Below are 57,671 nucleotides of genomic sequence, written 5' to 3'. Positions count from 1 at the left end.
CAAATAATCAACTGTATTACTTTGCGGAATACCCATTGAGTGAGTCAGGAGACTGGTTCATTGGCTATCGATATTATATCAATCCTAGCAATGGTAGCCTAATAGCATTTGAAAGATTGGCGAACTTCTTTAACAGTGAATGTACAAAAGGTGTAGCCTATGAACACTCTATCTATTATTTTTCTATTGTTGGAGAGCTAGTAGCTAAATCATATACTTTAGTTGATGATGAAGATGCAGACATTTCATTGAAAAGATGCTACTTCAACTATGATTATGCATATTCCATCGATCTAAAAATTACTCAACTTCTGGAATATTAACTTTCACGGATAACTCGAACCGAAATAAATGTTTACACGGTATAGAAAATAAAAAAGGCACCCACTAACCAGTGGATGCCTTCCGTGCTTATGAACACTAAGTTCTTTATTTCTTCTTCAGGCTAATCGCTACACCACCTGCACCGATCAAGTCAAAATCAATAACCGATTCGCTAGTTACTTCTTGCTTGTCGATCGCGTAAGCCTCTGGATTATTAGGCCAGCTAGCATCATCTGCATTTCTGTAAATAGTTGCTTCGTAAGTTGCCCCTGCTGGTAAGAAATCGAAGTTGATGGTGGTAGTTCGTGCATCCTCATTGGTGATAGCTCCCACAAACCAGTCTTCCGTTCCTCTAGCTTGTCTGGCAATCGCCACGTGCTTGCCAATCTCACCGCTCAACACGTTCGTTGTTTCCCAGTCAGTTTTCACATCACGGATAAACTGCAGCATTGGGTGACCTTCATAGTTTTCTGGCAAGTCATTCGCCATTTGCATTGGTGCATAGATCACTAAGTAGAGCGCCAATTCTCTAGCGATAGTAGTAGGCGTCGTATAACCTGTTGACTTTACTTTGATACCGAAAAGACCAGGCGTGTAGTCGAATGGTCCAGCCAAACTTCTTGTGAAAGGAATCACCGTAACGTGGTTCATTGCAGTTCCACCCATTGCGTTGTATTCCTGCCCTTTTGCTCCTTCACGAGACACCATGTTTGGATAAGTTCTTCGCTTTCCAGTATCATGAATAGGTTCGTGAGCTACAATCATCGTCTTGTGCTTAGCTCCTGCCTCAATTACTCGCTGGAAGTGCTGAACGAAAGCCTGACCGTGGTGGTACAATCCATTTGGAAGGGTATCTCCATTTTCTACATAACCGGTCTTCACGGTTTTCATGCCGTGATCAGCAAGGTATTTGTAAGCATCATCTAACTGGCTATCGTAGTTCTCGATATCCGCACCAGTCTCATGGTGGCCAATGATGTAAACTCCTTTTTCAGCTGCATATCTGCTCAACTCCTCAATGTCGTAATCTGGATATGGTTTTGTGAAATCAAACTTGGTTCCACCATTCATCCATTCTCCATCCCAGCCGTAGTTCCAGCCTTCTACCAGGATTCCTCTGAAGCCATTAGCCGCAGCAAAATCAATGTATTTCTTAACGTTTTCAGTATTTGCAGCGTGTTTTGGTCCTTGATGCCATGTTCCTAAATTGATGAACATCTCCCACCAAACGCCAACATATTTTCCTGGCTCTACCCACGACACATCTCCTAGTTTGTTAGGCTCATTCAGGTTCAAAATCATGTAGTTCATGATCAAGTCACCAGCCTGATTCCCCATTTGTATCGTTCTCCATGGAGTAGAGAAAGGTGCTTTCAGATATGCTTTTACAGGATTGGTTTTGCTGTAAGGAACCAAATCACATTTCAGCTTTTTAGAACCCTTTCCTTTGATCACCATACTTGGGTAATCATACAATGCCGCTTCGTGAATAGATACGAAGGTCTGTCCTTCCATCGTCAATGGCGTGTGCACCATTTTCAGGTCACTTACATCAGACTTAGTAAACTCGTATTCGTATCTGTTGCCTTCGTAAGTAGGAATCCACCATGCAGACTGATCGTTGGCCATGTTGAACTCTGTCAACTCGTCCATAACCTCAAACTCACCAAGTTTTGCTTGTGCTGGGAATTCATAACGGAAAGCCAATCCATTGTCAAACGCTCTGAAGATGATGTTCAACTGGTACCCTGCAGCAGTTTCCAGATTTACCTTCAGTTCATTGTAATTGTTGCGAATGAATCGCTCTTCACCCCAAGGCTGCTCCCAAGTTTCATCAAAGCTGCTTTGTGCAGAGTTAGTTACTTTAAAGTCTTTACTCAGAGAAACATTATCTCCCAATTCAAAACCGAGGAAAGAAGTATCAACTACGTCTTTATTCTCAAATGATGACGTGTAATATGGCTGACCAGCATCTGTCAAACCAAATGTCATTTTCACCACATCAGACGGTGATCCAAGTGACAAGGTCGTATTGTTCTCAGCTTTTGGCTGACACGACATCATGATCACTGGTATAATCGCTAGAAATCTAAAAACCCTTTTCATCTATATATCATTATTAATCTTTACTTAATTCAATAATCAAACTACTCTCAGGAGCCACTTTCAATGTATTTTCAAGTGATACGTGCTCACTTGTTAGAGCATTAACTCCTTTCTTGTGATCTCCAATAACCTCTGCAAATCGATCAAGAGCTAGCTCTACCTCCTCATTGTTATTGCTCAATATCACCAACACTTCTTCACCTTCAAATGCTCGCTTATAGACATAGACATTGTCTCGAGGCATGAAATGAACCAGTGATCCAATCTGCAAAGCTTTACTTGCTTTTCGGTAGTTCATCAACTTGCGCAAATGGTCAAAAGCAATTTGTTGATCGGCAGTTAGCTGCTCAAAGTCAAATGCATTTTGCTCATCACCTTCCCAACCACCGGGATAGTCTTCCCTTAAGTCGCCATGATCACCAAACTTCTCCATAAGTATCTCAGTACCGTAGAAAAGCTGTGGAGTACCACGTGTTGTCATCAGGAAAGTCATGGCTGTATTTAAACGATTCACATCATTGCCAATACTATGATAGAAGCGATCCATGTCATGGTTATCAGGAAAAATGGTATTGCTTAATGGATCGTTGTACAAAAAGTCTTTGCTCAAAGTCTCATACAGCTTCCACACATCTCCATCTTCTTTGAAAGCATTTTGCATGGCATAACAGATTGGGAAATCGGTAATGCTAGTCAGCCCAGACTCAAAGCCATTCGGGTTGTTAGCTTCTGGTGCCCAGTAGGCTTCCAAAGATGGTTCGCCAACCCATGTTTCTCCCAATAGGTAGAAACCCGGATATTCTGCATGAACTCTCTCGGTCCATTCTTTCATCACCTCTTTGCTGTTGTATGGATGCGTGTCCATTCGAATACCGTCCAATCCGGCATACTCTATCCACCAAATACTGTTTTGAATCAGGTAATTGGCCATCATAGGATTGTCTTGATTCAAATCAGGCATGGTCGGTACGAACCAGCCTTTTTCCATTTGATTCAAATCCGACTGAGAAGAATACGGATCACTTTCTACTGCCAGTTGATAATTGGTGTTACCATATGTATTATGGTCATGTACCCAATCCGAATAAGGCATATCTTCCATCCACCAGTGTGACAATCCGCAGTGATTGAATACCAAATCAATCACCAATTTCATTCCTTTAGCATGCAGTTTATTAGCCAACTCTACGTACTGTTCGTTAGAACCATATCGAGGATCAACTTTGTAATAATCAGTAATGGCGTACCCATGATAGGAGTAGCTAGGCATATCATTCTCTACCACAGGATTCAACCAAAGAGCTGTGATTCCCATATCTTCCAGATAATCCAGTTTAGAGATCACTCCTGTCAAATCACCACCGTGTCTTCCACCTCTGTTAGATCGGTCGCCTGCCTCTTTCATTCCTTCCACCGTATCGTTGGACGGATCCCCATTCACAAATCGATCTGGAGTCAATAGATACACCACGTCACTTGCGTCAACTGTTTGAAGTTCTCTGCTAGTTCGCTCCATCAGCTGATAAGCAACCTTCGTTTTTCCATTTTTGGATTTGACGTTGATATTGAATGTTTGTGCAGTTGTCCCTTCTGGTATATTAAGATCCAGAAACAGATAGTTGGGACTATTGGCTTCATTCACTTTTACCAACTCGACTTCTTTAGAATCAATGCTAACCTTAGCTCCTTTCAGATCCTCGCCATAAAGCATGACTTGCAGATTTGGATTCGACATCCCTGCCCACCAATTAGGTGGCTCTATTCTGGAAATCGACTGAGAAAATCCACTAACCAATACCATTAGCAATCCAATCGCCGCAACTACTCTCACTCCTCTAAACACTAATCTCATTTATTGATAATCAACTTTTTCGTCATTACTTGCTGGCCATCTACTCTAAGCAGATACAATCCATTTGGTAAAGCAGACCCATCCAACTGGCCATCTATATTGGTATAATCTTCTAGCACCACTTTTCCAGACTGATCGTAAACTCTGATTAATTGATTCTCTTTCAACCCTTTGATTTGAATCAACCCCTGACTTGGGTTTGGATAAAGTAATACTTCATCAATAGCTGGAGCCTCAAGAACTGTAGATGGTCTAAGTGGGATCTGAACGAAAATATCTCCATTACTCGCAATGAATCCTCCGTCAAAATCACTAGCCGGACCCGTACCTTTACTAGCTCCAGAAGCATCTCTGAAAACCATGGTCAACCAGTAAGCATCGCTACCTGATAAGCTATAATAAGATCTAGGTGTTAGGGTGATTTGCCATAGGTCGGTACCGGATACGTTCGTCATTTCACCAACTCCATCATCCGTAGCCCAGTTGCCAACAATGTTGGACCAGTCATCTCCTGTTGGTGTTTCTATATCAGAAGTCACCACGCCTGAGTGAATGTAAACTTTTGCTGCATCTACCAAACCTCTGCTTCCAAGTGCCGCGTTGAATGTAATGGTAACTTCATCATCTACTGAAAACTCTGTAGGCTCAACAGATACAATATTTCCTTCCTGAAGAATATCAACGTATACGTCACGTCCTCTAAAACCTTTAGCTTTATTGGTGTTATCCGCATCACGGAAATACATACCCAGCCTAAAAGCATCATCACTATCCGCCAACCCAAAGTAATCTCGAGGAGTCAAAGTAATTTCCCATTTGTTTGATTGACCATCAACTTGAGTCATCTGACCAACTCCATCATCCGAAAGGTTACCAACAATATTCGTAAGTATCGTACTACTTGGATCGTCAGAAACAACACCCGCATGAAGATAAACTTTGGAAGCTTCTACCAAACCATCTGTTCCGGCATTGCTTGCCTTGGTAGCATCAAATGTGATCGTAATTTCTGTATTAGCAGTAAACACAGGTGGATCTACAGTCACTGGATTTTGATAGATCTCTATGACATTCTCAAATCCTTCAGAGATCCTTTCGCTTGTAAAAATGTGGAATTCTCCAGGAGCAAGATCGAAATCAAAAGTCGCTACCGAAAAATCAGTTTGCTCTCCTGAAAAATAATCAAACCAATCTCCGGTTTCTGGTAAGGTAATACTCGTCGTTACTTCATCTAAACCAAAGTTTCCAACAATGTAAATATCAAGCGTAGGGTGCGTGATGGAAAGAGACTTTACTGTTTCGCTGAGTGATGATGTATAAGAACCTGCACGAATTACTTCTGGATATTGATTACGTAGATCTAATATCGCTGCATATGCGTCATATACATATTGTCTTAACTCATCATCGTAGTACTCTAAACTACCTGTACCCCAAACCAGAGGTTTTTCACCAGTTCGACCGTTTTGGTTAATCGGAATGTCATAGCCAAGCTCACCGAATTGCCAGATCATTTTTGGCCCAGACTGTAGCAAGTTGAAAGCTGCAGCCATTTTAGCACGCTCTAAATAAACATCTTGATCAGCAATGTTGTAATTGCCAGAGGAGATGCCTTCAGAACCCATGACAAATGCCAAACGCTCTTCGTCATGACTTTCCATATAAGTAACTCTCTTTCGGTTTTGACCACCAGAAAGATTGCCCCCCTCACCATCTAAAGCAGTTGCATAGGCATGGTTCAAATTTCTCCAAAGTAGCATTCCAGAAGAGGCCAATTCATCTTCTTCCTGTGTCTCTCCAAAGTGCTCTAAAATGACATAAGCGTCTTGATCATTTTGCCAAATCACATTGGCCATACGTTCCAAAATGGCGATTCTACTGGCATCATATTGTCCCCATGCTCCAACATCATCGCCAGTAATAACTTGCGTAAAACCTTTGGAAAGGTCAAAGCGATATCCATCTATGTGATACTCCTGCAGCCAATAAGTATTTACTGAATCAACGAAGGCTTTGGTGTAGTCACTTTCATGATTGAAATCAAAACCTACATTGAATGGATGTGTCGCTACCTGATTGAACCAAGGGCTTTCTGAACTCACAGTACCTGCATTTTCATCCCAATACATCTTAACCAAGGCATTTTGTCCAAAAGCATGGTTTAATACCATGTCCATAATCACTGCAAAGCCCTGCTCATGTGCTGCCTGAACAAACTCTTTGAAGTCGTTCTTGGTGCCGTAGTATTTATCCGGAGCAAAGAAATAACTTACGTTATAACCCCAGCTGGAATTGCCCTCGAACTCCATTACTGGCATCAATTCAATAGCATTAACTCCAAGACGCTTCAAATAACTCAATGAGTCTATAACATCCTGAAAACTGTGCGACCCAACGAAATCGCGCACCAATAATTCATAGATAACCAGATCATCTTTCAACGGAGGAGACCAGGTATCTTCTGTTGCAGCCCATTCAAATGCTGTCTGACCAGTTTTGAAAACTGTTGCTATTTCATATTCTGTTTTATCATAAGCTGGCAGATTTGGGAACACTTCACTAGAAATGTATGAATCATTCCATGGGTCAGCCACTTGATCTGCATAAGGATCTCCAATTCGTGTGGTACCTTCTACCCAATACTGGAATACATAATCTTGCTGTGGGGTCAAGTTGTTGATTTCTAACCAGAACATATCTCCTTCTGGCGTTTGCTTCATTAAGTATTGGTCTTGAGTTTCCCAATTGGTAAAATCACCAACTACATATACAAATTCTTTATTTGGTGCTTCTAAAGCAAGAGTCACCTTAGTTTGGTCATCAGAATAATTAATTCCTTTTTTAATACCTGCAGGTAATGGTTCCTCAATCGTATTGGGTCTTACAGAAACATAAACCTCCTTGGAGGATTCTACATTAGTTCCTGCGATAGTTGCTTTGACTGATATGGAAATACTTCCAGTTGTTGAAGGAATATAATTATGGCTAATTGTTGTTCCTGAATTGACAGATGTAACTGTGCTGCCATCTATCGCCATTTCCATAGACGAAACCTCTGCTGAGGCTTCTGCTGAAATAGTCAGAGGACTATTTGCGGTGAGATAAACTTCATCCTGTGTAGGAGAAGTAATGTTTACATAGGCATCTACTGCCAGATTAAGATAAATATCGCCGTTAGAACCGACAGATCCACCATCAAAATCACCAGGTGTTCCTTTTCCTTCACTGGTTCCATCAGCACTTCTGAATACCATGGATAACCTGAAGATATTTGTACCCTCTGGCACATCATAATAATCCCTTGGAGTCAAAGTGATCTCCCAAAGATCTGTTTCTCCATCAACTTTGGACATCTTTCCTACACCATCATCTTGTCCCCAGTTTCCCACAACATATTCCCAATCTTCTCCATTAGGAATAGTTACTACACCAGAATGCATATAAACCGAACCAGCACCTACTAGTCCAGCTGTACCTTCCGAAGCATCAAAAACGATGGTTATCTCATCTTCAGCTGTGGCATCTGTGGGAGAGATCTCCACAATCTGGCTAAATGAAAATGTAGCCAATAAATAAAAACATAGGAAGCTGATATACTTATTCATCTTTTGCATCATTTGTTGGTTGTCTTAGGTAAGAAAGATAAGGAAGGGGGCAGAAAAATCTGACCCCTTTCCTAATGTATGAAGAAGTATATTTTATTGGATAGTGTAAGTATATCCGTTCACTGGGTCAAGTACTAAGGTGATTGTATAAGAACCTGCACTTACAGCAATATTGTCTGCACCAGCTTCTAATGTACCATCAGCACCACTATCTCCGAAGTTCACATCCCAGCCATCATTTTCTCTGAATTTAATCTCACCATCGGTCAGTGTTACATCAAGAGTCCATGAATAATTTCCTCGCTCAGCAGCGACAAGGGTCATATCGGTATCGGCATCCCATCCACCAGGAGTTGCATCACCAATGATTCCCCAGTTGGACGCTGTTATAGAGTATGTACCATCTATGAAGTTGGCATTGATTCGGTAGAAACCATCTTCAGCAACTGTGAAGTTGTTTTCACCTTCTTGAAGCAATGAACCTTCGTTAGACCCATCAGCTCCCCAGTCTCCAGCCCAATCTCTCTCCTGAAGGAATTTGAAACCATCACCGTCCACCGTCAGGTAAGTGTACATCTCAAAGTATCCCTCACCTGTACTTACAAACTGAACGGAAGATGCCGGATCCCATCCCGCCACTGTAGAACCACCAACAAGGAATAACTCAGTTGGGAATAAGTTTCTGACAAATGTGAATGAATACTCCAAAGTCTCATCATTGAATGTAATTGAATAAATAGCATCAGGGAAGTCATTTCCTAAAACAATATTCGGAGCAGACATATCTGCAATACTATCAGGCTCATTATCACCAAAGCTAGTACCTCCAAATGCGCCTTCTGAGAATCTGAATGAATCTCCAGCTTTTAACTCAACTTCACCAAGCACCCAAACATGATCTTCACTAGAAGTGAATTCATAGGCAGTTCCCTGGAAGTCATTGAAGGAACCTAAAAGGAATAATGAGCTTACATTCGTTACGATTGTCACAGCTGGCTCAATGGTATATTGCAATGTTTGGTCGTTGAATCGAACGTTTACCAATCCCGAATAACCACAGTTGGTGTTTGCACCTCCACCTGTTGTTACTTCCATTACACCATTACAATCTGAGTCACCCCAGTCTGCGTCTGTCCAATCTTTGGTGTTTTTGAATTTCCATTCTCCACCATCCATTTCGATATTTTTTATTTCCCACGTGTAGTCAGAAACCAACTCTAAAGAATCCCAGCTCCATCCGTTAAGACTACCAGCTATGTACATTTCATCATTGTTTGCAGCAAATGGCAATTTGCTAATCTCAAATCCAGAAGTAACATCAGTCATCTGTCCTTTGCTATCAGTCACCATGATGTGTAAAGAGTAAGTCCCAACCTCCAATGAAGAAGCACTGAACTCTGAAGCTGCTACGATAATGGAATCTCTAGTACCAGATAGCCCTTTATCTGCTGTATGCAATACATCACCATTTGCATTCAATAATTCTACAGTGATGCTTGCCAATGGAGAACTCGCTCCATCTGCTACATCCACTCGGATGTCAAAATTCCCTTGCACTACTTTACCTCCTTCAGCCGGAGACTGGTAGGCAATACCTGGAGCGAAATCAGTCAATGCATCAACATCAATTTCCTCCTGACATGCTGTGAATACTATAAGTGCCGAGGCTACGAATAGTAAGTTTATTAATTTTTTCATCTTAATTCCTTTTAGCCTTAGTACTGATCATTTTGTTTCAACTTCGGATTAGCAATAAGCTCCGAAGACGGGAGTGGATAAAGGTCATAGTGGGCAGAAGTAGTTGTCCCTGATTGCACACCACCTTTCCATGGCCAAACACCTGCAGCAGAATATTCTCCGAATCTGATTAAGTCAGTTCTTCTGTGACCTTCCCAGTAAAGCTCTCTTCCTCTTTCATCCAAAATGAAGTCAAGTGTCAATTGAGCTGCTGTGATGTCACCTGCGTTAGTGCCATATGCTCTTTGTCTGATTTGGTTTACATATCCCAAAGCAGTAGTCACATCTCCACCTGATCCGCCTCTTACCACAGCTTCAGCATACATCAAATAAATGTCAGCTAGTCTGAAGAATGCGAAATCCGTATCTGGGAAGTTCTCATGTGAGCCACGAGCGCCAGTAGAAGTCACGTTTGTGAATTTTGGAACCGCATATCCATTGGTAAATTCAGCGATATCTGTAATCTCTTTCGTCTGTCCAGAAGTATAGAAAATTGCTCTCTGATCTAATGAACCAGTCTCATCTGGGAAAAGATTAACCAAAGCACTAGTTGCTCTTAGGCCACCCCATCCACCAGCAATACCGTAAGCTGTCGGATCCATAGTTCCTCCTACTGCTGCACTTACCAGGTAAGTAGTACCACCATAGGTTCTTGTATTCTGACCGTCGAACAATGCTGCAAAAATGATCTCATTTGAGATGTTATTGTCCGCTCCGAAGTTTTCAGAATACGTAGGCCAAAGTGAAAAAGTACCATCGTTGATGATTTTAATACATGCTGCAATACAGTCAGAGTTTCTTTCACTACCTGTATAAACCGCAGCGTTCAAATACAACTTAGCCTGAAGTGCCCAAACTGCTGCTTTGCTTGCTCTTCCGTAAGGAACAGTCGCCGCATCAAATAATTCATTCTCGATATCAATCAATTCACTTTCGATATACGCGAATACTTCAGCTGGAGTAGCTTGCTCTGGAGCATCAGATCCAATCGCGTCTTCCTCTGTGTAGAAAGGAATGTTACCGAAAAGATCTAGTCCATGCCAGTAACTCATCGCTCTTACAAATCGAGCTTCAGCTCGGTATTGACGAATAATCTCTTTCTCAGCATCTGTGAATCCTCTTGAATCAAGATTAGCATCTGAAGACTCTCTGATAAATTCGTTTGTTAAAGAGATGTTGTAGAATACTCTGTAGTACATCGCAGTGATGAACTCATTGTCATCATTCCATGACATAGTATTCAAATCAGGTAGGTTACCATCAGCCCATCCGATTACTGCTTCGTCTGTTGGTAATTCCTGTAGTTGCCAGTATTGTCTGATATAGCTAGAAGCTCCTTCATCAATACCAGAGATATCACCACTACCAGCAGGTCCTTGCTGACCTGTCAATGCAAACCCTGCATAGATTTTAGCCAAGAATGACTCGTAAGTAGAAGCATCCTCGAATATCACATCTCCGGACGCAATACTCTTTGGTGGTACGTCCAGGTCTGTACATGCAGCTAATGAAACAATCGCTGCAACGGATAATATGTTAAATATCTTTTTCATGTTATTTCTTTTTGCAGTGATTAAAATCCAAGACTTAATCCAAGTACATAAGTTCTTGCTTTAGGGTATGGATTGTTATCAATTCCATTTCCTACCTCAGGATCTAATCCAGAGTATTCTGTTAATACAAATGCGTTTTGCACAGTACCATATACTCTTATGTTTGTTTTCTGTAAACCTGGGACGTTGTATCCCAAAGTGATATTGTCCATTCTTACAAATGAAGCATCCTCTACATAGTAATCTGAGAAATACTGTGGAGTTACATAGTTGGTTTCAAGAACGGAAGCGTGAACATTTTGCAACCAGTTTCCTGATCCATCCATCGCATTGTAAAATCCGTTGTTCGAAGCAATGTTGTTATAAACCTTATTGCCAATGTTACCTCTCAAAGTAAAGCTCAAATCAAATCCTTTGTAAGAAGTCTGAGAAGTTAATCCCATGATGAACTTAGGCGCTGGTGACCCATAGATCTCTCTATCTTCACTGTTTACCGTTTCATCTCCGTTGGTGTCTTTGTAGATATCAGCCAGGTTGATCTCGCCATCTCCATTATGATCTACACCATCAGGAAGTGGGTTACCATTCTCATCTGTGATCGCTCTGTATACATAGAACGAGTTCACTTGATTACCTACACTCAAGATTTGAATGTTATTTCCAGTTCCTCCTGAAATACCACCAGTTAAGTAACCTTCAAAATTCTCATCTGAGTTACCATCTAAGACTTTGATTTGGTTCTGGTTGTGTGAGATGTTAAATCCTACATTCCAGCTTAAGTCATTGTTGTCAATGATATAGCTATTCAATGCCAATTCTATTCCTCTGTTTTGCATTTCACCAATGTTGGTGATGATACGGTTGGTCAGATTAGTTCCTGCTGGCACTGATACTTCGAACAAAAGATCTGATGTATTCTTTTCGTAGTATTCTACGGAACCGCTTAATCTTCCTTTCAAGATTCCAAAGTCAACACCCACGTTTAGCGAAGCAGTTTGCTCCCACTTTATTCCCTGATCATAACCATTCGGACGAAGGGTAGTGATATATTCATCTCCAAAAGGATACTGCGCAGTTGGGAAACTTGAAGTATAAGTAGCCAAATATCTGTAGTTACCAATTTCCTGACTACCTGTGATACCGTATCCTACTCTCACTTTCAAGTCACTGAACACCGTTTTCAGACTTGACATGAATGACTCATCCAATAGTCTCCACCCTAAGGCTGCGGAAGGGAAAACACCCCAACGATTGTCAGGCCCGAACCTTGAAGAACCATCACGTCTTACGGTTAAAGTCAATAAGTATCTATCCATGAATCGGTAGTTTGCTCTACCGAAGAATGAAATAATTCTAGAGCTTTCGTAACTATTGTAAGTCTCAGAATACTCAGCAATGTTGCCACTGTAGAAACCATATACGTCTGTAGACAAGCCGTAAGCTCTGTATGATGGATACTCAGAAGTAAACTGTTGGAATTCATAACCTCCAGTCACATTTAATGAACTGTTGATAGAGGGAAGTTCCTTTTTGTAATTCAACAAGAAAGTCACCATCGGGTTAATTCTCTTGATGTTCTCAATTCTTACCTCACCACTATCGCTAGACTGGCTTCTCAATGTACTTGGTAAGAATCTTTTTCTTTCACCTAGGTTGATGTCATAACCTCCAGAAAGGGTTGCAGATAGACCATCTACAAATGGCATGTCATAAGTAATATCAATTTTACCAATATTTCTCACATACTCGCCAAAGTCCTGAACCTGATCAGCTGAAGATACTGGGTTGTCTGGAGCAAGATCTTCAGCGTATTCGAAGTAACCACCCCATCTGCTGCCAGCATCATGAATATTTTGAGTTGGATCAAAAGCGATCGCTCCACCAATTGCACCAGCATCATATTGATCTTTGATAAAGGAGCTCTTGATGTTAGCATTGATTTTTAACTGATCATCTAATAATGACTGATTGTAGTTAAATCCTAAGCTTGTTTTTTGTGTTTCAGAATTCTGAACAACACCTTCCAAATCCTGGAAACCAGCTGAGAATCTAAATCCTGCAGTTTCAGTACCTCCTGTGAAGCTCAAACTATGATTTTGACCAATAGCTGTTCGAGTAATCTCATCGTACCAATCTGTGTTACCAGTTCCCATTTGGTCAATATTCTCGGCATGCTTAGCAATGATTACGCTAGAGAATTGCTCTGCATTCAGCATGTCAATTCTATTAGCCAACTCAGCAACAGAGAAGTAGCCATCGTAAGTAACTTTACCTTCTTGCCCAGCTTTACCTCTTTTGGTTGTAATAATAATTACACCATTTGCACCTCTAGCACCGTAGATAGCAGCTGCCGAAGCATCTTTCAATACGGTGATATTTTCTATTTCATTTGGATTTAGGAAGTTCAAAGGGTTTCTTCCTCCAGAAAAACCACCAGGATTGTGAGCTGAGTTATCGATCGGCACACCGTCGATTACGTAAAGAGGCTCACTACTTGCAGTCAGTGAAGTACCGCCACGAATACGTACACTTACTTGTCCACCTGGCTCACCACTGTTTGGAGTAATCTGTACACCGGCTACTTTACCCGCGATTAAGTTATCTGGTGACACAATAGCTCCTTTGTTAAAGTCGTCTGACTTCACTTCAGCAACCACACCAGTAACGTCACCTTTTTCTTGCTCTCCATATCCTACCACAACAATCTCTGCCAATTGCTCAATGGAAAGACGGAGTCCAACATTTACCACTGATTGGCTACCTACGGTCACATCCTTTGTTTCATAACCTACAAATGAAAAAGTAAGGATGTCTCCATCAGCTATGCCTATCTTATAGTTACCATCCATGTCTGTGATGGTACCTCGTGATGTTCCTTTTACCAGAACAGTTACACCTGGTAACGTCTCATCTGTTTCACCATCGGAAACAGTACCAGATACAGTTCGCTCTTGTGCGTTCACTATGAAGCTTGCACATAGCAAACTAAGAATCGCCAAAAGTCTAAACCAGCCGGAGCCAGTCTGCTTTGATCTTAAGTTATAATTGTCTGCCTTCATTAGATTTTTGTAATTATCATTTGATTGATTTCAGAGTGATCACTCACTCTACTTCTGAGGATTTTCAGGATGGATTAGCTATCCTGAAAAGGGTTCGATTTAACAGGGTGCTTCCTCGTTTACCAAATGGTACATGATTGATAATTGATAGGGTTTCTTCATACTATTTTGGTTTCATTGAATTATTGACATTGTATCACTGGTTTGAAAGTCTCTTTTTGAGATTATTTCAAAAAAGTGATAGTCAAATCTGAATATTGTGAAGGATTAATAGGTTAACTGAGGCGTTACAATTGGTTAACAGAATCCTTGTACAGAAACCTTAAATCTTTCCTAAATCAATCAAAAAGCCGATTTCCTGTTAGGATAGCGCCTTGAATTGAGGGTTAACAAATGGTTATCAAAAATAATTTCTAGAGGGTCTGGTAAATGCGATAAATTCGATTTTATATGGAAGAAATAACCCAGATCGAGTTACCAAATTGATAATTTTTGGGAGTTAGATTGACAAAATAAAATCTGTCAGGCCTTCTTTACCTTCCAAATCGATCTTCTTTCTAATACGAGATCGGGAGACTTTTACACTCTCTGGAGAAATCCCCAAAATGGAGGCACATTCATTGGCTGAAAGGTTCAAACGAATCAGCGCACAGTGTCTCAATTCCTGGGTAGTCAAAGCAGGACAATTCACTTTAAGTTTGGCATAAAACCCCGTGTAAATCTGCTCAAAATAGAGCTTGAAATCTTCCCAGTCTTTATCATGTCGGAAGCTATCATCAATGAGCTTGAGCACCTTTCGGATGTCTTGAGCCGTAGCTTTACTGTTTGGCTTGGAAAGATCTTCCAAACGATCCTTTAATGACTTGAGCGTTTCATTCTTTTGTATCAGATTTAGTGACTGAGTGGTGATCTGCTTATCACGATATTCGATCTGATCTTTTAGCTGCTTTTCTTTCAGATGAAGGAAATTCACATCGGCATCAGAAAGTGCTTGTTGGGATTTATGCACCGCCTCCGTTTTGGCTAACAGCTCTTCTTTCTGGTCAATTATACGGTTCTTCTGAGCAATGATTTCATTTTTCTGCTCATTGATCTGTTTGGTTCGATCCTCTATAATCATCCGGAACCTTCGTTTCTGTAGAATCAAACTATAATTATAAACACGTACAACTCCAGCAATGAAAGCAATGGTCAACAGGCCAGCTGATAAATATGCCCACCAGGTATAAAACCAGGGCTTCGGCACATTGAAAGTCAATACGACTGGATCACTCCATAAAGCTCCAATTTCTCGTGACCTAACCTCTAACTGATAGGAACCTTCAGAGAAACCTAAATAGGAAACTTGTCTATTGCTCGTGGATTCTGACCATTGATCGTTCAACCCAATTAAGCGTGATTGATATTCAACTTGTTTTCCAGGATAGGTGAGTGTAGTGTATTCTACTTCCAGAGATCCTTTATACGCTATCGAGATGTCGTCCTCATCGGATACTTCCTTTCCTTCTGCGGTAATGGCAAGTAGCACAGGTGTAGGGGTTTTATCAAACTTCACCAGCTCAGATTTTGCCATTACTAGCCCCTTTGCACTAGAAACCAGCACTCCTTCTTTGTAGGCCATCAATCCTCGCCAGTTCAACAGCTTAGAAGGAAGGCCATTTTTTGTATTAAAGATTAACGCATCCTCTCCATTGTATGCCGCTAACCCAAAGTCTCCAGAGAACCAAATAATTTCATCTTGTACAATTACTGCCTTTAACGCTGCATTCTCATCAATTCCGGGTACAATTACTCGAGTAAAGCCTTTACCATTTTCTTTTAAAAGCCCTTGATTAGTAGCCAGCCACAAGTTGTCGTTACTATCAAAAGCAATGTCTTCTATTGATAAATTCCCCACGAAATCGATATCCGCTTGAACCGAAATTGGCTTGAACTGATCTGAGTTAGGGTCATATTTTAACAAGTTCTGATCACCCCAGCAGCCCACAAACAAGTCACCTTTTGCATTTTGGCCCACAATGTTGGAAGATGCCACAGTATATTCAATGATTTCTGTTGACCCAAATGGGATCTTTAATAGATGCCGATCTCCGGCAAACCACTTATTCCCTGCATTATCAATTGTGATGTATTTCACAGAAGAACCTGTACTATCCGCAAGCATAATCAGTTCTTGCTTTTGAAAGTCATATTTCATGATGGTCCCAAATGAACTCCCAATCCAGATACCTTCATCATTTGCCTGTATACGATCAAAGTAATCCGTCTTAGAGGACACCAATGATTCACTTGGTTTGGTGTCATTCCAATCAAACTTTCTCAATTCCTGGCCTATGGAATAGTAAATATCATCATCTAATGTGGTAACCGACTCTACTCTCGACCTTCCCACACTTTGGAAAGAATGAATGACAGAAAAAGAGATTAACCCAACATTTTCACTACCTACTACCCAAACCTCTGGAACCGCAGCATCATAATAAAAGTCTACTACATCATTAAAATCTACTTCCTCTACTTCAAGGAAACTTCGATCTTCAAATTGAAGCATCATCAACCCTTTGTCCCAGGTCCCGATAAATAGGATATTCCGTGCTGCTTGTAAGGCTGAGATGTTGGCAACGTCATCATAAAAACGAGTACCTAATATCTCTTGATTGCTATCTACTTTGATTTCAAACAGGCCTTCTTTTCCTCCAATTAGCAAGTAATCTCCTCTCAACACTGAAATGCCAGTAACCTCTGTTATTGGCAGCTCAACATCTACTTCCATAACGGAATCTGTAGATGGACTGTATTTGAGAAGTTTGCCCTTAAATGGTGCAATCCACAAGGTACCAAATGCGTCTTCCTTGAAAGTGAATGTTCTGTGATAGCTGATGGATTGATAATCTGTGCCAAGCATAAAGCGCTTCATTCCATCTTCATTGATCCTTACCAGCGCATTGATCTCTCCCAGCCAGATATTACCCTGGCGATCCTGATAGATGCTTTTTGGAAAAGCAAAATTCTCTTCATAGGTATACTCAGCCCATTTAAATGGAACAAATTGAACCGAGTCCTTAGATATGATTTCCTTTATTCCTAGATCATTGATTACGACCAATCGATTATCTGAAGTATTAAGAAAGTTCTTGGTATAGTCACTCTGTAAGCCTTCGTTGAAGAGTTCCGTGGTTCTTCCATCATAGCGAAGTACACCCTGATCTGTCGCAAACCACATAAATCCCTGAGCGTCTTTTACCACACCCTTGATCACTTCATTATCTACAGCATCACTGAGATCATAGTAGATAAACTGATCAGTCTGTGCAACTAACTTGGTAGTCACCAATAATAAGATTACAAAAAATAACTGTCTATTCACTGTATTGGGGGTAAGCAATAGATCTTCGAAATTATCAATACAAAAGTAATGACACAAAAAAAGCAGACCATCGGATCTGCTTTTCTTGTTTGAATATATTTCTTAAACGTATTAAAGTGTACGCTTAACTTCTTTCTCTGTGAATCCTTCAATGATGTCACCAACCTTGATGTCGTTGAAGTTTTTGATACTCACACCACACTCGTAGCCTGACTTCACTTCGTTTACATCATCCTTAAATCGTTTCAATTGGTTGATTTCACCTTCGTAAGCCACGATACCGTCTCTAATCAATCGAACTTTGTTCTTACGGCTTACAGTACCTTCAGTCACATAACATCCAGCAACTGTACCGATCTTAGAAATCTTGAATACCTCTCTAACTTCAATGTTACCAGTGATAACTTCTTCAGTAGTTGGCTCCAACATACCTTCCATCGCATCTTTCACATCGTTGATAGCATCGTAGATAATTGAGTACAATCTAATTTCGATTTCCTCATTTTCTGCAATTCTTCTAGCTTGAGAAGATGGACGTACCTGGAATCCGATGATGATTGCATCAGAAGCTGACGCCAACAATACGTCTGACTCAGAGATCTGACCAACTGCTTTGTGAATAATATTCACCTGAACTTCTTCAGTAGATAGTTTCAATAGGGAATCAGAAAGTGCCTCAATAGAACCGTCCACGTCACCTTTAACGATAACGTTAAGTTCTTTAAAGCTTCCGATAGCCAAACGTCTACCAATTTCATCAAGCGTAATATGCTTCTTAGTTCTGATGGACTGCTCTCTGTGTATTTGCTCACGTTTCGTTGCAATTTCTCTAGCCTCACGGTCAGATTCCATTACATTGAAACGATCTCCCGCTTGTGGCGCACCATCCAAACCAAGCATCAATACTGGAGTGGAAGGACCAGCTACGGTCATTTTCTTACCTCTGTGATCAAACATGGCTTTTACTTTACCATAGTTAGATCCAGCAAGAACCACATCTCCTACTTTCATAGTACCAGCTTGTACCATTAATGTAGTTACGTAACCTCTACCTTTATCTAGAGTAGCTTCAATTACTGAACCAACCGCTGCCTTATCAGGGTTTGCAGTCAATTCTAGAAGCTCTGCTTCTAGCAATACTTTTTCAAGTAAGTCGTCAATACCTTCTCCTGTCTTAGCAGAAACGTGCTGACACTGATATTTACCACCCCAATCCTCAACAAGAATGTTCATCTGAGACAATTCTTCTTTGATCTTATCAGGATTAGCGTTTGGCTTATCTACTTTGTTTATCGCAATGATAATCGGCACACCAGCTACTTGAGCGTGATTGATTGCCTCTTTTGTTTGTGGCATTACCGCGTCATCGGCAGCTACCACGATGATTGCAACGTCGGTGATTTTCGCACCACGAGCTCGCATCGCTGTAAAGGCTTCGTGACCTGGTGTATCAAGGAAAGCAATTCGCTTACCTCCCTCTGTTGTCACATCATAAGCACCAATGTGCTGTGTGATACCTCCGGCTTCACCTTCTGTTACTTTAGAATCACGGATGTAGTCAAGAAGTGATGTCTTACCATGATCAACGTGTCCCATGATGGTAACGATAGGTGCTCTGTCTTTTAGATCATCTGCAGTATCTTCTACCTCCTGTACTTCTACATCTTCATCTTCCGTTGAGAATTCTACTTCATAACCGAATTCATCTGCGATTACAGTAATGGATTCAGCATCAAGTCTCTGGTTGATCGAAACGAACATACCCAAAGACATACAAGTAGAAATTACATCATTAACAGAAACGCCCATCAAAGAAGCCAAATCACTAGCTGAGATATACTCAGTTACTTTTAATTTTTTAGCTTCTTCCTGCTCTTGCATTAGCCTTTCTTCCTCAGCCTCTGCTTTCGCATTTCTCTTATCTTTTCTGTATTTCGAACGACCTTGTCCCTGATTAGTTTTTCCTCCGGAAAGCTTGGCCAAAGTTGCCTTGATCTTATCCTGGATTTCCTTATCAGTAAGTTCTTCAGTCTTTCTATTATCTCGTTGGTTACCGCCTCGGTGATTTCCACCTCGGTTACCACCACGATTGTTATTATTTCTATCTCCTCCGCGATTTTGTCCCGGTCCACGATTGTTATTATTGTTATTATCTGATGGACTGTTTATTCTCTTACGAGGACGTTTTTTCTTGCGGTCTTTATTCTCGTCTGAGCTAGCAACCGGTTTCGGTTTCTTCTTCTCAGGAAGCTCGATTTTACCTAGTACTGTTAGACCTTTAAGAGAATCAGCTTTCGCTTCGATTTTCTCTTCTTTCTTAGGCTCCTCCTTCTTAGGTTCCTCTTTCTTAGGCTCTTCTTTTTTCACTTCCACTTTAGGTGCAGCCGGAGCTTCTTTCTTAGGTTCTTCCTTCACTTCAGGCTTTTTAGGCTCTTCCGCTTTCGGCTCTTCCTTCTTCTCCTCGGCTTTCACCTCAGGCTTAGGCTCTTCTTTTTTCTCTTCTACCTTAGGCTCAGGAACTGGCTCAGGTTTTGGCGCTTCAACCTTTGGTTCAGGTTTTGGCTCCTCCTTCTTCTCCTCTATTTTAGGCTCTTCAGCCTTAGGAGGTTCAGGTTTTGGCTCCTCTTTTTTCTTGTTGCCATCCAAATCAATTTTGCCGACAACTTTAGGACCTTCTAGTTTGGTTCTTCCGAGAATCTTATCGGCATCCTCTTCCTCCTTCTTAGGAGCTTCTTTGGCACTATTATCCTTAATCAGGATTTCTTCCTCATCATCAGATGTTGACTTAGGCTGCTCTTCAGTAGCCTTTATCACCATATTATCAGAGTGCTTAGTGCCTATAGTCAAGCCAGACGCCTCTTCTTTTTCCATGGCAGAAGATGCAAATTCTCTGGAAAGCAAGGAATACTGCTCTTGTGTGATCTTCGAATTAGGACTACTATCTACCTCGAATCCTTTACCAGAAAGGTAATCGAGTATAGTCCCACGACCCACATTCAGTTTTCTTGCAACTTGACTTAGTCGATAAGTTTTTTCTTCTGCCATATATTACTGTTACTAATTCCTTATTAGCCTATTATTCAAATTCTTGTTTGAAGATGTTCAGTACTTCTTTTACTGTCTCTTCTTCCAGGTCGGTTCTTCTTACAAGCTCTTCAATTGACAACTGAAGTACGCTCTTTGCTGTATCCAAACCAATTTTTTTCAATTCGTCGATAATCCAGCTATCGATTTCATCTGAGAACTCATCCAGATCCACATCTTCATCCTCGGCTTCATCCAATTCTCTGAAGACATCTATCTCAAGTCCTACAAGTCTCGATGCTAGTTTAATGTTCTGACCTCCCTTACCGATCGCCAAAGATACTTGATCTGGCTTCAGATACACTGAAACACGGTCTTTTTCCTCGCTAATCTTCATGCTAGTGATTTTTGCAGGGCTCAAAGCTCTTGCAATGTATAGCTCAAGATTGTCGGTAAAGTTGATTACGTCAATGTTTTCGTTTTGTAGCTCACGTACGATAGAGTGGATACGAGATCCTTTCATACCAACACATGCTCCAACCGGATCAATTCTGTCGTCAAATGACTCAACAGCCACTTTTGCACGCTCTCCCGGCTCTCTAACTACATTTTTGATAGTGATTAATCCATCATAAACCTCTGGTACTTCACTCTCGAACAAACGCTCAAGGAAAGTAGGAGAAGTTCTGGAAAGTATGATTTTAGGGTTACCGTTCACCATCTCAACTCGCGTCACGATAGCTCTTACGTTATCTCCTTTTCTGTATCTATCTTTTGAAATTTGCTCCGCTTTTGGAAGGTTTAGTTCATTACCCTCTGCATCTATCAACAAAATCTCTCTGCTAAGAGTTTGATAAACTTCACCAGCAATGATTTCACCTACCAGATCCTTATACTTCTGGAACAAGATATCTTTCTCAAGATCTTTAATCTTTTGGATCAATGTCTGACGAGCAGTCATTACCGCTCTTCTACCGAAATCTTCTAATTTAATTTCCTCAGAAACTTCCTCACCAATTTCGAAATCGGGCTCAATCTTACGAGCATCCGTCAAACTAATTTTATCATGATCCCAGATATCTTCAGAGTTATCATCCACGATTTCTCTAAATCTCCAGATCTCTAAGTCACCTTTATCTGTGTTGATGATAATATCAAAGTTATCATCAGTCTTATACTTTTTGCGAATCATTGTTCTGAAAACATCTTCCAGAATCCTGATCATAGTAGGACGATCAATGTTTTTGCCTCTGGCAAAATCCGCAAACGAATCAATTAAAATTCCAGTATCCATCGTTTATTTGAATGAAACTAATACCATCGATTTTTTAATATCACTTAAATTAATCTCGTGTGTGATGACCTCTTTCTTCACTTTCTCTTCCAACACGATTTTGTCATCCTCCACGGTTTTTAACTCACCACTTACTTGACTTCCATCTACTAAGTCTATTTTTAATGACCTTCCCACATTCTTGTGATATTGCCTAATAGACTGCAAAGGAAAATCTAATCCCGCTGAAGACACTTCCAGAAAATATTTACCGTCAATCAAGTCGGTTTCTTCCAATAAGCCTGAAAGCTCTCTACTCACCTGACTGCACTGATCAATGGTGATGCCCTCATCCCCATCCAGCAATACAATCAATTTTTGGTTCCCAGAATTCCCTTTAAGGATCACGTTCACCAAAAACAATGAAGGATCACCTGCGATGATTCCCTCCACCATGTGCTGAACTTCTTCCTCAATCTTCTTTCCAACAACCATTTTATTATGAATAAAAAGAGGGGACTTGCGTCCCCTCGAACCTTAATTCTATATTTGCAATGCAAAGCTAGTAGAAAAAATAGTCAATTCAAATTGAGGTTTAAACAAACTATTTTAGCTCAACTTCGTCATAACTAAGTATTTATAAAAAATAACCCGATGATCGGAAAACTCCGAGTTGTAAACTCATTGTCCAGAGAAAAAGAAGTATTCGAACCGTTAAACGCTCCTCACGTGGGAATGTACGTATGTGGGCCTACGGTTTATAGTGATGTTCACCTGGGGAATGTAAGAACATTCATGTCATTTGACGTGATCTACAGATACCTACAATTTTTAGGATATAAAGTGCGATATGTGCGCAATATCACAGATGTAGGACACCTATTGGATGATACTGGTGAGGATAAGATTTCAAGAAAGGCCAAGTTAGAAAACCTGGAACCTATGGAAATCGTGCAGAAATACACGAATGACTTCCATAGAGTAATGGAAACATTCAACATCCTGCCACCAGATATCGAGCCTACGGCGACTGGTCACTTGATGGAGCAACTGGACATGATTCAGGAGCTTGTAGATAATGGGTTCGCTTATGAATCTAATGGATCTGTATACTTTGATATTAGCAAATTCAATGAAAAGTATGATTATGGTAAGTTGAGTGGTAGAAAAACCGAAGACTTACTGAATCAAACTCGAGAATTGGATGGTGGATCGGACAAGAGAAGCCCATTGGATTTTGCGCTTTGGAAAAAAGCCGCACCAGAGCATATCATGCGTTGGAATACCAAATGGAGCGATGGATTCCCGGGGTGGCATTTGGAGTGTTCGGTGATGAGCACCAAGTATCTCGGTGAAGAATTTGATATTCACGGAGGTGGAATGGATCTAAAATTCCCTCACCATGAATGTGAAATTGCACAAAATGCAGGTTCTACTGGTAAAGAAGGAGCCAAATACTGGATGCATACCAACATGCTTACGGTAAACGGAACCAAGATGAGTAAGTCACTTGGCAATTCATTCTTACCACATGAGTTGATTTCTGGCGATCATGAATTGTTAGAGCATGGCTACAGCCCAATGACTATCCGTTTCTTCATGCTTCAGTCTCACTACGCAAGCACATTGGATTTCTCCAATGAAGCACTGGATGCAGCACAGAAAGGTTATATGAAGTTGGCGAACGGCTTAAGACTGATCAAAAACTATGAATATCCTGAAGGTTTAGCAGAAGAAATTAACACAAAACAAGCAGAGCAGATCAACAAAATCTGTGACAACTGCTACCATGCGATGAATGATGACTTCAATACTGCTTTGACGATTGGTCATTTGTTTAACCTGGTGAAGAAAGTAAACTCTATCCAAACTGGTCAATTGAAATTTGAGGAGATTGGCAAAGAGACTTTCGAGCGCATGAAGAGCACCTTCATTGCTTTCTGTGAGGAAATTCTAGGGCTAAAATTAGAGACAAACTTGTCTTCACAAAACCTTCTAGAAGTCATCCTTGAAGAATACAAAGTAGCTAAAGAAGCGAAGAACTACGACAAAGTGGATGAGCTGAGAGCTAAGCTAAAAGCTGAGGGAGTGATCGTAAAAGACATGAAAACAGGCATTGATTGGGCTTTTGAGGAATAATAGCTCAATCTATCTGCCATTTAATGCCTAAATAAAACTCGCGCCCATGGATGGGTGAGTAAGCATAAGAGGTATCAAAATACGGACTAAAACCTATTGGACTGTTCGGATCATTGTAACCAACCAATGGTGATTGTTTCTGAATATAGTTGAATAGGTTTTGGATCCCTCCGTAAAGTGAAAACTGGTCAGAAAACTGCTTATTGATTTGAATATTCTGAAAAGCGAAAGGCTCTGATCTCGTTGCTCGTGGATTGCTCACAGGATCGCCAACAGCATTTAAATCATATACTTCAGGTAGAGCCATCGGACCTGTAACTCTCAGTGTGTAGCCAAAGGTTATTTTTTGGGCCTTCCAGGAATAGTTAGCTGTAAACACACTACTCCACAACGGCGAAAACTCCACATCTCTGGTTACTTCATCTCTCGTTTCCGTTACCTTCTGGTAATTGAATCCGAGAGAATAAGAAAGAGGCATCATTAACTCTTGATTCCAATTAAATCCAATTCCTCTGGAAATGGCATAACCAGGTGAATTCGCATAAATGATTTGCCCTGGCGTATCGTAATTAGGAATAATCTTATTGTAGAAATACGAATAAAAAGCGTCTAAATCAAACATTCCCTGGCTCTCACCAAGGGTGAAAATATGATTCAGGTTCAAAGAAGCATTCGCAGATCGCTCTGGCTTTAGCTCTTCCACAATCTGGACTTCCCGTTGCCCAGTGACGAATGCATGATCTTCCGTAAAGAGATTAACAACTCGAAACCCTGTTCCAAAATTGCTTCTCAAAGTAGTCCAATCTCCTACTTTCCATTTGGTAGATAGTCTTGGCGAAGGAATCAACCCATGCGAAGAATAATGGTCAACTCTCAGCCCTGAAAGCAAGCTAAAAGACTTCCCTATTTCAAATTCATCCTGCACAAACAAACCAGGAATCCACTGATTGTCTGGATTATTAACCGTAGCAACGGTATTGTCATCATACAATTGGAATCTATTCGTCAGCCCAGTAATCACCGTATGATTTTTCAGTGCTTTGGTCCAAACAAAATTGGTATAAGCTATGGTCTGCTCAGCTTCGTAGTGGTCGGCCCCATAATAGCTATCCTGAATGTGCTGACTGATGGAATAATCGAGTTTGAGATTTTCAGCTGTCTGAAATTCATAAGTTCCAAATAGTTCCGCTCGATAAGTGTAGATACTCTCTCCATAAATCGAGTCATTGCCACGAATGGAGCGATAGGCTCGATCTTCCAAAAACTCTTCTACTCCATTTCTTCGATCTTCATAATAAAGCTTACCAGCCAGAGTAAACTTTTTATCATTGGGACGGATCATACTCCATTTAGAAAATAACGAGTAGCGATCCAGGTTAACCAAATCACTAAATCCATCTTCGTTTTCATCATCATAATCCCCAATAATTGCATAATTCAACCCCGTAAATCCTTTGAAACGTTTCGTGGTAGTGGATACTCCAATATTTCCGAATGATTCCAGATGAGAGGTTCCCATCAAATCGATGGAGAACTTGGGCTGATCTGCCGGGTCTTTAGTGATCACGTTAATGACGCCAGCCATGGCTTCAGAACCATAGAGTGTAGAGTTAGGTCCTTTTATGACTTCAAACCGATCTATTACCATGTTTGGAATGCCGTTCAAGCCATAAACAGACGCCAAATTTCCAAACATTGGACTTCCATCAATCAAAACTGCTGTGTAAGGCCCTGGTAATCCGTTGATGCGGATACTATTGGTAAAACACACACCACAAGCGACTACTTCCTGTACACCATTGATCAGCTTTACTCCTTCCATAATGGATGAAGCCGCTGCTGGAATATAGGTGTTGAGATGTTTCGAGGTGATCACTTCTACTTTCACCGGAGAAGCTGTGATCATGGTTGGCTTCATCGTACCAGTTACCACCACAGCATCAAGCCCCAAATCACTCACTTCTAAATCAAAGCGTATAGAGGCTTTATTGCCTACACGCTTCTCCTGCTGTTTGAAACCGACTGATCTCACCACCAATACTGCGTCTTCTGGCAAAGCTGAAACAAAGACAAAGTATCCATTAGAATCCGAGACCGTTCCAAACTCCGAGTTCTTCACTTGCACTGTGGCACCAGGCACTGCTTCACCGTCATGAAATACGCAGCCTGAAACCTGACCAGCTAAGCCAAGCGCACCATTCAAAAGCAAACACAAAAAGACTAATCTTCTCAATACCAAAACAATACAGTTTGTTGAAATATATGACAAAGATTATTTTTAATTATTTATTATACAAATCACATATTATTTTTAGACTTATCTAAATCATAAAAACATTAAGAAAAAACCCCTTCAGACAACCTGAAAGGGCTAATAGAACACTGTAATATTTTAAATAAAAAAGTCGTTCCTTGCCCGAGGAACGACTTTAAGCCGATGGTTGCTTCTCAACCATACTTTAAATCACCGCTAGATAAGTATTGCACTCATCAAAAACTATGCTTGTTTATGATTCAAAAATGCAGTGATTCCGGCTTGCATTATTAATCAATTGGATAAGCAGTCATGATCTCTCGATTTTTGGCATGCCTCTTCCGATAAACGCAAAGGCATAAAAAAAGCCAAGAAACATTTCTCGGCTTTTTAGTGATTGGCTTTAAGCTCAATTATGAGCCAAGAGCTTTTCTTTATGTTTTTTCAGTTGTCGTCTTAGGGACTCCACAGCCTCATCGGCTCCTGCCTCGAAAGACTTAGACTTCTCTTTAGCAAAAAGTTGACCTCCTGGAATATTCAATTTGATCTCCAGTACTTTATTTTCTCTGTCATCATCCTTTTCTAGTCTCATGAATACTTCTCCGTCAATAATTCTATCATAAAAAGTATCTAGCTTGTTAGCTTTCTTTTGAATAAAATCAACCAATTTCTGGTCTGCGTCAAAGTGGATAGAATGCATTTGTAATTTCATGATTCTTAAAATTTAAAGATTAAACCATTTATGCTTTTGGATGAGCCTGATCGAAAACCGACTTCAGCTTCTCCATTGAATTGTGCGTATAAACTTGGGTTGCTGCCAGACTAGTATGTCCTAGCAGATCCTTCACCGCGTTTAGTTCTGCACCTTTGTTTAATAAGTGAGTTGCAAATGTGTGCCTCAGAACGTGAGGGCTTTTTTTACTGATGGTAGTAACTTGTTCTAAATACTTTTTAACTGTTCTGTAAACCATCATAGGATACAACTTATCACCATTATCTGTTACTAGTAGAAACTCCGTTTTACCGAATTGTTTGTTTCGTTGTTGCTGGTAGTTTCTAAGTAGTTTAACGAGAAAATCAGTGGTTGGTATAAGCCTTTCTTTATTTCTTTTTCCTAAAACTTTAATGGAATTTTGATACTCATTGATATCCAGATCCTTAAGCCCAATTAATTCTGAGAGACGAATTCCCGTTGCATACAGCATTTCCAGAATCACGCGATCTCTGAGTCCAAAAAAGTCTTCGCTGAACTCAATTTGATCTAGCAAAACGACCATTTCATTTTCCCTAACGAAAGAGGGAAGTCGTTTTTCAACTTTGAGAGGCTTCAACCTACCAGTAGGGTTGGTGGAGACAAACTCTCGGGCCAATAAGAATTTATAATAAGATTTGAGCGTAGCAATTTTACGATTGATAGATCCCGGAGCTATACCAGCTTCCATTAGCTCTACAATCCAGCTGCGCAGATGAGGATGCTTGACTTCTGTCAAATCATCTATCTCGAAGGTTCCCTGAAGAAATTGGGTGAATTGTTCTAAATCCTTCTCGTACGCCGTAAGGGTATGCTCGCTATAGCGTTTTTCGTAACGAAGGTATTTAAGAAAGGAGTCAACCATAAGTCAGTATCTACCCGATAGAGGGTAAATACTAACTTAATAATTTCATATGATAATTCCCGAATTTGGGATTACTTATTTTCCTGCTCTTGCATGTGCTGACGGTACGCAGCCTTAATAACCTGAGTTCTTCTAACCACTGAAGGCTTAGTAAAATAAGTTCTAGATCTCAATTCTCTAAGAACTCCGGTTTTCTCGAATTTCTTCTTGAATCTTTTAAGCGCCTTATCGATTGACTCGTTTTCTTTTACGTTTACTACAATCATGTTATTTCGTATTTGAGCCTGCAAAAGTAAAGGAAAATTTATTCCTCCCAAACATTTATTTCAATACTTCTCTGGAAATCACCAATTTTTGTATCTCGGAGGTGCCTTCACCAATGGTACACAGCTTAGCATCCCTATAATACTTCTCTGCTGGGTAGTCTTTGGTATAGCCATACCCTCCAAAAATCTGCACCGCCTCATTTCCTAACTCTACTGCTACTTCTGAAGAATAGTACTTGGCCATAGCTGACTCTTTTGTCATAGGCTTGCCTTGCATTTTCAGCTCTGCAGATTGATAAGTTAGCAATTTGGCTGCCTCTAGCTTAGTGGCCATATCTGCGAGCTTGAAGGAAATAGCCTGGAATGAGCTAATTGGTTTCCCAAATTGCTCTCTCTCTTTAGAATATTGCACGGATACATCGAAGGCTCCCTGAGCAATACCACAACCTAAAGCTGCAATGGAGATTCTTCCACCATCCAATACTTTCAAAGACTGGACGAAACCATCTCCCACTTCTCCTATCAGGTTTTCCTGCGGAATACGGCAATTATCAAAGATCATCTCCGCTGTTTCAGAGCAGCGCATTCCCAACTTATTCTCTTTTCTGCCTCCGCTGAACCCTGGAGTACCACGTTCTACGATAAAAGCAGATGCATTTCTAGATTTACCTGGCTCTCCTGTTCTAGCAATAACTACAGCTACATCTCCAGAAATACCATGAGTTATAAAGTTTTTAGCTCCATTCAGCACCCACTCATTTCCTTCTTTCACAGCTGTAGTACGCATATTACCTGCATCTGAACCCGTATTTGGCTCTGTGAGGCCCCATGCACCTATCCATTCACCAGTAGCAAGTTTTGGTAAGTATTTGGCTTTTTGGGATTCGCTGGCATGTTGAAGAATGTGACCTGTACACAAACTGTTATGTGCTGCCATAGACAATCCGATTGATCCATCTACTCTGCCTAACTCGATAATGGCTGTTACATATTCATGATAGCCGAAACCTGAACCTCCATATTCCTGTGGAACGAGCACACCCATCAGGCCTAGCTCACCAAGTTTTTTAAATACATGAATTGGGAATTCCTGGGACTCATCCCATTCCATTTTGTGCGGTTCGATTTCGTGTTTAGCAAATTCACGAATCATATCAGCGATCATACGCTGATTCTCCTCCCGCTGTGATGTCTGCGGGCTCTCAGTCATTGTTTCAATCATTTGTAATTTGGGGTAATGTTGTTATTACAAAATTAACAATCTAAGGGAAGTGTTTTGAAAATCTTCCAATTTATTCCTTTAGGGTACTGATTATCAACGTATTTCCGATTACTCAGTTGACTAAAAAGCAAAAAGCCTCAAAACTTAATTCTGAGGCTTTCTTCATCACATTCTCTTAATGCCTATTTCTGCTCGTTTAGACGCCAATCATATTCCTTGTAGGAGATATCTGTTTTGTCTCCAATTTTTACATCTGCATATTGATTGATAAAGTCTTTAATGGGCATTACCGCTTTAAAATCCCCACCAAACCAATCGAATAACTTAGAAAGCTGTGCCTTGTCTTTAGTAATATCATTTCTGAAATCGTCATTGATGAATCGCTTGGCTTGATCACTGAGTTGATCATCGAGTTTTTCTGCAGTGTATGCCTCCTCGCGCAAGACCGGACATGAATAAGATGCACAGTTGATAGCGAAATGTACACGTGGCTCTTTCCATTTCTTTCTGAGAATTCCATGCTCCACATTGTTCAGATCATAAGTCTCTCCACCTATTTCTATAAATTTGATATCCCACGGTGTATTGACAAATGGAATCTGAATGGAGCTTCCGATATCCTTAATGCTCTCTACCGGATAATGCTCGAGGACTAACTCAATAGTAAAAGCATTATAGACATTGATCCAATAGGCAATTTCCTCATTCTTACTCCAACTCTTCCCTGGAGCAGTGCTCTGAAGCAATGTCAAATATTCCTTCAGCTTTGCTCGCTCCTTCTGAAACCCTTTATAATCTACGAACCCATTCTTTCCCACATATTTATTTAGTAACTGATCAAAGATTTCATGGGAAACAGGCTCGCCTTCCAAGTTATTGGATTGAACTGGACTACAATTAAGCAGTATTAAAATCGAGGTAAGAACCGTGATAGATTTCATTAGGATATTGTTTAATTTCAAAGGTTCCAGGAACTGTGTCATTAAGAATTTTATTCATTTATTAATAGAATTGAAAGATTTCTAGTGACTCATTGCCTAAAACAGACTAATTTTTGGATTCCTAAAGTAACGGGCAAGAACAATGCCGGTTGTAATTAACCAACTAATTAAGCTTAAAGAGTCAGCTTGCTAACATTTCTATCTACATATAAAGAATTGATTCTAGTGTTATCAGGTTTTCTGATCATTGCACTTGCTTCTAACCAGATTGCCAAGTCCTTTCAGAAGATACGATTGCCACTGATCACTGGATTGATTTTCACAGGAATTATCTCCGGCCCCCATATTATTGGGCTTATTCCTATCTCCGCGAAAGACAACTTACAATTCATCAATGAGATCGCCCTAGCGTTCATTGCATTTGCAGCTGGAGCTGAGCTCTACCTCAAAGAACTCAGAAGCCGATTTAAAAGTATCAAGTGGAACACCTTCGGACAGCTGGTGGTGACTTTTGTGGTAGGATCCATAGCGGTATACTTCTGCGCAGACTACATTCCGTACATGAGAGAAATGAGTACTGCCGCTAAAATCTCTGTTTCCACGATCACTGCGGCCATATTTGTAGCGCGTTCTCCAGCTTCTGCCATTGCGGTAATTAATGAACTCCGCGCCAAAGGTCCATTTGTACAGACGGTGATGGGCGTAACAGTAGTGAAGGATTTTCTTGTGATCATTTTATTCTCCATCTGTCTGGCAGTTGGAGAATCCTTGATTGCCGGGGAAGATTTTAAGTTATTAAGCATTGTTCATATTATAGTTGAGCTGGCGCTCTCATTTGGGATTGGGTTCTATGCCTTCGGCCAGTTATTAAAATTTGTTCTATCTCTAAAGATTATCCGACCTGGTAAGACAGTGTTGGTGTTGTTAGTTGGCTTTTCAAGCTATTTGCTTTCTCATGCCGTAAAAGATCTTACTCTTGAGTACTTCAATCATGGCATTCATATGGAACCGCTGCTGATGTCCATTCTAGCCTCATTCTTTGTAACCAACTACACCAAGTATAGAGCAGAGTTCATCAATATTTTAGAACATACAGCCACGCCTATTTACATAGCTTTCTTTACTTACACAGGAGCAACTTTAGCCATTAATGTGATCGGTTCGGTAATTGGAGTAGCCTTAATTCTATTTGCCATAAGAATAATTACCATGATCATGGGTGCCTACACTGGAGGAATTTTAGCTGGTGACCCTATGAAACAAAATCACCTTGGCTGGATGCCGTATGTGACTCAAGCAGGTGTTGGGTTAGGCTTGGCAACCGTAATAGCGGATACTTTCCCAGGTTGGGGGGATGAGTTTGCAACAGTAATCATTGCTGTGATCGTTATCAATCAATTCTTAGGTCCTCCATTGTTCAAATGGGCCATCTATCAATTAGGTGAAGACAGGACCAAAGCACAAACTCCGGAGTTTGATGGAATTAGAGATGCTATCATATTTGGATTTGAAAGTCAGTCTGTAGCCTTAGCAAATCAACTAAGAGAAAATGGGTGGGAAGTTCAAATTGCCACCAAATTACAGCAAGGAAGCATTGACGAGCCAGAAGGCATCAGCATTACTTATGGAATAAAAGACTTCAGCAAAGAAGAGTTTGACCTCATGAATGCAGATAAGACTGAAGCAATAGTAACCATGCTTTCGGACGAAGAAAACCTCAAAATATGTGATACGGCTTACCATCACTTTGGCACTCGAGATGTTATTGTAAGGCTGAATCACCGATACAACTATGACAAATTCCTGGCACTGGATGCCAAGGTAGTAGATCCTTCCACGGCCATGGTAAGTCTGCTAGATCACTTCGTGAGATCTCCACAGGCCACTTCATTATTGTTGGGTATGGAGAAAGGACAAGATTCCAGAGATGTGGAAATACTCAACCCAGACATTCATGGACTCACACTTCGAGATCTTCGACTTCCTGGTGATGTCATTATATTGTCCATCATGCGTGGCGGACAGAGTATCATTACTCATGGGTACACTCGTTTGAGGCTCAGAGATATAGTCACAGTAGTTGGCTCCATTAAGAGTCTGGAAGAAGTCCAGTTTAAGTTTGATAACTAAGAAAGATCCACTCTAATCGAATTTTGGTTTTTTCATCCCAAAAGATGCTCAAAATTTTATCTTTGCGGCTATGGCAAATTCTGGCGAACAAATTACACTTAAAAATATAGCCTCACACTGTAAGGAATATGGTTTCATTTACCCTTCTAGTGAGATTTACGATGGACTTGGAGCGACGTATGATTATGGTCCCTACGGTTCTGAATTAAAGAATAACATCAAAGAATATTGGTGGAAAGCAATGGTTCGTCTCAACGAAAACATTGTGGGTATCGATGCAGCGATCTTCATGCATCCGACTACCTGGAAAGCATCGGGCCACGTAGATGCCTTCAATGATCCATTGATTGACAATAAAGACTCTAAGAAAAGATATCGTGCAGATGTTTTGATCGAGGAAGCAATGGCCAAGATTGAAGCTAAAATTGACAAAGAAGTAACCAAAGCGGCAAAACGTTTCGGTGACTCATTTGATAAAGGTCAATTCGTCGCAACCAATGACCGTGTATTGAAATACAAAGGTCAGATAGAAGAGATTGAGCACAGAATGAAGACTGCTACCGAAGCTGGTGACCTTGCTGGGTTGAAGCAGTTGATCGTTGACTTAGAAATTGCTGATCCTGTTTCTGGTTCTAGAAACTGGACGGATGTTCGTCAATTCAACTTGATGTTTAGCACAGAGTTGGGTTCTGTTGCCGATGAATCTGGTAAAATCTACTTAAGACCTGAAACGGCTCAAGGTATTTTCGTTAACTATCTGAACGTGCAGAAAACAAGCCGTATGAGATTGCCATTTGGTATCGCTCAGATAGGTAAGGCTTTCCGGAACGAAATTATCGCACGTCAGTTTATTTTCAGAATGCGTGAGTTTGAACAAATGGAGATGCAATTCTTCATCAAGCCAGGTACCGAAATGGAGTGGTACGAAACCTGGAAAGAAAAGAGAATCAAGTGGCATAAAGCGCTTGGTCTTGGTGAAGAGAACTACCGTTTCCACGATCACCTGAACCTTGCGCATTACGCTAATGCAGCTTGTGACATTGAGTTTAACTTCCCAATGGGCTTCAAAGAACTAGAAGGAATTCACTCAAGAACAGACTTTGACTTAAGTGCTCATGAAAAGCACTCTGGTAAAAAGCTTCAGTTCTTCGATAATGACTTAAATGAAAGCTATGTGCCATATGTATTGGAAACTTCTATTGGTCTGGACAGAATGTTCCTTGCAGTAATGTCATCAGCTTATACGGAAGAAAAGCTGGAAGATGGCAGTGAAAGAACAGTCTTGAAGATTCCTGCAGCTTTGGCTCCGGTTAAAGTAGCTGTTCTTCCATTGTTGAACAAAGATGGTCTTCCTGAAAAAGCAGAGGAGATCATGAAAGAGATCAAGCTGGACTTCAATGCGCAATACGATGCGAAAGATGCTATTGGAAAGCGATACAGAAGACAAGATGCTATTGGTACTCCTTACTGCGTGACTGTTGACCACCAAACGTTGGAAGACAACATGGTGACTATCCGTGAGCGTGACACGATGGAGCAGCAGCGTGTTTCTATTCCTGAGTTGATCAAGACTTTGGATGAAAAAGTAAACATCAAAACGCTTCTTAAACAGCTATAAGTGCTCTGGTTTTTACTGATTGCAGTTATCATATTTGGTGTGGTCGTTTATCGCTCACATCTCTTTCAACAATTTCTAGCTGCAGAAGGCATAAAACCAAGCTTAAATAAAGAGGAGCTCTATTCTTTGCAAAAACACTTTGCTTATTATAGAGCTCTTCCTCCCAAATCTCAGCGAATCTTTGCCTATCGAGTCAATCGATTCAAGAAACTGACCGAGTTTGTTCCTCGCCATATGGGTGAGGTCACTTCAGAAATGGAAGTACTTATTTCCGCCTCTGCTGTTCAAATAGCCTTTGGCTTTGCTGATGTATTTCTTGCTCACTTCGATCGCATTATTGTTTATCCCGACCAGTTTTTCAGCACGGCAGATCAGCGATATCACAAAGGAGAAGTAAATCCTGCAATGGCTGTGATTGTGATTTCCTGGAGACATTTCGTGGAAGGTTATGCTACTGAAGAAGGACTAAACCTAGGTCTTCATGAAATGGCACACGCTCTTCAATTGGAGAATGTGATCATGAATGACGAATTTGGCTTTATGGATGAGGATGCTATTAAGCTCTGGCAAGGACTTGCCAGCCAGGAAATGAGGTTGATTCGTGAAGGAAAGTCAACTTTTTTCAGATCTTATGCTGGCACCAATCATGCAGAATTTTTTGCTGTGGCAGTAGAGAATTTCTTTGAGAGACCGAAAGAATTTTCTGAACACCATTCAGCACTTTACAAAACATTAGCTGATCTGCTTCAGCAAGATCCATTATTGCTGAGATAGAATAAAACGGCTTTGGCATCAGTTTTGCAAACACACAAAACATGAGCCGCTACCTAATCATATTAACTTCACTCTTTCTCTGGCATACTGTCAGTGCCAAAAAGCTTCCTGAAAAGCCTCTTAGAATTTCAATTATTTACGAATCTAACGCGCTTCGATTACCAGGAGAGTCTCTAGTCATAGGTGTAGAAGCCTTAATGCCCGATTCAACAGTTCTCAAAACTCGGAATATTGGCGGCAACCTTGGTCTAACCAATTTCGAATTTGAGTTGAACAACGGAAGCTATCAATTCGGCAAAATTCACTTTCCAGAGAGTACATCAAATGCTTTTTCTATTTCCGTTCACTGCAAAAAATACCCTGAGGTAGCCAGTATTGAATATTTCCAATTACATCACGAAGATGCTTTAATACTAAAACTACCAGAAGATGAAAGTTTCTCACCAGGAGTAAACATCCCTATTGAACTGGAAGCTATAGTTCGAAATGATTACGACAAAGAGTTCATTATTTCTCCATCATTGAATCAATATGAGTTTGCAGTGTCTGGAGGAACTTTTAAAAATGGTAGGATTAAAATAGCTCAAGACCCTAGAGACATACAGAATCATGAAGTTGAGCTCTATGTTCAACCCATCACAAGATCCATGGAAACACAAATTTTCACCCTTATCATGGACTACCGCAGATCCTATAAATTTCGAGATGATGGATTTTTTGGAAGCAATGGCTCAAGTGGATTCTCCGGCACCAGTGGTATACACGGGCAGCACGGTCAAGATGGACAACATGGTGATCAAGGCCCGAATATTGATGTGTACATCGAAGCCCACAATGATTCTATTCTCCAAACTGTGCTATTGGATGTAGAGGTATCCAGTCAAAACAAAAAAGAGTTTTATCGTATCAACCCTGATGGTGGGTTTCTCCAAATCATTTCAGAGGGTGGTGATGGAGGAAATGGTGGGAATGGTGGAGACGGAGGCAATGGAATGGACGGTCATGACGGTGCTGTATATAAAAGGCAAATTGCTACATCTGATTCTACCTGGACTGAAATACAGAAAAAAGGGCCAGGTGGCAACGGTCAAAATGGAGGTGATGGGGGGCATGGTGGCTGGGGAGGTGATGGTGGACCAGGCGGAATGATAACCGTCTATTACAATGCCCTGGCAGAACACTATTTAAACACCATTCAGGCAATAAGTATTGGTGGAGATGCAGGAAACGGTGCTTCTGGAGGAGCAGGTGGCCGTGGTGGAAAAGGAGGTGATGGAAACCCAAACGGCACTAATGGTCAAGCAGGTTACAATGGCGCCCCAGGCAGAAATGGCTATCATGGAAACCAAGGAGAAGTCCGGTTTATCCTAATTGAATAAGACTTCTCCTTGATATGTATTCAATTATTACTGCTCGATCACTTGAAGGCTGAATTCTCTACTTCCTCCTGAGTTCCAATCATTGAACAGAATCATTTGATTTTGGCCTGATTCCACTATTCTATCTACCGAATCTAACTCTTTCACCGAGTCATTTTCCAGGTCTAGCACAAGCAATTTCTTACGGACCTGATCATGATAGTAAACCGCATTGGCGGTAGACCGAATTTCAACCAGCTTTGATTTCTTTTCAGACTTCTCCTCAGGACGTTTTTTAGAATAATACCCAACCCAATTCCCTTCTTGATCAAACACCAGGAAGATTCTACTCAGTAGATATTGATGAATAATGGTCTCTCCGAACGACTGTCCTTCTGCTGGTGGAAGTGTTTCCTTCTCTTTTTCGAAAGTTTCTCCAGCTATTACAACTCTACCATCCGCGAGCTGAGTAGTGATATATGGGTCAAAATCTATACGCATAAACGTCTTAAGAGCCGGTTCAGAATCACCTACTAATAACGCCTGCATTTCTTGATAACTGTACAGCTTACTATTAACAAAACCATTCTGATCAAACTCTAAAACCACATGACCCGGTTTGTCTTTGTTCATTAAACGACCGAAAACAAAAATCTTATCCCCTTGTGTAAACGAGGAGTACAGCTGTAGGTACTGACCGTCTTCACCTAAATGGAACTCGCTCTGATGAGTGAGCGCTCCAGATTCATCAAGGAAGACCACATAGTGTCTTGTAAGATCCTGATCATTCTTTTTCTTACGCAGTTGTGCCTTACCATAGATTAATATTGCCCCTTTTTCAAAAGACGGATCACCTACAGAGTTACTCAATCCACCGATATATTTAAAATCTTTAGGTTGTTCCAAAGTAATAGCAGCGTTATTAAGCACTGTACCATTTTCATCCAATAAATACACTTGCTTGTTGTAAAACCCACTTATCCGATCCGTAGGTTGAGCCTTTACTGGATACAAAATCTGTTTTTTGTCTTTATCAAACACATAACCACCCGACGGATATTCAAACTTATTGACTTTATCAAACCCTACAGATTGCCACTCCTGAGCTTCCGTTTTGTAGCTACCCTGCCATTTCTTATATTCATGTACTGTGACTTGCTTTCTTAAATATGCAGGTACAAATCCACTTTCTGAAGCTTCCAAAACAGTGGTTTCATAATCTTCACCCTCCTTCGGAAATGCTTTTGAATAATGGCTTTTTAAGTCTTCTACGGATTTTGCATCGTTACTATCGATCCACAACATCAATGAACCATAATGGTTGACAACATATGGGTCTTCCTTAGATAGCTTGCTAAAAACCCCTGATAAATGAATGGGCTCTTCGATTTTATTAAGGACTCTACCAGAAGCATCTAGTTTCAAAATAGTAAGTACCGGCTGTGAAACCTCTGTGCCACGTATCCCGGCACCTGTTACAATAGAAAGCTTTTTACCTCCGTCAGCTTCGTTCTTTTCATTTAGCCAACCCTTCGTCCAGTTTAATCCAAAAAGCGTAATTTCTTTACTGGTTTCATCAAAAGTGATGTCATGAATATCAAAACCCGTATACTTTTCGCCAAGCGAATTTCGCAGCTCGAATACGGTAGTTTGTGCTAAAAGAGAACAGAAAGCAAGTAATAGCACACTATAAAGTGAAAGTCGTTTAATTAGGATCATTTTAATTTTTGTGAATTAGTTATCAATACAGCCTTACCATGTGGAAAGGTCAATTGGTTATTGACCCAATATATACAGGATTCGAAACAGTTAGTTGATAAATCATCATGATGGATTGATATTCTTGTCTCGAACCACTTGAAATACATACCGATACTTCGCATTTTTACTGAGTATCTAATTAATCTAGAATGAAAGCCTTCGCTCAAGAATTCAAAAATCAGTGCATCTACCAAATGGAGCTAAATCCTCCTCGGATCAAAAAATGCTTTGACCAATTGAGTGAAGAAGATGTCTGGAAAAAGCCAAATGAATCTCTCAATAGCATTGGCAACCTGGTGCTACACCTTTGTGGCAACATACGTCAATATGCTATTTCATCGCTTGGACAGTCTCCGGATGTCAGAAGCAGATCAGAAGAATTTAGTACTACCGGGGGTCTCTCCAAATTGGAGTTGATACAAAAATTGGAAGAAACTGTATCAGAGGCGGTCCATACCATAAAGAATGTAAGCGAAGAAGAGCTAATGCGAAACCGGATGGTACAAGGTTTTAATTACTCCGGAATTGGAATCATCATTCACGTTACGGAACACTTTTCTTATCATACAGGACAGATTGCCTTTAGGACAAAGCAGCTAAAAAACAAAGATCTCGGCTTTTATGCTGACCGAGATCTTGAAATTAAAAATGAAGATTAATATGCTGCCTTCTCATATAATCTTGAAAAAATTAACCTGTAGTCATCAGCAAATTCGAAACGTGAGCTATTAAGAATGCTTATCCACTTGCAATAATAGACCAAGGTATGTTTCTACATTATTTAAAATACCCATATATAATTGGGAAATGCGAGTGTAATGATTTGAAAGTTTAGCATGATATAATACTGTTCTACTATTTGACAAGATCATTATTGAATCCTTTTTAACTTGCGGCTTGATCAACGGATGTAATGAACTGGATACAATTACTTTCACCGAAGAGGTTTGGAGATAAATTTGAAGCCACTGTCACGAATGATAGCAGAAGTAGATTTGAGCAGGACTATGACAGACTGATCTTTTCGCATCCATTCAGAAAACTTCAAGACAAGACCCAGGTTTTTCCACTTCCAGAGGACGATTTTGTACATACTCGATTGACTCATAGCTTAGAAGTTTCAAGCGTTGGTCGTTCTTTGGGGAAGGCAGTTGGAGAACAATTGTTGAAGAAATATCCCGATCTGGAGCAAGCGGGATATACCTTTCATGACTTTGGCGGCATAGTTGCAGCTGCAAGTTTAGCTCATGATCTAGGCAACCCGCCTTTCGGACATTCAGGTGAAACAGCGATTTCATCATTTTTTACGGATAGTGTAAAAGGTCAACACTTTAAAACACTCGTTGCAGAAAATGAATGGTCTGACTTAATTAGCTTCGAAGGAAATGCACAAGGATTTCGGATATTGAATGATGAAGGAAATGGAGGTTTAAAACTGACCTTCGCTGCATTAGGAGCCTTTGCCAAATACCCAAAATCCTCACATGCTCCAAAAGACGAAAGCCGAAAGTCTCAAAAGAAATATGGGTATTACCGAAGTAATCTGGACCAATTCAAAGAGCTAACGGAGACGATGGGCATGGCCTCCCTGACTGATGAATCATGGGTTCGGCATCCGCTTACTTTTCTTGTAGAAGCTGCGGATGACATCTGCTACAATATCATTGATCTGGAAGATGGATGTCGATTAGGGCTTGTCCCTTATGAATACACCAGAGATTTAATGGCGGCGATTATTGGTGAAAGATATGATCAGGATAAACTAGAACTTTCTGATGATGTAAACCAAAAGCTAGGACTCTTAAGAGCATTGGCCATTTCTGAATTGATCAATCAATGTGTTACACTCTTCCTCGAGAAAGAAGAAGCCATTCTTGCTGGTGAATTTGACGGTGCGTTAACGGAACACATACCGGCAGCAGCATCACTTGAAAAAATTACTTCACTTTCTATTGAAAAAATTTATCGATCCAAACAGGTGCTGGAGCGAGAAGCTGGAGGTTTTGAAGTGATCGGAAAACTCATGGAGGCCTTCTGTATGGCGGCATTCACCAAGTATTTTGATGAAGATGCTCATACTCCAAGAATGAAGTCTATTTACAGATTATTACCTGCAGGAATTCAGAGTAAACTGAAAAAAGAAAACTCTGTGTACGATTTATTGTTAATCAATATGGACTTTATATCCAGTCTTACCGATTCTTATGCCATCAAATTATATAAAACGATCTACGGATTTTCGTTGCCTACCAGCAAGGTTTAGGATCTTTATCTTCTCATTATGAAAGCCGGAAAAGAAAACAATTATGGCTACAATAAAAACCTAAAGGAACACGCCAGAGCCAACCGCAACAATATGACGAAGGCAGAGGCATGTCTGTGGAAGTATGTCCTTAGAGCGGGCAACATACTCGGATTTACTTTCAGAAGACAAAGACCTGTTCTGAATTACATAGCTGATTTTATGTGTAAAGAGCTAATGCTAATTATTGAAGTAGATGGCATTACACATAGCTATGAAGAGGTAGTAAAAAATGATAAAGTACGACAACAAAATTTAGAATCTGCTGGATTCACTTTCTTGAGATTTACTGATGATGAAGTGTTATCAAGTATCAATAGAGTAATGGATCAAATTATCGAAACAGCCAAAACCATCATAGATGAAAAGAATATTGAATTACCTAAGCGAATAAGAAAATCATAGAAATACTATTTTCTCCACCCCCTACCCCCTCCAAAGGGGGATATACACTTTATGTAGAAAAACAATATCCCCTTCTCGAGGGGGATTAAGGGGGAGGATCAAAAAACAAAACAAAGAAACTATCAATGCTCTATTTATCAATAAGTTAATTAGGGCGTCAGAACTGATAAAATCATTACCTTTGCAGCCTTATTTTCCATGTGGACACAATTAGCCAATATCATTCTTAAATACAGGATCACCCTAATGTCAATTTTGGGGTTGATTACCATTTTTATGGCGTACCAGGCGCAGTACATCCAATGGTCATATGACATGGCCAATGTAGTGCCTGAAGACGATCCTGACCAGGTTTATTTCAGACAATTCAAGCAGACTTTCGGAGAGGATGGCAACATTCTAGCATTAGGCTTCAAGGACAGCTCTATCTATCAGGCTGACAACTTCCGTAAACTCAAGTATCTAACGAATCAGTTGGAGAGCATCAAGGGAGTAAAAGATGTATTAGGTCTGCCTAACTTACAGATGCTTTCTAAAAATGACGAGAAACGTCGTTTTGAATTAGAGCCTGTTTTCCCAGAAGTGCCCGATAATCAATCGAAGCTGGACAGTATGCTGAGGTTTGCCATGGATCTTAAGTTCTACTCTGGGCAATTGATTAATAATGAAAACGGTGCTACCCTAATTCTTGTAACTGTTGAAAAATCTGCATTAAACTCTGAGTACCGTCATACCATGGTAGCTGATATCGTTATGGCCGGTGAGCAGTTCGAAGAAGCTACAGGAGTTAATGTACATTTTGCGGGACTTCCATATGTAAGATCTGTCAACACGTTAAAAATCAAAGAAGAACTCAACAAGTTCTTGATTTACTCTGTCATTGTAACCGGCTTAATTCTATTTGGATTCTTCCGATCGTTCAAAGCAGTAATATTCCCATTGATCATCATTGGTGTGATTGTGGTTTGGGTATTGGGCACAGTATCCTTGTTCCAGTTTAAAATAACGCTGTTAACAGGTCTAATTCCTTCCATTATTGTCGTTATCGGAATACCGAATAGTGTCTACATGCTCAACAAGTATCACCACGAGTATTCCACTCACGGTGACCAGATGAAGGCATTAGGTAAAATCATCCGCAACATTGGGATCGTTACTTTCATCACCAACTTTACCACAGCAGTGGGATTCTTCGTGTTGGTATTTACTGGCATTCCAATCTTGATGGAGTTTGGTATCGTAGCAGGTATCAATATCATGTGTACTTTCATTGTGAGTACCATCATGATACCTTCGGTATTCTCACTATTCAAACCTCCGTCTGATAGACATCTTAAACACCTTGACTTTAAAATGCTCAATGGTGCTCTGGTTGGAATGGATGTGTTGGTTCACAAGCACAGAAAACTCGTTTTTACGGCAACAATCTTAATTGTATTAGGCTCCATTTATGGATTGACCAAGTTAGAATCAAACTCCTACATGGTAGATGATTTACCAGAAGACAGTCCATTAGCTCAGCAATTGAAGTTTTTCGAAGAAAACTTCAGTGGAGTCATGCCTTTGGAAGTCATTGTAGATACAGGAACTAAAAAAGGGGTTCAAAAACTTAGCAACCTCCGTAAGATTGATGAGTTTGAGACCTTCCTGGATTCCCTTGAAGGAATATCTCAGCCAGTATCGGTGGTTAGCTTCATTAAAGCCGCCCGGCAAGCATTTTACAATCAAAGCCCGGCTTTCTACTCTATTCCAAATAATCGGGAAAGTGCCTTTATTTTGCGCTATTTAAAAGAGGAAAGTGATGAAGCGGGAATAGCTAAGTCTTTTGTGGATAGCACTGGTCAGTATGTGAGAATCTCACTAAAAATGCCAGATATCGGCTCACAGAAGATGGACTCTTTGGTGACGAACGTCATAAGTCCAAAGATTGAAGAAGTCTTCAATGAAGGAAAAATGGATGTCAAGGTAACGGGTACAGTTCCTTTGTTCATTAAAGGAAACAAGTTCCTGATTGACAATCTGATCACCTCTATGATTTTTGCGTTTATCATCATCGCAATCATCATGGCGATACTGTTTAAGAACTTTAAGATGATAGTCATCTCATTGATCCCTAACTTGATTCCATTGCTTCTAACCGGAGCCATTATGGGATTCTTAGGTATTCCAATTAAGCCAAGTACTGCATTGATTTTTAGCATTGCTTTTGGTATTTCGGTAGATGACTCCATTCACTTCCTGGCTAAATATCGTCAGGAACTTCACGCGCACAATTTCTTCGTACCTATTGCGGTAAGCCGTAGTTTACGTGAAACTGGCGCAAGTATGATGTACACATCCATTATCCTATTCTGTGGATTTGTGATTTTTACATTATCTGAATTTGGCGGAACGGTTGCATTAGGGAAACTAACTTCTATAACACTGTTGTTTGCTATGTTTACAAATCTGATCGTACTGCCGTCATTGCTATTGCAATTTGATTCAGGCAAGATCGAAAAAGAAGATCATCCATACATCGAGGATTTTGCGAAAGCAGACTATGATGAAGAGGATGACGAAGAAGAGACGGAAAAGAACTAATATAAAATTTTAGAAGAGTAAGGTGGCTAAATATCCAGAGTACAAACAGGTCAGTTACCCTCAGATAGCAGAAGAGGTATTGAAATTTTGGGCTGACCAACAAATCTTTGAGAAGTCAGTAACAGAGCGTGAAGGAGCAGAGACATTCACATTTTATGAAGGTCCTCCATCTGCCAACGGAACACCGGGTATTCACCACGTGATGGCCCGTACTGTAAAGGATATTTTCTGCCGTTACAAAACACAAAAAGGTTTTCAGGTAAAACGTAAAGGTGGCTGGGATACGCACGGACTTCCTGTTGAGCTTCAGGTAGAGAAAGAACTAGGTATCAAGAAAGATGATATCGGTAAGACTATCTCTGTAGCCGAATACAACCAGAAGTGTAAAGAAACGGTGATGCGTTTCAAAGATGAGTGGGATCGTCTCACTCAGCAAATGGGTTACTGGGTTGATCTGGATGATCCATACATCACTTTTGATCAGAAATACATGGAGTCGCTATGGCATCTATTGAAGAAGCTATACGAAAAAGGACTTCTATATAAAGGATATACTGTACAGCCATACTCTCCTGCTGCCGGTACGGGTTTGAGCTCACACGAACTTAACCAACCGGGTACTTATAAGGATGTAAAAGACACGTCTATCGTGGCTCAGTTTAAGGTGAAGAAAGATGATCATTCTGCCTTCCTATTTGAGTCTGATGACGAAGATGTAAGAATCCTTGCATGGACGACAACTCCGTGGACCTTGCCATCTAACTGTGCGCTTGCTGTAGGTGAAAAGATCACTTATGTGAAAGTGAAGTCTTACAACCAATACACTGGAGCTGCTTTAAGTGTAGTTCTGGCCAAAGATTTGGTTGGCAAGTTCTTCTCTGATAAGGCAAAAGAAGTAGCCCTAGGAGATTACAAGCCTGGTGACAAGTTGATCCCATTTGAGATCGTATCTGAGTTCACAGGTAAAGACATTCTAGAGGTACGTTACGAGCAGTTGATGCCCTATGTAACGAACGAAGACTTGGAGAAAAATGCCTTCCGAGTTATCCCTGGAGATTTCGTATCGACAGAAGATGGTACTGGAGTCGTTCACACAGCATCAGTATTTGGTGCGGATGACTTTAGAGTAGCACAGCAAGCTGGTGTTCCTGCCGTGATGGTGAAGGACGATCAGGGTTATGATGTGCCATTGGTGAACAAAAAAGGTCAATTCGTTGACGAAGTAACTGACTTTGCAGGCAAGTTTGTGAAGGAAGAATACTACGACGATGCTACACGTAGTGACAAGGACTTCAAGCCAACGGATGTGTTGATTGCCATCCAGCTGAAAGAAGACAACAAAGCATTTAAGGTAGAGAAATACGAGCACAGTTACCCTCACTGTTGGAGAACTGACAAGCCTGTATTATACTACCCACTAGATAGCTGGTTCATCAAAACCACTGCACTAAAAGATCGATTAGTTGAGCTAAACAAAACGATCAACTGGAAGCCTGCTTCTACAGGATCTGGTCGTTTCGGCAACTGGTTGGAAAATCTAGTGGACTGGAACTTGAGCCGTTCTAGATTCTGGGGAACTCCACTGCCAATCTGGGTAACCAAAGATAGAAAAGAAGAAAAGTGTATCGGCAGCATTGCTGAGCTTCAGGAAGAAGTGAAGAAATCAATTGCTGCTGGTCATATAAGTGAAGAAATCGGTGATGACTTTGATCTACACAGACCATATGTAGATGATGTGATCCTTGTGAGTTCTACAGGTGAGCCAATGTACCGTGAGCCGGACTTGATTGACGTTTGGTTTGACTCTGGTGCGATGCCTTACGCTCAGTGGCATTATCCATTTGAGAATGAAGATGTATTCAATGCGAACTATCCAGCAGACTTCATTGCGGAAGGCGTAGACCAGACTCGTGGATGGTTCTTTACACTTCACGCGATTGCTACATTACTTTATGATAAAGTAGCGTTCAAAAACGTTATTGCGAATGGTCTCGTATTGGATAAAAATGGCAACAAAATGTCTAAGCGATTGGGCAATGCCATCAACCCATTCGAAACCATGGATAAATATGGTCCTGATGCGACTCGTTGGTACATGATCTCCAACGCCAACCCTTGGGACAACTTGAAATTTGACATAGAAGGTGTTGCTGAAGTACAACGTAAGTATTTCGGAACACTTGCTAATACCTATTCCTTCTTTGCGCTATATGCGAACCTTGACGGGTTTGACTTCTCTAAACCGGCTCTTCCGATGGAGAAACGTACGGAGAGTGACCGTTGGGTAATGAGTAGACTGAACAGTCTGATCAAAGAAGTGGATGCGGCATTTAATGAATATGAGCCAACTAGAGCAGCTCGAGCAATCCAAAACTTTGTGACGGATGAGCTAAGTAACTGGTATGTTCGTTTGAATAGAAAACGTTTCTGGGTTGGAGAATACAACGAAGACAAAGAAGCTGCGTACCAAACGCTTTACACAGCATTGGTGACCGTAGCACAACTTTCTGCTCCAATCGCTCCGTTCTACTCTGAGCAATTGTTCAAAGACTTGAACGCCGTATCTGGATTGGATCAAAGCGAGTCGGTTCACTTAGCGGATTTCCCTAAGGTAGACGAGTCGTTGATCGATGTGGAGTTAGAGAAACGCATGCATTTGGCACAAAGTGCTTCTTCTTTGGTTCACAGCTTGAGAAAGAAAGAGAAGATCAAAGTACGTCAGCCATTACATAAGGTGTTGATTCCAATCTTAAACGAAGCAGATAAGGAAAGAATTGAGAAAGTTGCTGAATTGATTATCTCTGAAACCAACGTGAAAGAAGTAGAGTATGTAGATGACGCTTCTGGAATATTGGTAAAGAAAATCAAACCAAACTTCCGTAAACTGGGTCAACATTTTGGACCGAAGATGAAGCAGTTGGCTCCATTGATTAACCAAATGGATCAGGATCAAATCAAATCACTAGAGCAATCAGGTGAATTTAAATTGGATCTTGATGGCGAAACTATCACACTTGGACTGGAAGATGTGGAAATCACATCAGAAGACATTCCAGGATGGTTAGTTGCGAGTGAAGATGGTTTGACTGTTGCTTTGGATATCACCATTTCGGATGATTTGAAACAAGAAGGTATTAGCCGAGATGTTGTCAACAGACTGCAGAACTTGAGAAAAGATAAAGGCCTTGAGGTACAGGATAAGATCAAAGTAAGCTATCATACAACTGACGATTTATTAAAAACTTCAGTAGAGGCTTACAAAAATTACATCCAAAAAGAAACCCAGGCGCTTTCTTTGGAGTATGTTGAACAAGCTAATGGTGGTACTTCACTGGATATTGACGGTCTGGAAATGACTGTTGACCTTGAGGTAGCTAAATAAGTTATATATCATGGCTCAAAATATTGAGCGTCATCCTGAACTTGATTCAGGATCTATAATTTTAAAAGATGAATTAGATTCTGAAATAAATTCAGAATGACAAAAGGTTGTTTAGATCATTTTGAGCCAACCGAAGATTAAACTAACATGGAGAAAAAAAGAACCCCGCTATACATCTTTTACCTAATCAGTTTACTGGTTATAGGTATTGATCAGATTGTAAAAATGGCCGTGCATTTCAACATGACCAAGGGGTCTCAAGGTCAAATCCAAATCTTTGGGGACTGGTTTAAGTTGCATTACCTGACCAACCCGGGAATGGCATTTGGAATGGAAATTGGCTTCATCGATAATGGAAAGCTGGTATTGACCATCTTCCGCTTGGGAGCCATGGTTGCCATTGGGTATTACCTTTATACGCTCTACAAGAAAGAACATAGCAATGGCTTATTGATCTGTATCGCTATGATTCTTGGTGGTGCAATCGGGAACCTGGTAGATAGTATTTTCTATGGTGTTTGGTTAGACAATGCGCCGTTTGATGCTCCTACTCCATGGTTTTATGGACAGGTAGTAGACATGTTCTACATCGATATTTGGGAAGGTCGTATTGCTGACTGGGTGCCAATCATAGGCGGTGATTACATGGCACTTTGGCCAGTGTTTAACGTGGCAGATGCTTCCATCTTTTTAGGGATCACGTTTATCCTCATTTTCCAAAAGCGCTACTTTGGGAGTCATGAAGAAAAGGAAGAACAAAAAGCTGAACTAGCTGAAACGGAGAATTAAGAGATAAAATCTAATACAATATCAAAGGCAGGGTAACTCCTGCCTTTTTTGTTTCCATTTTGGTAAATCAACCTCATTGGAGCTTCTTCTTTTTACAATTCCGCTAAAAATACAGGTTGATACATTGTTTTTCATGTGTAACAACTTGATTTTCATCCGTTTATTTCGTTCATTCGTCGAAGTAAACCACCAACATGCTTAGACACACCGCGACAATTGTCCTCTGCTTCATTGCAGGGTACTACTCATTTGCCCAGGAGATTTCTGGCCAGGTGACAGATATTCTTACCAAAGAACCCATACCATTTGCTCACGTCACCCTTGGAAATTCAACTACCATCAGTAATCTAGATGGGCAGTTCGTCATCTTGAAAGAACATCCTGAAGATACGGTTATCCAAATCTCTTTCATTGGCTTTGAACCCTTTACTCAAAAGGTTGAAAATCGCACTAAATTCAATGTAGAACTAAAAGAGTCTACCTTAGCTCTAGATGCAGTGACCGTATTAACTGGTGATATATTAATGGGTCGAGTATTCGATCGATTGATTACCAACTATGAGATGGAGCCTCTTCGACTAACCAGTTATTACAAAGAAAAACTACTTTCAGATAGCTCAATGGTCTACCTGGCTGAGGGTGTTCTGGATATTCTAATGCCTCCAAACGTGCGGTTGAACAATATCAAAATAGCTCCTATCAAAACCAGAAAGAACGTAGTGAACCCGGATGATATCTCTGGAAACGCCACCATGATGAGTGGGCATGCTCATGACATGGCCATATCCTCTATATGGAGAAAAAACTCCTTCTTAAGCAGGCGTAATCGAAAGCATTATGAGTTTGAGTACGAAGGCAAGCGACCTTACCAAGAGCATTCAGTCTATGAAGTAAGCTTCAAACCTAAGAATCGTAAAGGGTATGTTTCTGGCACTTTGTACATCGAAGACGAAACTTATGCCATTGTGAAAATGATCTATGAGCCTGATGCAGCCAGAAGTACCTTTTGGGAGTATGCGAAATGGACTGAGGAGTATGAGTTTCTGAATGGCCGATACAATCTTACGGCGGTAACCTACAAAGGAGAGTACTTCGAAATGGATAAAGTTTATGAGTTCAACTGTATCCTGATCAACAACAACATCAACACCGCCAACCTGGACAATTTCCCTCACATTGAAATGTCCAAAACAGATGTCTTCTTTGATGAAGCAGCTAATAACATGTCGGATGACTACTGGAATGGTTACCACTATTTAAAACTTAGTAACCGAGAGCTCCAGGCTCAAGCAAATTAATAGGAGTGTGACAAACACACTCCTCTCTTATTAGAATTCTAAGCGGTAATTTAAAATTGGTATTAACCCTGCCATAGTAGCAATCTCAACCTGATTCGTTTGAGGATCATAGTACTCTGCCCAGGTATTTAAGCGATTAGTCACATTCTGAATGTCGAGAGAAATCACCTGTTCTTTTCCATTCTTATAAAAATGAACTTTGACTCCTGCATCTATTCGGAAGTAATCTCTGGTCTGATAGGCCCATGGTTGATTTTCAAATGTATAGGTTTCTTCTTCAGCGATAGATCGTTCCAGATCTATTGGATATTGACGTTTTCCTCCAGTCCACATCACTTTGGAGTTCAAGCCAACTCGTTTGTTCTCGCCCCATTCAAATTCCTTTCCAACCACAAAATTGTTTACATAATTAAGGTTGTATTCACCATTGTACCACTTGCCATCAAGCGGCTGGTATTTGGAATCAAAGAGAGAGCTCGTCACCAGGAAGTAATAATTATTGGCAAATGTTCGCTGGACAGTCAACTCCAGCCCAATGTTTCTGGCTTGCCCTTTATTCACTAAAGTATCCTGGTCGCTAAAACCACCGAATATTGGTGTGTAGTACTTGTCAGGATTATTTGGAACTGGCAGATTATTCACCTTTTGATAATAACCCTCCACCTTAAAATTTAAGTACTTGGAAACGGCTTTCTCATAACCAATCACATAGTGAGATGCTCTGGTCAGCTCCAACATTCTGTTGGGTAGGTAAATCCGTCCATTATCTGCATAGGTTCTTACAAAATAAAGAGGCAAACTCTCATGACGGCTGTGTCGACCATAGCCAAAAGTCAATTTTTGCTGATTCTTCATTCCCACTGCCAAGCTCAGTCGTGGCTCAATGACCTGATCTTTATTCAATTCAAAACGCATATAATGAACTCCGCCAGTAGCAACTATCTTGTCAGTAAACTTGTACTTTCCCATGAGGTAACCCTGATACAAATAGGTGTGACCTTCCGTATCCACTTCCACTAGCCAGTCATTTTTTGAATTGCTCCATCCACGCGATTCATAATTGTAATTCAAACGGCTTAAAATAGCTCCTGTACGCATCGTCAATCGGCTATTAACCTTTCTGTTGTAGTAGGAACTCAACCTCACAGACCCTTTGTTTAAATCATCCTGAAATCGTGGACTCAATGTCCAGGAGGAATCCATTTCCTCATAGTTCTGATCACTAAAGCTCTTGGAATGAGATAGGACTGTTTCTACAAAAGAATTATTATCAATGAAGTAATTGTGAGTTACGCCATAAGCGTACATGCCGGTATAAGTATCATCGTGGTACCCATATTTCCAATCTTCGCAATCAATGGAGTCTGGCTCAAAATGCTCCACAGCTTTTGACAATCCACCAATGCCCCAGATAGCGAATGTACCCACCTCCTTGGTGGGCAAGTTGAACTTGAATGACAGATCCTGATAACTGGGAAGCGCGTTTTCTGATACCGCAAAGTTCAAAGCATTGAGCAATCCCAAAGTCGAGTAGCGGTAATTAAACAAATAAGATCCATCGTAGCCTTTTTTGAAAGGACCTTCTGAGGCAAAGTCTACACCTAGAACTCCTGCCTGAAAGGTATGCTCATACGCTTGATTATTTCCGTTTCGAAGTTTCAGATCAAAAATCCCGGACAAGGCATTGCCATAATCAGCAGAAAAAGCTCCAGTGTAAAAATCAGAGTTGCCGAGCATGTTGGCACTAACAATACTGATCGCTCCAGAGGAATAGCCTTCTTCTGCAAAGTGATTTGGGCTTGGTATCTCAACCCCTTCCAGCTTCCAAAGCATCCAGTTGGGAGAGTTACCACGGATAACAATTTCATTAGATGCATCATCCGTTGTAGCCACACCAGCAAAGACTAACGCCATACGAGCAGGGTCACTGATACTAGCGGCATAACGCTTGGTTTCTTCCGCGTCAAACGACTTAGCGCTAACGGTCGCCATTTCATTGATCGGTTCGCCATTGGAAGCTGTCACCACTACCTCACTTAGGTTGGTCAATTGCTCCGTTAAAGAAACTTTGATGATCGTCTCCTTACCAGTACCCAGCAAAATATCATTTACGAACGCATCCTCATAGCCAACAAAAGAAACCTTGATTGAGTGTCTACCGATTGGTAAATTGGTGATACTAAAATTCCCATCAATATCTGAAATGGCACCTTTTACCGTTTCGGTAGTGATTACCTGTACCGTCGCAAAGGATAGTGGGGCTTGAGAATCCTTGTCGTAGATGGTACCCCGTAATGTTTGCTTGAACCCCGGAGGTAAGGGCGTGTTCGGAGTATCCTCAATTGGCCCAATGACGATCGTCTCGTTGATTTTACGATAAGTCAACTTCGACTCTTTTAACAACTCCTCAAGAGCTTCTTCTACAGTGACTTGTTTCATCTGAAGCGTCACTCTTGGAATGTCCTTAATCTGTTCGTTGTTATAAATGATATTGATATCGGTCTTTTTGATCAATTCTTCCACAGCCTCCTCAAAAGTGACCTCTTTTAAGTCCAGATCAATTTTTGGAGCTGCTTGCCCATAAACATTCCGATATAGCAGCGAGAGCAGCACTGCCAGGCCGATGACCAGCGCCTGTCGGAACCAGGAAGTAGGAAATTTGGTTAGATTTTTCATACCTTTAAATGATTGAAAGATTTACACGTCTTTTAATTGGAAAAATTAGAATGGGAGATGTTGCCGCATTTCCCATTTTTATTGAATGATGATTTGTTCATCGTTAAATTCAAAAGTCACTGCGGTCGTTACTTCCAGCATTTTCAGAATCGCCGAGATCTGCTGTTGATTGTCAATACGACCCGTAAAGTGAAGGCTCTTGACCTTCTCATTTTCAAACTCATACGAGAAGTCATACCAGCGAGCCAAATGCCTCATCACTTCTTCCATCGAGCTATTCTTAAACTGGAACTTTCCATCCATCCAGGAGGTGTAATTGTCGGTGTTCACCGCCTGAACAGTTAAAGTATTTTGGTCCAATACTGCCTGTTCACCAGGTTTTAATAGCTGCTTATTGTCAGCAGTTTCCACTTGTACTTTTCCTTCTACCAGCGTAGTTTCCACAATTAACTCATCCGCATAAGCCATCACATTGAACTGTGTTCCTAACACTCGTACCGCTTGCATTTCACTATGCACGATGAAGGGTTTTCCCGTGTGAGTAACATCAAAAAATGCTTCTCCTGCCAGGTAAACTGTTCTAGTACTATCCGTAAAGGACACCGGGAATCGAATAGAAGACGCAGCATTTAGAGTGATTTTTGTCCCATCAGCCAGCTGCAGTTGATAAATACCACCTTTCGGGGTTTGTAGTTCATTGTAAGCAGCAACTGGTTCTGGAATATCTGTAATCTCCTCTTCGTACTGAAGTTTGCTTTGATGATTGGAAATATTCACCGCTCCTTGTTTAATAGGTTGAGATGCTTCCTCACTTGTCAAGTCAACTTGACTTCCATCAGACAAAATCAAAACTGCTTGTTCCATACCAGGAACTATAGCCTCATCAATACCTGCCAATGGATCCTGGTTGCCTTGGAAGTAGTAGAAAATAGCTCCGGCCATCAAAACCGGAAATAAAACCGCAGCAGCATATCGCCACACTTTCGAATAAAGTGGAACAACTTTCGGTTCTTCAAGCTTCCCCTGAATGGATGACCATGCCTTTACAGAATCAAATCGTTGATAGACTTCCATTTTGCTCAAAGCCCTGGAGTGATCCAAAAGCTCTTGATACAACTCCTCATTCGCAACACTTTCTTTTCTCCATTCCTGGAGCTGCTGAACTTCACCTGCAGTCAACTCCTCCCGAAAAGACCTGTGAATAAGGGCTGCTATGTCAAACGATTTTTCCATTTTTTCGTATTTTCATAAGCAGTAACAACCGAGTTATAAAACAGGGTGAAGAGTGGGTTAAAAAAATTGAAATTTTTTTTCAATTACCATAGAAGCGTCTTTCCTGCGTAGCATGCCTACCGTGGTAGGGCAGGAATCGCATTAAAAAGAACCCCCTCTCGATCTCCCACTGGCCGTGCGCCCCTTCAAAATGGGGAGAGTAGATGATCAACGTGACAGTAATTTGAGTTACTCATTGACAAGTTGTATTCCCATCTGGATAGTCACTAATAAATCTCAACAACAAAATAAACCCTGCACGTCACTGCGGATGAAATGAAGCAGTCTCACACTAAAACCGTCACTCCCCGAATCAATGAATGATTCACCTCTTCAAATGACACTTGCAATTGATTCTAGGGGAGTCTTCATAAGGTGGTCGGGCAGGAATCGCATGAACCATAGTCTAATACAACATGCTGACGAAGCCTGCCTTCCGTGGCAGGAAAGCGTGTATCCAACAACCCCCTCTCGATCTCCCCCTTGTCAAGAGGGAGAAGTAGACTATTAATAAAATAACACTACAAACTCAACACCCAACTAAACATCGCTGGACTGAGCTTTTCCTTCAGCTTGGCGTAGGCAATCTTCTTCTGAGTTTTTACGGTATTTTCACTTATCCCAAGCTCCTCAGCGATCTCGTGATTCTTCAAGCCTCTCAAGGCCAGGATCATAATTTTCTGACTGCCCTCCGGCAATAATTTGATCTCCTGATATAGTTGGCCGTAATATTCCTCTGCTACGATTGCTTGTTCTGAATCCGAATGCTCCAACTCGTAGATCACTCGATTTTCATGCTCTTTAATCACTGATTGATGCTTCAATACATTCAAGCATTTGTTGCGAACGGAGGTGTAAAGGAACGATTTAACGGCATTGATGTGATCGAAATCCTGTCGCTTATCCCAGAGGGTTACAAAACTATCTTGCACCAGGTCTTCGACTTCCTGATCATCGTACAAATAGTGAGAACTGTAGGCACACAGACGCAGATACATCTCATCGAAAATGAGCTGAAAACTACGTTTGTCTCCTTTTTTAAAGGTCTCGATTAGGTGCATGACAAGTGATTAGGCAAAGCTAAAATACGGTTTATTCTAATTAGACGTTTCACAAAACCATGGTTAAAATGAATCTGCGAAATACAATTGAATTAGTTTTGACTTATTGACCAATTATTGCTTCATGAGATTCAATATCGCCTTTGCCATAACATTTCTATTCGCCCATACCCTCATTGCACAGGATTTACCTGTCGAATTAAGAATTGAGGCGGGGCACTACAGCAGTGTAACGGCCATGACCTTTTCTGATGACGGAAAAATTTTAGCTTCTGGCGCATATGATCGCAGCATCGTACTCTGGGATTGGGAAACAGGAAGAGAACTTAGAAGAATAGATTGTGAAGACAATGTGGAATCACTAGATTTCAGTCCGGATGGTCAGTTGATCCTTTCGATCATTCAAAATGGGACCGGGTTGATCCATGAGGTAACCACTGGTAAACTTATCAAGACTCTGACTCCTGAAGATGGCTATTTACAAACTGGTCAATTCCTTCCAAATGGCAAAGAAATGATCATTGCCGGACCAAAAGTGGCTACCATCTGGTCACTGGAAAAGGATGATCCAATTGCTTTTTTAGACGGGGAGCGCACTTATTGCAATTACAACTGTCAGCACTCGATGGGTGTAAGTCCTGATGGCAAATGGATGGCTGTTGTGGACCGAAATGGACAGGTTAGTCTTTGGAACATACCAAAACGTAAATTGATCAATCAGTGTCAATACTATGATGTTTCCAAATTCAGTCATTCGGGAATCACTTCCATTGCTTTCACACCAGATAGCAAATCCTTCATCATCGGGTCAGAAATTCAAGGCATTATTCAGTGGTCTATTGATCCGGCACAAGAACCAAGAGTCCTGCTAGCTCCGCAACAGATCACCACTGGGATTTCTTTCAAATTTAATGACCTGGCGATCAACAATGAAGGAACTATTTTATCTGCCATCTACCTGGAAGGAGTACAGGATAAATTTGAGCGAGACAATAACCTGGGATACCATCGATTTAATCTTCAAACTGGTGTACTGATCGAGTCAATAGATGTGGGAGATGCTAATGACATTTCCAATATGCTTTATCATCCCATTTCTGATACGATGGTGATCAATCGAGGAGCCATCCCTCAGATTGTGAACTCCAAAGACCTTTCACCTATCCGACTTTTCAAAGGCCACTTAACGGATAATTTGGTGGATTACTGGATCATGAAAGCGACCAAAAAGCATGTATTCTTACCTCCAAATACGGTCATCGAACGTGTGGGTAGACAGGTATTTGCATGGGATTACACGACGGGTAAGATCAAAACAACCTATCCAGCTCATGAAGATATTGTACTTGGGTTGGCAGTGAGTAAAGATCAAAAATTGTTCGCTAGCAGTGCTGCCGATGGCTCTGTTTATGTCTCGGATATCCAATCTGGAGATACCATTTGGACAAGAACACTATTCCAGTCAGTGATGACTGTCGGATTCAGTCAGGATAGCGATCAATTAATTAGCATTGACATGAGTGGACGAGTGGTCGCCTGGAAAGCTAAAACTGGAGAATACATTCAAGATCTGCCAAGAACAGCCAGAGATTGGTACCAAACACCGATGACGGTAGCCTTCACCTCAACTGGATTGGTCACCTGGGATAATGCTCTTCGTGAACCGGAAAAAGGTCAGGAAATTGTCCAATTTGATATGCACGAGGACCGACTTCATGATATTCTCACAAGTGCAGATGGCAAGCAGCTCCTAACCACCGGATGGGATGGTCAGGTATTTCTACGTGACTTGTATTATGGTGGTAAAGTCACATCAATTGGTGAAAAGTTGGAAGACAAGGTGTATTGTGCCGTGTTTAGTCCAGATGAAAAACTCATCGCTACAGGAGCTGCGGATAATATCATCAGACTCTACAACCAGACAGGAGAATTACAGTTTGAACTAACGGGGCATCGATCTGGTGTGGTATCGCTGACTTTTAGTGAAGATGGTCAGCAGTTGATCTCCGGCAGCCAGGACGGTACGGTAAAAGTCTGGGACCTAAAAAATCAAAAAGAGCTCTACACCCACATTTTACTGGATGAGAACCGATGGACCACTATGCTCCCTTCTGGCCATTTCTATTCCACACAGCAAGGCATGCAATCCATGTACTTCGTCCAGGGGAATGAGTTGTATTCGCTGGATCAATTTTTCGAGGAGTATTACCAGCCAAAATTGACTGTTAACCTACTGGGCAGTAACGTACAGCGGGAAACAGGTAGTTTGAGCAATCAGATTGCCAACCGGCCTCCTCCTAAAGTGGAAATTGTCTATCCAAAAACCAAGGAAATCACAGATTCGCAAACTGAGTTAATCGTCAAAGTAACTGATCAGGGTGGTGGTATTGAGGAAATCAAAGTGTTGCAAAATGGTAAACGTGTAGTTGCCGATAGCGAGTTCAAATCCACCAAAGAAGGAAACTCCATCGCCAAATCGTATCATCTGGATCTGGTTCCTGGCCTAAATGTCATTCAGGCATCTGCTTTTGGCTCCAGCCGGATAGAATCCAAAGCTGATGAACTCCGAATCAACAGACCAGCAGACGAACCGACAGCAGCTTGTTATGTGCTTTCAATAGGCATAAACGAATACACCAACCCTCGTCTCAACCTCAATTATGCTGTAGACGATGCAAAAAGTGTTGCTTCACTGGTTGAAGAACAAGGTAAAAACCTGTTCACGAAAATCGAAACGACACTCATCACCAATGAAGAGGCTACTCGCGAAAACATTCTGAAAAAACTGGAAGAACTATCTGCAGTCATTAAACCAACGGATGTGTTCTATTTCTTCTATGCTGGGCATGGCTCTATGATGAACGAAAAATTCTTCTTCATTCCGACCAACTGTACCCGGCTTTATGAAGAAGAGGCATTGATGTTGGAAGCGTTGCCTGTTCCCGAGGTAGTAGACAAACTCAAATCCATCAAAGCTTTGAAGCAGGTGCTATTTATCGATGCATGTCATTCTGGAGGGTCCACACAGTTACTCGCTTCTCGCGGTGCTGGAGAAGAAAAAGCGCTTGCCCAACTATCCAGAAGTGCAGGCGTTCATATTTTGGCAGCCGCAGGGTCAGACCAAACAGCTACCGAATTTCAAGAGTTAGGCCATGGACTGTTTACCTACACCGTATTAGAAGCACTTAAAGGCAAAGCAGATGGAGCTCCTGAAGATGAAAAAGTCACCGTGTATGAGCTCAAATCCTTCCTGGATGATCAGGTACCAGCATACTCACTGAAATACAAAAACATGCCTCAGTATCCTAATACCTTCTCCATAGGTCATGATTTTCCGATTGTGTTGAGGAAGAGGTGAGGAACCCCCTCCACCCCCCCTTGTCAAAGGGGAGAGTGGCTTTTCCTGCTAATTGTAATATGAGTTACTCATTAACAATTCCAATTCAAATCGATTTGCCCCACCCTAGCCGGGCGCCCCTAGGGATTTGAATATTTACTAACCATCGTCATTCCTGCGCAGGCAGGAATCGCATCATGCAATTCTTGCTTATTGGAACAATTGTTATCCTGAAACCGCCTGATGGCAGGAACTAGGGTCGTCATCACAAAACGTACCGTCACTCCCCGAATCAATGACTGCTCTACCTAATTAAAAAGCACTTGCAATTGATTCTAGGGGAGTCTATATGCTGTAGTGTGCACGAATCTTATTAAAAAGAACCCCCTCCTAACCTCCACTGACCGTGCACCTCTCAAAATAGAGGGGAGTTTATTGTCATACAGCACTTAATAACCCCTGTCTTGTCCTGAAATAGGTTTACACAATCGATGTAAATCAAAATGGATAAAAAGAAGAATGCACCAATTCGGCATGGAAATGAGATTTCGGTGGCAGAACGTCACCAAATGATTCAAGAATATCTC

Annotated in this window: 34 protein-coding genes (1 of these 34 running past the window's edge); 14 read left to right on the top strand and 20 right to left on the bottom strand. The window is 40.9% G+C overall.

What is annotated here, in order from left to right; genetic code table 11:
• Nucleotides 1-323, top strand: partial view of a hypothetical protein gene (locus tag NXS00_RS16520; RefSeq protein ID WP_258100355.1) — the 3' portion only. Its footprint begins 94 nt before the window's first position; only the last 323 of its 417 coding nucleotides appear in the window; the start codon falls outside the window, past its left edge; it ends in the stop codon at nucleotides 321-323.
• 106 nt (nucleotides 324-429) lie between these two features.
• Here the strand turns inward: NXS00_RS16520 and NXS00_RS16515 are convergent, their stop codons facing one another.
• The 10 genes from NXS00_RS16515 to rimP all read right to left on the bottom strand — a co-directional run bounded on the left by NXS00_RS16515 (nucleotide 430) and on the right by rimP (nucleotide 22,395).
• Nucleotides 430-2,430, bottom strand: a complete 2,001-nt coding sequence (locus tag NXS00_RS16515) for a glycoside hydrolase family 97 protein (RefSeq protein WP_258100354.1) — start codon at nucleotides 2,428-2,430, stop codon at nucleotides 430-432.
• A 13-nt stretch (nucleotides 2,431-2,443) separates the two neighbouring features.
• The gene (locus NXS00_RS16510; protein WP_258100353.1) at nucleotides 2,444-4,282 is read right to left on the bottom strand and encodes a glycoside hydrolase family 13 protein; all 1,839 of its coding nucleotides are present in this window, start codon (nucleotides 4,280-4,282) and stop codon (nucleotides 2,444-2,446) included.
• Nucleotides 4,279-7,887 carry a DUF8578 domain-containing protein gene (locus NXS00_RS16505; RefSeq protein WP_258100352.1) on the bottom strand — a complete coding sequence of 1,203 codons (3,609 nt, stop codon included), beginning with the start codon at nucleotides 7,885-7,887 and terminating at the stop codon, nucleotides 4,279-4,281. The genes NXS00_RS16510 and NXS00_RS16505 overlap by 4 nt, the downstream gene beginning before the upstream one ends.
• 93 nt (nucleotides 7,888-7,980) lie before the next feature.
• On the bottom strand, nucleotides 7,981-9,585 hold the full coding sequence (locus NXS00_RS16500) for a cadherin repeat domain-containing protein (protein WP_258100351.1): 1,605 nt from the start codon (nucleotides 9,583-9,585) through the stop codon (nucleotides 7,981-7,983).
• Nucleotides 9,586-9,602: 17 nt separating this feature from the next.
• Nucleotides 9,603-11,177 carry a RagB/SusD family nutrient uptake outer membrane protein gene (locus NXS00_RS16495; RefSeq protein WP_258100350.1) on the bottom strand — a complete coding sequence of 525 codons (1,575 nt, stop codon included), beginning with the start codon at nucleotides 11,175-11,177 and terminating at the stop codon, nucleotides 9,603-9,605.
• Between the two features lie 20 nt (nucleotides 11,178-11,197).
• Complete coding sequence (locus NXS00_RS16490) at nucleotides 11,198-14,236, bottom strand: SusC/RagA family TonB-linked outer membrane protein (protein WP_258100349.1); 3,039 nt, start codon at nucleotides 14,234-14,236, stop codon at nucleotides 11,198-11,200.
• Between the two features lie 499 nt (nucleotides 14,237-14,735).
• Nucleotides 14,736-17,567, bottom strand: coding sequence for a ligand-binding sensor domain-containing protein (locus tag NXS00_RS16485; protein ID WP_258100348.1), 2,832 nt, complete (start codon nucleotides 17,565-17,567; stop codon nucleotides 14,736-14,738).
• A 147-nt stretch (nucleotides 17,568-17,714) separates the two neighbouring features.
• Nucleotides 17,715-20,648 carry a translation initiation factor IF-2 gene (infB, locus tag NXS00_RS16480; protein WP_258100347.1) on the bottom strand — a complete coding sequence of 978 codons (2,934 nt, stop codon included), beginning with the start codon at nucleotides 20,646-20,648 and terminating at the stop codon, nucleotides 17,715-17,717.
• 31 nt (nucleotides 20,649-20,679) lie between these two features.
• Nucleotides 20,680-21,921, bottom strand: a complete 1,242-nt coding sequence (nusA, locus tag NXS00_RS16475) for a transcription termination factor NusA (protein ID WP_258100346.1) — start codon at nucleotides 21,919-21,921, stop codon at nucleotides 20,680-20,682.
• Nucleotides 21,922-21,924: 3 nt separating this feature from the next.
• Nucleotides 21,925-22,395 carry a ribosome maturation factor RimP gene (gene rimP, locus NXS00_RS16470; protein WP_258100345.1) on the bottom strand — a complete coding sequence of 157 codons (471 nt, stop codon included), beginning with the start codon at nucleotides 22,393-22,395 and terminating at the stop codon, nucleotides 21,925-21,927.
• A 159-nt stretch (nucleotides 22,396-22,554) separates the two neighbouring features.
• Between rimP and cysS the strand changes: the two genes are divergently transcribed.
• Nucleotides 22,555-24,039 carry a cysteine--tRNA ligase gene (cysS, locus tag NXS00_RS16465; RefSeq protein WP_258100344.1) on the top strand — a complete coding sequence of 495 codons (1,485 nt, stop codon included), beginning with the start codon at nucleotides 22,555-22,557 and terminating at the stop codon, nucleotides 24,037-24,039.
• Nucleotides 24,040-24,043: 4 nt separating this feature from the next.
• Here cysS and NXS00_RS16460 read toward each other — a convergent pair whose 3' ends face one another.
• The 6 genes from NXS00_RS16460 to NXS00_RS16435 form a co-directional block, all read right to left on the bottom strand.
• Entirely contained in the window at nucleotides 24,044-26,272 is a 2,229-nt protein-coding gene (locus NXS00_RS16460; RefSeq protein ID WP_258100343.1) for a TonB-dependent receptor, read from the bottom strand.
• Between the two features lie 430 nt (nucleotides 26,273-26,702).
• Nucleotides 26,703-27,005: a ribosome hibernation-promoting factor, HPF/YfiA family gene (gene hpf / locus NXS00_RS16455; protein ID WP_258100342.1), complete on the bottom strand. Its 303-nt coding sequence runs from the start codon at nucleotides 27,003-27,005 to the stop codon at nucleotides 26,703-26,705.
• Nucleotides 27,006-27,033: 28 nt separating this feature from the next.
• A complete protein-coding gene (locus NXS00_RS16450) occupies nucleotides 27,034-27,909 on the bottom strand; it encodes a tyrosine-type recombinase/integrase (RefSeq protein WP_258100341.1) in 876 nt (291 codons plus the stop codon).
• 71 nt (nucleotides 27,910-27,980) lie between these two features.
• The gene (gene rpsU, locus NXS00_RS16445) at nucleotides 27,981-28,175 is read right to left on the bottom strand and encodes a 30S ribosomal protein S21 (RefSeq protein ID WP_258100340.1); all 195 of its coding nucleotides are present in this window, start codon (nucleotides 28,173-28,175) and stop codon (nucleotides 27,981-27,983) included.
• A gap of 55 nt (nucleotides 28,176-28,230) precedes the next feature.
• Nucleotides 28,231-29,385: an acyl-CoA dehydrogenase family protein gene (locus tag NXS00_RS16440; RefSeq protein WP_258100339.1), complete on the bottom strand. Its 1,155-nt coding sequence runs from the start codon at nucleotides 29,383-29,385 to the stop codon at nucleotides 28,231-28,233.
• A gap of 194 nt (nucleotides 29,386-29,579) precedes the next feature.
• Entirely contained in the window at nucleotides 29,580-30,338 is a 759-nt protein-coding gene (locus NXS00_RS16435) for a DUF547 domain-containing protein (protein WP_258100338.1), read from the bottom strand.
• Nucleotides 30,339-30,524: 186 nt separating this feature from the next.
• Here NXS00_RS16435 and NXS00_RS16430 point away from each other — a divergent pair, with 186 nt between their 5' ends.
• The 4 genes from NXS00_RS16430 to NXS00_RS26880 all read left to right on the top strand — a co-directional run bounded on the left by NXS00_RS16430 (nucleotide 30,525) and on the right by NXS00_RS26880 (nucleotide 36,239).
• On the top strand, nucleotides 30,525-32,468 hold the full coding sequence (locus NXS00_RS16430) for a cation:proton antiporter domain-containing protein (protein ID WP_258100337.1): 1,944 nt from the start codon (nucleotides 30,525-30,527) through the stop codon (nucleotides 32,466-32,468).
• A gap of 70 nt (nucleotides 32,469-32,538) precedes the next feature.
• A complete protein-coding gene (locus tag NXS00_RS16425; protein WP_258100336.1) occupies nucleotides 32,539-34,086 on the top strand; it encodes a glycine--tRNA ligase in 1,548 nt (515 codons plus the stop codon).
• Nucleotides 34,087-34,860, top strand: coding sequence for a zinc-dependent peptidase (locus NXS00_RS16420; RefSeq protein ID WP_258100335.1), 774 nt, complete (start codon nucleotides 34,087-34,089; stop codon nucleotides 34,858-34,860). It abuts the gene before it with no gap.
• Nucleotides 34,861-34,901: 41 nt separating this feature from the next.
• Entirely contained in the window at nucleotides 34,902-36,239 is a 1,338-nt protein-coding gene (locus tag NXS00_RS26880) for a hypothetical protein (protein WP_308709305.1), read from the top strand.
• A gap of 27 nt (nucleotides 36,240-36,266) precedes the next feature.
• Here the strand turns inward: NXS00_RS26880 and NXS00_RS16410 are convergent, their stop codons facing one another.
• A complete protein-coding gene (locus NXS00_RS16410) occupies nucleotides 36,267-37,937 on the bottom strand; it encodes a hypothetical protein (protein WP_258100334.1) in 1,671 nt (556 codons plus the stop codon).
• A 191-nt stretch (nucleotides 37,938-38,128) separates the two neighbouring features.
• On the opposite strand from NXS00_RS16410, the gene NXS00_RS16405 reads away from it, so the two are divergent.
• From NXS00_RS16405 to NXS00_RS16375, 7 genes are all read left to right on the top strand, one after another.
• Nucleotides 38,129-38,638: a DinB family protein gene (locus NXS00_RS16405; protein WP_258100333.1), complete on the top strand. Its 510-nt coding sequence runs from the start codon at nucleotides 38,129-38,131 to the stop codon at nucleotides 38,636-38,638.
• Nucleotides 38,639-38,892: 254 nt separating this feature from the next.
• Entirely contained in the window at nucleotides 38,893-40,242 is a 1,350-nt protein-coding gene (locus NXS00_RS16400) for a deoxyguanosinetriphosphate triphosphohydrolase (RefSeq protein WP_258100332.1), read from the top strand.
• A gap of 18 nt (nucleotides 40,243-40,260) precedes the next feature.
• On the top strand, nucleotides 40,261-40,686 hold the full coding sequence (locus tag NXS00_RS16395; protein WP_258100331.1) for an endonuclease domain-containing protein: 426 nt from the start codon (nucleotides 40,261-40,263) through the stop codon (nucleotides 40,684-40,686).
• Between the two features lie 246 nt (nucleotides 40,687-40,932).
• Complete coding sequence (locus NXS00_RS16390) at nucleotides 40,933-43,269, top strand: efflux RND transporter permease subunit (protein ID WP_258100330.1); 2,337 nt, start codon at nucleotides 40,933-40,935, stop codon at nucleotides 43,267-43,269.
• Between the two features lie 22 nt (nucleotides 43,270-43,291).
• A complete protein-coding gene (ileS, locus tag NXS00_RS16385) occupies nucleotides 43,292-46,651 on the top strand; it encodes an isoleucine--tRNA ligase (RefSeq protein ID WP_258100329.1) in 3,360 nt (1,119 codons plus the stop codon).
• 147 nt (nucleotides 46,652-46,798) lie between these two features.
• Entirely contained in the window at nucleotides 46,799-47,440 is a 642-nt protein-coding gene (locus NXS00_RS16380) for a lipoprotein signal peptidase (RefSeq protein WP_258100328.1), read from the top strand.
• A 194-nt stretch (nucleotides 47,441-47,634) separates the two neighbouring features.
• A complete protein-coding gene (locus NXS00_RS16375; protein WP_258100327.1) occupies nucleotides 47,635-48,738 on the top strand; it encodes a carboxypeptidase-like regulatory domain-containing protein in 1,104 nt (367 codons plus the stop codon).
• Nucleotides 48,739-48,768: 30 nt separating this feature from the next.
• Here NXS00_RS16375 and NXS00_RS16370 read toward each other — a convergent pair whose 3' ends face one another.
• The 3 genes from NXS00_RS16370 to NXS00_RS16360 all read right to left on the bottom strand — a co-directional run bounded on the left by NXS00_RS16370 (nucleotide 48,769) and on the right by NXS00_RS16360 (nucleotide 53,747).
• Nucleotides 48,769-51,414, bottom strand: a complete 2,646-nt coding sequence (locus NXS00_RS16370; protein WP_258100326.1) for a TonB-dependent receptor — start codon at nucleotides 51,412-51,414, stop codon at nucleotides 48,769-48,771.
• 78 nt (nucleotides 51,415-51,492) lie between these two features.
• Nucleotides 51,493-52,647 carry a FecR family protein gene (locus NXS00_RS16365; protein ID WP_258100325.1) on the bottom strand — a complete coding sequence of 385 codons (1,155 nt, stop codon included), beginning with the start codon at nucleotides 52,645-52,647 and terminating at the stop codon, nucleotides 51,493-51,495.
• A 560-nt stretch (nucleotides 52,648-53,207) separates the two neighbouring features.
• Nucleotides 53,208-53,747, bottom strand: a complete 540-nt coding sequence (locus NXS00_RS16360; protein WP_258100324.1) for an RNA polymerase sigma-70 factor — start codon at nucleotides 53,745-53,747, stop codon at nucleotides 53,208-53,210.
• Nucleotides 53,748-53,871: 124 nt separating this feature from the next.
• On the opposite strand from NXS00_RS16360, the gene NXS00_RS16355 reads away from it, so the two are divergent.
• The gene (locus tag NXS00_RS16355; RefSeq protein WP_258100323.1) at nucleotides 53,872-57,105 is read left to right on the top strand and encodes a WD40 domain-containing protein; all 3,234 of its coding nucleotides are present in this window, start codon (nucleotides 53,872-53,874) and stop codon (nucleotides 57,103-57,105) included.
• Nucleotides 57,106-57,671 lie beyond the last annotated feature (566 nt).

This window comes from Marinoscillum pacificum, from assembly GCF_024714495.1.
Classification (GTDB): Bacteria; Bacteroidota; Bacteroidia; order Cytophagales; family Cyclobacteriaceae; genus Marinoscillum; species Marinoscillum pacificum.
The sequence above is the reverse complement of the archived record's forward strand: the minus strand, read 5'-3'. Positions and strand labels throughout refer to the sequence as shown.

What these genes read in the sequence shown, in the direction of transcription:
- NXS00_RS16515 (WP_258100354.1), bottom strand. Translation starts at nt 2,430, where the DNA reads ATGAAAAGGGTTTTTAGATTTCTAGCGATTATACCAGTGATCATGATG.
- NXS00_RS16510 (WP_258100353.1), bottom strand. Translation starts at nt 4,282, where the DNA reads ATGAGATTAGTGTTTAGAGGAGTGAGAGTAGTTGCGGCGATTGGATTG.
- NXS00_RS16505 (WP_258100352.1), bottom strand. Translation starts at nt 7,887, where the DNA reads ATGAATAAGTATATCAGCTTCCTATGTTTTTATTTATTGGCTACATTT.
- NXS00_RS16500 (WP_258100351.1), bottom strand. Translation starts at nt 9,585, where the DNA reads ATGAAAAAATTAATAAACTTACTATTCGTAGCCTCGGCACTTATAGTA.
- NXS00_RS16495 (WP_258100350.1), bottom strand. Translation starts at nt 11,177, where the DNA reads ATGAAAAAGATATTTAACATATTATCCGTTGCAGCGATTGTTTCATTA.
- NXS00_RS16490 (WP_258100349.1), bottom strand. Translation starts at nt 14,236, where the DNA reads ATGAAGGCAGACAATTATAACTTAAGATCAAAGCAGACTGGCTCCGGC.
- infB (WP_258100347.1), bottom strand. Translation starts at nt 20,648, where the DNA reads ATGGCAGAAGAAAAAACTTATCGACTAAGTCAAGTTGCAAGAAAACTG.
- nusA (WP_258100346.1), bottom strand. Translation starts at nt 21,921, where the DNA reads ATGGATACTGGAATTTTAATTGATTCGTTTGCGGATTTTGCCAGAGGC.
- rimP (WP_258100345.1), bottom strand. Translation starts at nt 22,395, where the DNA reads ATGGTTGTTGGAAAGAAGATTGAGGAAGAAGTTCAGCACATGGTGGAG.
- cysS (WP_258100344.1), top strand. Translation starts at nt 22,555, where the DNA reads ATGATCGGAAAACTCCGAGTTGTAAACTCATTGTCCAGAGAAAAAGAA.
- hpf (WP_258100342.1), bottom strand. Translation starts at nt 27,005, where the DNA reads ATGAAATTACAAATGCATTCTATCCACTTTGACGCAGACCAGAAATTG.
- NXS00_RS16450 (WP_258100341.1), bottom strand. Translation starts at nt 27,909, where the DNA reads ATGGTTGACTCCTTTCTTAAATACCTTCGTTACGAAAAACGCTATAGC.
- rpsU (WP_258100340.1), bottom strand. Translation starts at nt 28,175, where the DNA reads ATGATTGTAGTAAACGTAAAAGAAAACGAGTCAATCGATAAGGCGCTT.
- NXS00_RS16440 (WP_258100339.1), bottom strand. Translation starts at nt 29,385, where the DNA reads ATGACTGAGAGCCCGCAGACATCACAGCGGGAGGAGAATCAGCGTATG.
- NXS00_RS16435 (WP_258100338.1), bottom strand. Translation starts at nt 30,338, where the DNA reads ATGAAATCTATCACGGTTCTTACCTCGATTTTAATACTGCTTAATTGT.
- NXS00_RS16425 (WP_258100336.1), top strand. Translation starts at nt 32,539, where the DNA reads ATGGCAAATTCTGGCGAACAAATTACACTTAAAAATATAGCCTCACAC.
- NXS00_RS26880 (WP_308709305.1), top strand. Translation starts at nt 34,902, where the DNA reads ATGAGCCGCTACCTAATCATATTAACTTCACTCTTTCTCTGGCATACT.
- NXS00_RS16410 (WP_258100334.1), bottom strand. Translation starts at nt 37,937, where the DNA reads ATGATCCTAATTAAACGACTTTCACTTTATAGTGTGCTATTACTTGCT.
- NXS00_RS16405 (WP_258100333.1), top strand. Translation starts at nt 38,129, where the DNA reads ATGAAAGCCTTCGCTCAAGAATTCAAAAATCAGTGCATCTACCAAATG.
- NXS00_RS16400 (WP_258100332.1), top strand. Translation starts at nt 38,893, where the DNA reads ATGAACTGGATACAATTACTTTCACCGAAGAGGTTTGGAGATAAATTT.
- NXS00_RS16395 (WP_258100331.1), top strand. Translation starts at nt 40,261, where the DNA reads ATGAAAGCCGGAAAAGAAAACAATTATGGCTACAATAAAAACCTAAAG.
- NXS00_RS16390 (WP_258100330.1), top strand. Translation starts at nt 40,933, where the DNA reads ATGTCAATTTTGGGGTTGATTACCATTTTTATGGCGTACCAGGCGCAG.
- NXS00_RS16380 (WP_258100328.1), top strand. Translation starts at nt 46,799, where the DNA reads ATGGAGAAAAAAAGAACCCCGCTATACATCTTTTACCTAATCAGTTTA.
- NXS00_RS16375 (WP_258100327.1), top strand. Translation starts at nt 47,635, where the DNA reads ATGCTTAGACACACCGCGACAATTGTCCTCTGCTTCATTGCAGGGTAC.
- NXS00_RS16370 (WP_258100326.1), bottom strand. Translation starts at nt 51,414, where the DNA reads ATGAAAAATCTAACCAAATTTCCTACTTCCTGGTTCCGACAGGCGCTG.
- NXS00_RS16365 (WP_258100325.1), bottom strand. Translation starts at nt 52,647, where the DNA reads ATGGAAAAATCGTTTGACATAGCAGCCCTTATTCACAGGTCTTTTCGG.
- NXS00_RS16360 (WP_258100324.1), bottom strand. Translation starts at nt 53,747, where the DNA reads ATGCACCTAATCGAGACCTTTAAAAAAGGAGACAAACGTAGTTTTCAG.
- NXS00_RS16355 (WP_258100323.1), top strand. Translation starts at nt 53,872, where the DNA reads ATGAGATTCAATATCGCCTTTGCCATAACATTTCTATTCGCCCATACC.